The sequence below is a fragment of the Pseudomonas sp. SST3 genome (assembly GCF_003325755.1).
The window spans coordinates 1-56,699 of the sequence record NZ_QORI02000011.1; the positions used below are offsets into that span (position 1 = coordinate 1).

Consider the following 56,699-nt stretch of genomic DNA (forward strand, 5'->3'; position numbering starts at 1 on the left):
TACGTCGGTATCGCCGCAGCTGCGCTTATTCRTGGCTGCGATTACTGGACGCTCGGCCGACCCCATGCTTCGCCAACAGAGCCTGGCGATTGCTGAGGCGTATCTGGAGGAGATCGAACTCCAGGGATTCGCTTCGCAGCCAGATGCAGGCTGCAGTCCTGCGCGCGCCTGCTACAACGACGTACGTGATTACACAGACCTTTCGGAAGCGCCGCACGATGCGTTCGGAACTGCAATCGCGGGGCTGGCTGCGTACCGCGTGACGGTATCAGTCAGCGGGCCGAGCGATTGGAGCGGGGTGCCGGTGCTGCATATTGAGGTCGGAGTAACCGATCCGGCCGGCGGCCGGTTGGTGCTCAGTGGCTATCGGGCTTGCTATGGCGAGACGGACAGCTCAGGAACAAGCCAATGTCCGTGAAGAGTCGGGGATTTACATTGGTGGAGCTGATCATGGTCATCGCACTTGCCGGGCTGGTGGCGGTGATGATTTCCACTGTGCTGTCTGGTCCGATGGAAAGCTTCACGGCGCAAAGCCGTCGAGCCGCGTTGGTCGACCTCGGTGCAGGCGCCCTGCAGCGCATGGCCCGCGATGTACGTCTAGCCGTGCCCAACTCGCTACGGGTCACCCCGGACGGGCAGGCCTTCGAACTGTTGTTGATCCACAGCGCAGGTCGCTACCGGCCCAACCGCAATGACAGCGAAGGTTTGCGCTTTGACGAGGCCTCGGCCAATTGCGGGAGCACCACGGCCGACGCCTCCTGCGATTCCGTGCAGGTTCTCACTCCTTCGCTCGACCTATCCGGCGCGCGTTGGCTGGTGCTTTATAACGTCGGCGCGCAATCCGGCGCTGCGCCGGTAGCCGGGCCAAATGCATGGGCAGGGGGTAATCCAGGCGTCATTACTCCGACCGGGACGACTTTTGCTCTGCGCAATGGGGCGCCGGCAGGTGAGTCCCTCATCGCCTTGGGCAACCTGCCCGCTGGCGGCTTTCGTTTCGCGTTCGCTTCACCGCAACGGCGGCTGTACCTGGCCGAGCACGTGGTGGGTTATCGCTGCCAGAATGGCCAATTGATTCGCTATAGCTACTCCGAGCTGCTGGCTAGCCTGCCATCGACTCCACCGCCAGGTTCGGCTCCACGATTGCTTGCCGGCGATGTCAGCCAATGCCAGTTCAGCTATCGAGCCGGTACGGCGCAGCGCAGCGGTTTGCTGAGCCTGTCGCTCGGCATGACCCAGGCCGGCGAAACCCTTCAATTGATACAGCAGGTCCATGTCGACAATGCGCCCTGATCGCCTCACCTCGGGCCGCTCGGCCGGCTTCGGCCTTGTCGCGGCGCTGTTTCTGATAGTAATCGTGACAGTGGTCGTTCTGACGATGGCACGGCTGTCGACCGCCCAGCACGGAACCGTCAGCCTGGCCATTCAGCAGGCGCGCGCATTCCAGGCGGCCAACGCTGGCCTGGAATGGGGTATTTCACGAGCGATTGAGGGGGGCGCCTGCGATCAGAACGTTTCGCCGACGCTGGCAGGGAGCGGCCTCGATGAGTTTGCGTTGCTGGTCGAGTGTTACTCCGACGTGTATCCAGAGGCAGATGGGGGAAACATTACCCTGTACCGCCTCGTAGCCACCGCACAAAACGGCCAACCGGGTGCGAGGGCGGATTACGCCTATCGAAAGCTCAGCGCAGTGGTGGAAAGGAAGCCTTGATGAAAACTGTATTCCATTATGTGCTTGCCGCCTGTGTTGGTCTGGTCTGGTCAGCGCTTGCCTGGAGCGCTGAAGTAGGGATTTGCTCGGAGAACTTCCCAGACGGCCTGCAAAGCCACAATCGTGGCCGGATAGATTTCGGCTACTACGCGCAATTGCAGAACAGTCCCGATGCACGACTGCACGCCCGCACTATCACCCGGAACTGGTGGTCGTGGTTCGCGCCGACTTGCACGACGAGTCAGTGCGAAGCGATCAACGCCAACGGGCCATCGCAGTCTCCAGGGAGCTTTCAAAGCTATGCCAGCACGACGGATTTCAACGTGGGTTATCAGGAGACCCGAACGCTACCGGGCAATGGCCTGAACCGCTATCGCACCGTGGACATTGGCACCGACGCTCAGTTGACGATCAACAGCAGCGGACAGAGCTTTTACTTGGCCCAGCTGCGAGTTGGCTATCGGGCCGTACTAAGGCTTTCACCTGGTGATTACTGGGTCGGGTCGTTGGAGACAGGCACAGAGTCGCAAATCCAGGTTGTCGGCAATGGGCGCGTGCGCTTGTTCGTGCGCGACGCTCCGAACTTGGGCTATCGCTCGCTGTACAACTCGCCGGGGAATGAAACTGCCGGTTCGGCCAGCAAGCTGTTCCTCTACGGCTACAACGCCGTCACGTTCAATACGGCTACGACATTTAGCGGCTACGTATATAGCCAACGCGACGTGGTAATCGGCGACTCTGTGAGGTTGTACGGTGCGGTGACGGCAGCGGATATCTCGCTGTCATCGAATGCCGCTGTCCGCTATGTTGCCCCAGTAGGTAGTTGCACTAAGCCGGCTGAGTTGCGGTTGAGTTGGTTGTTGGATGAAGCAAGATGGACAGGAGCGGCGGGGGAGATCAAGGACGCCTCTGGTAACGGCCTGGTGGGACGCGCCATCAATGGCGCTACGACTGCATCTGCTGCGCCAGCACTGCCTGAGGACAACAACTCGCAGGGAACCTGTGGCTATGGCAGCTTCGATGCCAGCTCCAGCCAGTACCTGCAGGCAGCGCACGATGACCTACTGACCCTGCGTGACAGTTTCGCGATTGGTGTCTGGGTTAAACCGCGCAGCCTGCCGGCGAGCGGCCTGATGAGCATTCTTTCGAAAGACGAGAATTACGAGTTTCATCTCAACGCCAACGGCACGGTGAACTGGTGGTGGCAGACCATCGGGCCGGCCGCAACTGTCCAGTTCAATAGCAACAAGGCGCTAGCTGTCGGGCAGTGGAGTCACGTCCTGGTCCGCTACACGCCGGGCGACCAGCGTATCTTCATCAACGGTGTCGAAGCCGGGCGAGCAACCTTCGCTGGAACACCCGTCACCAATACCGATCCGCTGCAACTTGGATGGGACCAGCTGTCTGGTCGGCATTTCAACGGTGAGCTGGATGAGCTGCGCATCTATGACGGCGCGCTCAGCGCCAGTGAAATTGCTGATCTGGTAAAAGAGCGCCATGAGTGTTCGCGTCGCCTGCAATGTTTTGGGGACAATTTCGACGATGGACTGAGCACTGATTGGGCTGTCTCCAGTCGCGGCAAGACGGCCTTTACACCGGCCGTTTACTCGGGCCGCTTGCGTCTGACCAGTAACGCAAACAACGTCTCCACCGCGTCGGCGTTGCAGCGACTCTTCCCCGCGCAAGGCAACTTCATTCAGGTGGAGTTCGATTACTACGCCTACAACGGTAGTGGCGCTGATGGCATCGCGATCATCCTGTCGGATGCCACACAAACGCCGCAACCGGGCGGGTTTGGCGGGTCGCTGGGCTATGCGCAGCTCAACGACAACAGCAATAAGGTTAATGGCTTTGCCGGTGGCTGGCTTGGGATAGCCGTCGATGAGTACGGCAACTTTTCCAACCCCACCGAGGGTCGTATAGGCGGAAGTGCGCTGATTCGTGACTCGGTGAGCGTCCGTGGATCCGGTAACGGATTGGCCGGTTACCGATATCTCAGAGGGACCGAGCGTTCTCTGAATCCGGAGGTGGATGACGCAACGAGTAGAGGCGCCTCACGGGGTCATCGCTATCGTTTGACCATTGATGCGCGCACCCAAGGTCAGGTGCTGGTCACGGTGGAACGAAAGACAGGCTCAAGCTTTGAGATCCTGCCAAACCTGGATCGCTACAACGTCATGGCCAGCGGTAACAGCCAGGCGGCTTTGCCGGAGCGCTTCTATCTGTCCCTGACCGGCTCTACAGGAGGGTCGAGCAACATCCACGAAATTGACAACCTCAACATTTGCGCCACTGACATCGAGCCCATTGGCGAGCAGATACATCATTTCGACTTGCGTTATTCCACGCCTTCACTGACCTGCAACCCCCAGGAGGTGACGGTGACTGCCTGCCTCAATGCCGACTGCTCGCAGGTCTACAGCGAGGCAGTAACGGCGACGCTGACTGCCGATCACGCGGTATGGCAAGGCGGTAACCAACTGAGTTTCACCGGCGGCACGGCCAAGGCCATGGTGCAGGTGACCCGAGCAGCGGAGGCAACGATCGGCGTGGGTGGATCGACACCCCCGACCTTGTCTTTTGGCGAAACCGCCTGTTCGACAGCGGGGTGCAAGCTGGTGGGCGTGGAAAGTGGTTTTATCGTCGACGTACCGACGCTGATCGCGAATCGGCCTCAGCCCGAGGTCTGGTTGCGTGCGGTTAAGGCCGATGCCAAAGACCCGCAGAAATGCATTGCCGGGTTTGCTGGAGGAACAAAAACCATCGGCTTCAATGCCACGTACGATTCGCCAATCACTGGTGCTCAAGCGGTTAGCCTCAACGACACGACGATCATGACGACGTCGGCTGGTTCAACGTCTGGGTTTACCCCGATCAGGCTGAAGTTCGATGCCGAGGCTAAGGCTTCACTAACAGTTAATTATCCCGATGCAGGAAGGATGAATCTCAATGTTCGGTATGCGCCAGGCGAGGGCGATGAGCAGGGACTGGTCATGCAGGGTGCCGATCTGTTTATCAGTAAACCCTACGGGATTCATATCGAGACGGATATCGACGAGCGTGCGGCGGATGAGCGTTGCAATGGGCTGACGATCGATGAATGCCCTATGTTCATCGCCGCAGGAGAGCCGTTTCCGGTGCGCTTCCGGGCGGTCGGTTGGGGCGGCTCTGACAGTGAGCTACGGACTGCGCAGGCGCTGGCGGATAACATCACCACACCGAACTTTGCACTAAGTGCCGCGAGCGGTGCGTTCAGGTTGGAGCATACGCTGATGGCGCCAGACGACGGTGGTCCTGGGTTACTTAGCGTGCCGTCTTACGATCATGTGCTTGGCGAAATTAGCACCGTCACTGCTCAAAGCGTTTCTGAGGTTGGCATTTTTCAGCTGATTGCCAGTCCGCGCCAAGGCGTCACCTACTTCGGCGAGCCTGTTGACGGGGGCACCAGCAACCTTATCGGTCGCTTCATTCCGGCCCGTCTGGGAATTACCGCAACAGCCAGCCTGGCGCCGAGCTGTTCCGTATTTAGCTATCAGGGCAGCCGATAGATTTCGCACCGGGGCTCGAGCCGCAGCTGACGGTGACCGGCTACAACAGCGCTGGGTCGGTCACGAAGAATTATGATCGCGGCCCATTCTGGCGGCTCGGCTCGCCGGCCCGCGAGGCGTATCACTCAATCGTCGGCAAAATTGCGCTGGACGACAGATTGATTGCGCGAGGCACCCCCCATTTGCTTGTTGAAGGCGCGGATGACGGGGATGGCTCGCGGGTATATCGCTGGGTCGGCGAGCAGCTGAGCTACGAGCCGGCGGCGGCACCTTCGCTGGACGATCTTCCCTTCGTTGCTGCCGTAGGGCAGACGGTTACGGCTGCCGGTCTTACAGATCTGGACGGAGCTTGTCATTCCTCAGCGGGATCTGGCTGTAAATCGTACAGCTATGAATTCGCGCAAAGCCCAGGTAGCGAGGTGCGCCTTGGCCGGCTTTCGCTCGGCAATGCTCATGGTTCGGAATTGCAAGGCCTAGAGCTGCCGGTAACGATCGAGACATGGCAGCCACTCGGCACCGCGGCTGGCTTCAGGCCGGAGAATGACCATTGCACGGGTCCGGAATCGGTGAGAGAGCCGTCACTGCAAGCGTTCACGGGCGACCTCACGCAGGGGGACATCTTAGCCACTGTTAACGTCCTGGAGGGAGGCAAGGGCATTCTTGGTTTGAGTGCGCCGGGTCAGGGAAATCAGGGGACTGTCAGGGTTACTTTGCCGTCCATGCCCGAATGGCTCAAGTACAACTGGACTGGCGAGGGACGGGAATCGGCTGCAGGTTTGGCGAGCTTCGGCATTTATTCAGGGTCGAGGCCGCTGATCTTCCGTCGCGAGCTTTATCGCTAAAACGCTGAAGAGCCGCTGTTGCGGCCCTTCGGGTGAGAATAAAGAGGGGAATCCCTGGCCTGCCTGTACCAGGGCCCCCGAAACCGGTTACCTAGCTCTTTGCATTGGCCGTGCCAGCTTCGGGTCGGTGTCGTAGCGCCTGGTCGGGATGCTCATCACATATATTTAATGGCCGGACGGAGCGCAGTAGTTACACGGGCTTCAGCGTGCGAGGGAGCACGACAGGCGGGCTGGTCGCGGTCTGGCCGGGTGCCGGGCACTTTGGCACGCCCGGGCATGACAGCTAGGTCGCGCCTGCTCGGAGTGCGTTTTCTCTGTGCCGTGCTCCGCTTTAGCGCAGCTCAGTTCTGTTCCGGCCAGACGCGCAGCGGGGCGCCTTCAGCGGGCCAGAAGCGCAGCTGATCGATGTTCGATACATCCCATCTCTCGACGCGTGAAAGCAGCTCCAGAAATTGCTGCTCCTGCTTCATGATGTGCTCGGCGCACATCTTGCGCGTACTGCCCACCTCGCTGAAGCGGATCTGTCGGTCATCGAGTTGGTAGTTCGCAAACCAATGGTTGCAACCGGCGTTGCCATAAGCACGGTCTTCGCTGAAGGTCAGCGAGACAGGATTGCGGCCTACCACGGGCTCGTCGCCGATCCATTCTGCGATATAGGTGACATCGTGCTGAAGAGTGAGCGGTTCGACCGAGCAGCCACTTACAGACAACACGGCGAGGCCGGTCAATACGAGCTTTTTCATCATTTGGCCTCCTGACATGCCGGGCACAGGTGCCGACCGGCGTCGCTCTGCCACCCCTTCTCGGCGATTCGCGCTTCGGCCGCTGGGGCACGGGCGGCTTCGCCTTTGGCGGCGTCCACCGCGAACTCGAAATCCAGCCGCTTACCGCAGCCATCGCAGTCGACCTGCCAATTGAGGATCGCCAGCTCTTTGAACACTGGCCCGCTCGCCACCGCCATCCACTGTCCTGGTGGGTTGATCAAATGGCGCACCTTGTCGACCGTCAGACGCTGGGAGAGCTCGCGACTGCCTTTGAGGGTGACGATCAGGACATCGCCCGAGCGGACGTTGCCGCCGTTGCCGGTGACCTGGTAGCGGCCCGGGGCGAGGGCGCGACATTCAGTCAGTGTGTGTCCGGGGTTGAGCAGGGTGTAGCGGAAATCGTGTTCGGCCATGACTCGCGATCGATTGGAATGAGGGAAGTTGCGGTGGGCGGCAATGCTAGCACGGGAGAGGTGCTGAAGGCGGGCTGGACGGAGGCTTGGTCTGCACTCCGGGTGCGAACCCGGGTGCGCGTTCATGATCGGCGAGACGATCCACTCCGGCGGCGCGAGGCAAAGCACTTGGGTTGGAAGGTGTATTGGCGATGAAGCCAGCTGCACCGCACGGGCCGCGAGTCCCGCGCCCCGAAGGGAAGGCGCGGACCGTGCTGCTGTTACAGTTGTCTTTCCGCGTCATGCAATGGCCGTACAGCCGAAATCCAGACGATTCGCAGCAAGGCTCGGTTTGATCTAGCTTCCATCCAGATTACGGGCGAGTAACCGCGAAGGTTTTCTCAAGAAAGCGCTGCATGTCGTCCCATGAGCGTTCGTCTGCGGCTCTGTCGTACGCCACATCTACGCCTTTTTCCTGGAATTTGTCCGCACCGGGATTGGTGAAGCCGTGCTTGGCGCCGGGTAGGCTGACGAATTGGTAGTCGGCACCGGCCGCGACCATTTCGGAGCTCAATGCCGCCACGTCTTCGGCGCTGACCATGCTGTCCGCACTGCCGTGTTCGACCAGTACGCGCGCTTTGACACTGCCGGGGGCAGCACGGGTTTGCGTCGCCAGTGCGCCATGGAAGCTGACGACACCCTCGAGCGGTACGCCCTGGCGCGCCATATCGAGCACCACCTTGCCACCGAAGCAATAGCCGACCGCTGCAAGTTTGGCGGCGTCAGTTTGCTGTTGCTGCTTGAGCAGATCGAGGCCGGCATTGAAGCGGCCCTTGGCAGCGTCGGCATCAGCCAAGGCGGCTTTCATAAAACTCATCGCATCCTTGGGGTGTTCGGTATTCCTGCCCTCTCCATACATATCGATCGCCAGCGCGCTGTAGCCAAGCTCGGCGAGGTCCCGGGCGCGGCTTTTGGCGTAATCGTTGAGGCCCCACCATTCATGTACCACCACAATGCCGGGGCGCTTGCCTTCGATTGCGTCATCGTAGGCGTAATAACCGACCATCTTGGTTCCGTCGGCCGCGGTATAGGGGATTTCCTGGGTTTGGATTTCGGCTTGGGCGAAGGCGCTGACAGCCATCAGTGCGCCGAGCAGGCGATAACGCATGGTGGACTCCTTGTTGTAGTGACGTCGAAGTGATCCGATAGATAGCCGGAGTTCGACTGACACGCAACAAGGTTGTTCAACGACACGGGAGGAGGAGACAGGCAGCGTGCCTGCCGAGGCGCTGGTTGGCCAGGTGGGCGCTTATCGGTTTGCGGGTTCAGGTCCGTGTAGGCAAGGCGCCGACCATCCTGGCGGCGCCTTAATCCTGTTGTTTACCAGCCCGGTACGCCATGCATGTCGGGCAGGCGGTGAGCGATGCCCTTATGGCAATCGATACAGGTTGCTTCGCCTTTGCCTAACGCCGTGGAGTGGAACTCAGCGGCGCGCTTGCTCTGACGCGTGAAGTCCATGAAGTCGTAGTCGTGGCAGTTGCGGCACTCCAATGAGTCGTTGGCCTTCAGGCGGCGCCACTCTCGCTCGGCCATCTCCCGGCGCATGCCAAGGAATTTCTCGCGCGTGTTGATGGTGCCGAAGATCTTGCCCCAGACCTCCTTGGAGGCTTGCATCTTGCGCGCAATCTTGTCCGTCCATTCATGCGGGACGTGGCAATCCGGGCAGGTTGCGCGTACCCCGGAGCGGTTGGTGTAGTGAATGGTGTCCTTGATCTCCATGTACACGTTGTCTTCCATCTCGTGACAGGAGATGCAGAAGGCCTCGGTGTTGGTCACTTCCAATGCGGTGTTGAAACCGCCCCAGAAGATGATGCCGGCGATGAACCCGCCAAGGGTCAGCACGCCCAGGCTGTAATGCACGCTCGGACGGCGCAGGACCGTCCAATACCGCTTGAGAAACGACAGTATCGACTTCATTCAGGCGTCCTCACTGTTCGTTCTGCTTGTTTTCGCGATACAGGAGCTCGTCGATATTCTCGAAGTCGTTCTCCACCAGCGGTTTCACGTCGTGCTGCACCACATGGCATTGGGTGCAGAAATAGCGCCGCGGGGCGACGGCGCCCAGCGTCTGGCTATCGCGATCCGTGAAGTGCGTGATGCTGATCATTGGCGCCTGAGTACGTGCGCTGTTGGCGCGACTGTGACACGACAGGCACTTATTGCTGTTCTTGTCGACCTGATAACCGCGAATGGTATGCGGGATGGTCGGCGGCTGCTCGGGATAGTTGCGCTCGCGCTTGAGGTCCTTGTTTTCCTCATCCTTGAGAGGCGGCGGGGTGAACTCCTGAGTGATGGTTCCGCCCGGCCGGCGTCCGTCCGGGGCAGGGGCATCCAGCGGATAGTCCGGCCCGGCGGCGACCGCCAGGCCAAGCACCGCGAGGAGCGTCAAAGGCAGTAGACGAAATTTCATGGCGACTCTCCTCAGGCGATGCTGACCACTTCGATCTTCACGGCGCATTTCTTGTAGTCGGTTTGCTTGGAGATCGGGTCGGTAGCGTCGAGAGTGACTTTGTTGATCAGTTTGTTGGCATCGAAGAAGGGCACGAAGATCAGGCCCTTCGGTGGCTTGTTGCGCCCGCGTGTTTCGACACGTGCCTGCATCTCTCCCCGACGGCTGATGACCTTGACCACGCTGCCACGACGCGCCTTGAGGTCGCGGGCATCATCGGGGTGCATATACACCAGCGCGTCGGGAACCGCCTGGTGCAGTTCATCGACCCGCTGGGTCATGCTACCGGTGTGCCAGTGCTCAAGAACACGGCCTGTACTCAGCCAGAACGGGTAGTCCTGGTCGGGTATCTCGGCCGGGACCTCATAGGGCAGGGCGAAAATGATCGCCTTCTTGTCCGGGTAGCCGTAGAACTGCACGCCGGTGCCTTTTTCGACATAGGGGTCGTAGCCTTCGCGATAGCGCCAGCGGGTTTCCTTGCCATCGACGACCGGCCAGCGCAGGCCGCGTTCCTGGTGGTAGCGATCGAAATCGGCCAGGTCGTGACCATGGCCGCGGCCGAACTGGGCGTACTCTTCGAAGAGGCCTTTTTGCACGTAGAAGCCATAGGCTTCCGATTCCTGGTTGCGGTAGCCCTCGGCAATGTCGCTGGTCGGGAAGCTGTCGACCTGGCCGTTCTTGAACAGCACCTCGAACAAGGTCTTGCCTTTCAGCTCCGGCGCCTTGGCCAGCAGGTCGGCTGGCCAGACCTCGTCCGTGGTGAAACGCTTGGAGAATTCCATCAGCTGCCAGAGATCGGAGCGCGCCTCACCGGGGGCACTGACCAGCTGGTGCCAAACGTGCGTACGGCGCTCGGCGTTGCCGTAGGCGCCTTCCTTTTCAACCCACATGGCAGCAGGAAGAATCAGGTCGGCGGCCTGGGCGGACACGGTGGGGTAGACATCGGAAACGATGATGAAGGTTTCCGGGTTGCGCCAGCCGGGCAGCGTCTCCTGCATCATGTTCGGGCCGGCCTGCATGTTGTTGGAAGCCTGAGTCCAGTAGACCTTGAGTCCGCCATCCTTCAGTTCGCGGCTCTGCTGGACGGCATGAAAGCCGGGTTTTTCCTGGATAGTGCCCGCAGGCAGCTTCCATATCTTCTCGGCCGCCGCGCGGTGCTTGGGATTGGTGACGACCATGTCCGCAGGCAGGCGATGGGAGAAGGTGCCGACCTCACGCGCGGTACCGCATGCCGAGGGTTGGCCAGTGAGCGAGAAGGGGCTGTTGCCGGGCTCGCTGATTTTCCCGGTGAGCAGATGGATGTTGTAGATCATGTTGTTCGCCCAGACACCGCGCGTGTGCTGGTTGAAGCCCATGGTCCAGAACGACATCACCTTGGTCTTGGGGTCGGCATAAAGCTCGGCCAGTGCCTTCAGGCGCTCGGCGGGGACGCCGGACTCATGCGCGGCGTGCTCAAGCGTGTACGGTTTGAGGAACTCGGCGTAGTCCTCGAAGCTGATATCGGTCCAGCTGGCGGCGACCGCGGCGTTCTCGGCCTTTAACTCGCGCGGATCGGTCGGACGCAGGCCGTAGCCGATATTGGTCGCGCCCTTGGCGAACTTGGTGTGGTTCTTGACGAAGTCCTGATTGACCGCTCCGCTCTGAATGATGTGATTGGCGATGTAGTTGAGGATCACCAGATCGGTCTGCGGATTGAAGACCATCGGGATATCGGCCAGGTCGAAGCTGCGATGCTCGAAGGTCGACATGACCGCGACCTTGACGTGCGGCGCGCTCAGGCGGCGATCGGTCACTCGGGTCCAGAGCACGGGGTGCATCTCGGCCATGTTCGAACCCCAGAGCACGAAGGCGTCTGCGGCTTCGATATCGTCGTAGCAGCCCATCGGCTCGTCCATGCCGAAGGTGCGCATGAAGCCAACGGCCGCAGATGCCATGCAATGGCGAGCATTGGGGTCGAGGTTATTGGAACGGAAGCCGGCCTTCATCAGCTTGTTGGCCGCATAGCCTTCCCACACGGTCCACTGGCCGGAACCGAACATGCCGACCGAGCTTGGGCCGTGCGCTTTCAAGGCTGCCTTGTACTTTTCTTCCATGATGTCGAAGGCCTGTTCCCAGCTCACCGGCTGGAACTCGCCCTGCTTGTCGTACTGGCCGTCCTTCATGCGCAGCAGCGGCTGCGTCAGGCGGTCGGTGCCGTACATGATCTTCGACAGAAAGTAGCCTTTGACGCAGTTGATGCCGCGATTTACCTCGGCCTTGACGTCGCCGTGCGTCGCCACCACGCGGTCGCCGCTGGTGGCGACCATGACTCCGCAGCCGGTGCCACAGAAACGGCAAGGCGCCTTGTGCCACTTGAGCGCCGTCGCCTCGGGGTCGGTAACCAGATTGCTGGCGCTGGTGGCGATCGGCATGCCCGCCACGCTGGCTGCGATGGCCGCGGCATTGGCCTTGGCAAATTGACGTCGTGTGAGGCTCATTCAGGCTCTCCTTCGGGTGAGAGGAGTTCGTGGTAAATCAGAGCAGCGTTGAGGACGCCGGGCATCTGTTGGATATCGCGTATGGTGTCTAGGATGCGGCTTTCGTGCTCGGCCTCGAGGACAACCACCAGCTTGCCGGCGGCGTTCTCCTGATGCAGCTCGGTTCCGGGCAGCAGCACCAGGTTTCGTTTCACGGCTTCGAGCAGCTCAGGGCGGCAGTGCACGAGCAGGCTGGCGATATGCAGAGCGTTGTTCATTTTTGGTAAGGCTCCGCCTGCGTAGCGCGCGGCAAGCTAAAGGTAATTATTGGGTTAGCGGGTGACGCCTGATTGGTCAGCTCGGCGGGCCGGGAGGACCGAAGATCATCTGACTGATCCAGACGATGAAACCGTAGCCGGCTACTGTTACGACGCTTAGAAGCGGGAAGAGGAAAACCAGCAGAAAGACGAACAGCCTCGTTTCTTCCGGCTTACCTACAGGGGAGGGATCGGTTTCATGCACCACTGCGGTCACCTTTTTATCTCCGGCCGTTGTGCTGGAAGTCTAGGAAGCCTCGACGGCTTATTCAAAGTCATCCGTCAGCTAACCTAAGGTTATAAGCATTGATCACACTTCTATTGATCTAGCTCAACTATCTCGCAATGCGCGAGCCGATTTGCCGGCGGGCTGGCAGCGCTGGGGTAGTTCCGGAGGTGTTCATAAGACCGTGAGTGGATCGCGTATGGATGGTTTCGCACGGGGATGTTCGCTGTGCTAGCCTGCGCGGCTTTTTTGGGTTCGTTCGCAAGCAACGGGTGCCAGGTAAAACGCATGCCTACTGATTCGCTCGATTCCGCCCATCTTACCCAAGGTACATCGGCCTACCGTCGCGCCACGCTGGCGTTGTTCTGCGCCGGCTTCGCTACCTTCGCCATGCTCTATTGCGTACAGCCGCTGCTGCCGCTGCTGGCTGCGCATTTTTCCGTATCGGCAGCCAACAGTAGCCTGGCGTTGTCGTTGACTACATTGTCGCTTGCCGTTTGCCTGTTGGTTTCCGGAGGCCTGGCAGAGAGCTGGGGACGCAAGCGGGTCATGGGATTGGCGCTGACGCTGGCTTGCCTGCTTGGGCTCGCCTGCGTGCTGGTCGAGTCCTGGACATTGCTGCTTGTGCTGCGCGCCTTGCTTGGACTTGCGCTCAGCGGCTTGCCGGCACTGGCGATGGCTTACGTCGGTGAGGAATTCGCTCCCGAGTCGTTGCCTGCGGCGATGGGTTTGTACATCGGCGGGACTGCTCTTGGCGGGCTGCTGGGTAGGTTGTTGTCGGGCCTATTGAGCGATATTGGCGGCTGGCAGCTGGCGCTCGGCGGGATAGCCGGCCTGGGGCTGGTCGCGCTGGGTTTGTTTGTCTGGTTGCTGCCGGCATCGCGTCATTTCAAGGCGCAGCCCTTATCGTTGCGTCGGCTGTTGGCCAATTTCGCTCAGCACTTGAGCAACCCGATCTTGCGCAACCTGTTCTTGCAGGCCTTCCTGCTGATGGGCGGCTTCGTCGCGCTGTTCAACTACATCGGTTTCCGTCTGGCCGGTGCACCGTTCGGTCTTTCTTCGACGGTAATCGGTCTACTGTTCATCGTCTATCTGGCAGGAATTTTCAGTGCCGGTTGGGCCGGGCGCCTGGTTCCGCGTCTGGGGGCCAAAGCTGTACTTCAAGGTGGTGTCGGGTTGATGTTGCTGGGGGTTGGTTTGTGTGCAACGCCCTGGCTGGTCGCGATCGTTGCGGGACTGGCGCTATTCACGCTCGGCTTTTTCGCTGCACACGCGGTGGCCAGTGGGCAGGTTGGCGCGCATGCCAAAGATGCCAAGGCACAGGCATCGGCGCTGTATCTGTGTGCCTACTACCTGGGATCGAGTGTGGTGGGCTTTGCCGCCGGCTACGTCTGGGAGCATGCAGGCTGGCTACCGCTGATGGTGGTACTGGCTGCGTTGTTCGTGATCGCGGCCTGGCGGGCCAGAAGCCTGTAGCGCGGGCAGTCGGGCTACTCGATCCGCTGCTCGCCACTGAAAACCAGCGTGGCGCGGCAGCTACGACAGAAATAACGGCGCCCCTTGCGCACCAGCGCATGGCGCTGCGGAGTGAACGGGAAGTCCTGCTTGGCACAGGCGCAGCGATAGATATAACGGCTGACCTGCCGGTGGCTTATCGCATAGTTGTGGCAACGATCAGGTGTCAGTTCGTAAACGCCCCGCATGATCAATTGCCATTCTTCCCCGTGAGGGCGGATCCCGCCGCCGAACATCTGATGCGCGACCAGATGCGCGACCTCGTGGGCCACGGTCTGCTTGAGGAAGTGCTCGCGGTTTTCCCGGTACAACTGAGGGTTGAAACGCAACAGATTGGTGTTGAGGTGGGCAACGCCGGCTTTCTGTCCGCGCAACTTGAAGCTGATCTGCGGGCGCTCGAATCGCTTGTTGAAGAAGGCCTCGGCCTGCTGGTAGCAGGCCTCGACACGGGCATGAAGCTGTTCGGGCATAAGGGCCTCCGAAGAAGCCCGGAATTATGCCGTAATACGCAAGGCTGACAACCGTTCAGAGACCGCCGGGTTCCTCCTGGGGGCGTTCCTCCTGGGTGCCGTAACTCTGATTTTCTTGCACGGTGCGCTCGTAGTTCGGCTCAAGAAACTGTGACCAGAATAGAATCATGGACACCAGCACGGTCACTATCACCAGCAAAGCGACACCCCAGATCGAGCTGGCATAGAGAAAGCTTTGTGAGCTGCGCTGACGCATGAAAGCGGGCAGGCCAGTGAACAGCAGGTAAGTCGAGTAGATGCCGGCGATCAGCAGGACGATGGCCGCGAACCAGCGGTTCGGATACAGGCCCGTTACACCCGCGACCAGGAACGGAGTAATTACGTAGGCGATAAAGCCGATGCACTGGTTAAGGGTTGGCCGCACTTCGAATGCGCGAGCCATCCAGCGGACAAAAAATCCCATGATCACGGTGCCGATGATGATGGCGAGGTAGAGCAGCAGGCACAGCTGCAGCGCACTGGCGAAGTCGAGCCTCACACGCTCCGCATCTACCAGGCTCCAACCAACGAACGTGATACCGATGAACAGGCACACCGCCGGGATCAAGGCCAGCAGCAGCAAATGCATCAGATAGTGCAGGCTATGGGCATCTTCCTTCTGACGGATGACCTCCCAGGCACGGTCGCGGCCGGGTGAATAAGCTGATGAATTCTGGGGTCATGGAGCCTCCTGATGCCGATGCTTGAGCAGTGTTGTTGCTGGTATAGACGCTCAAGCGCGACAGGGATTCAAACCATGACCGCCAACGAGGCGGGAGAAAGATAGGAGATGATGGGTTGCGGAGGATGGGCTAGCCGGCGCGAGTGGATCGCGCCGGCGGCGGTCTGGGCAGATTAGCGGATATAGATCGGGCCGACTCCCATGCCCCACATGATTACCGACAGCGCGATGATCGCCACCAGCACGACCAGCCCGACGGCCAGTATCGAGCTGGAGAACAGAAAGCCTTCGTCCGAAGGGATATTCATGAAGGTCGGTAAGCCCACGTAGAGCAGGTAGGTCGTGTAGCAGATAGCTGCCGTGCCGACGATCATTCCCAGCCAGATATGCGGATACAGCGCGGCAAGGCCACCGACGAACAAGGGCGTGGCGGTGTACGCAGCGAACACGACGCACTGAACGAGGGTTGGATTGGCGTCGTAGGTGCGTGACATCCAATGGATGAATCCACCCATTACCGCGACGCCTGCCAGCATCGCCAGATAGGACAATAGGGTGAGTTGAAACGCGCTGCTTTCGGTGAGCTTCACCGCGTCCCCACCGCCGATGCTCCAGCCGACCTGGGTAGTGCCAATGAATGCCGATATGGCGGGTATCGCCGCGAGTATTAGCACTTCCCCAAGATGCAGGTGCCCGACGTTGCGTTCTTCCCCAGTGATCTCCTGCCATTCCTGGCCAGGGTGAGCAAACAGTCCCCAAACGTGATTGATCATGCCAGCGTCTCCTCGGTTTTGGAGGGTCGCTTCGCCTGGCGTGCCGTCAGTTGGACGGGCGTGCGACCTTAAGTCGCAGTATAGGAAGTTGACGGTACGGCGCACCGGGCACCATTAGAGCGATTGGAAGCTATCGCGTCAGCGGTAATAGCGTTCCAGTATTTCCATCGCCAGATTGATTGACTGGATCCGCGCGGTGCTGCCACCCCGGTCTGGATGATGGATGCTCACCAACTGGCGGTAGCGTCGTTTGATCGTATGCAGACTCAGCGAAGCGGCCTCCTGGTCCAGCTCGAATAGCTCGAGGGCCGCACGCTTTCGCTCCGGGTCCCAGGCTTCGTTCCGCTCGCCGACATCGTCTCCGCGCATCCGCGACCAGAAGCTTGCCAGCAGACGTTCCACTTCCTCTTCGTCCGTGTCGCGCAGGTTGGTCATGTCCAGGTAGTACTCGCGCAGCGGGTCGTTTTCGGCGACACCGCTGGCTCCGGGTACATAGGCCTGGAGCTGCACGCACAATGGCGAAATCTGAAGGTTGTGCCGGCTATCGCCCCATAATTGGTCGCGTAGACGGTACAGCGCGTTGAATACGAGGAAATGGGTGCGAAACAGCACCAGCTTGTCGAGTAGTGGCAGGTTGGGAATGTGCGTGCTGTGACGGGCCTTGAGCTGTTGAATCAGCTGGTATTCGCTGCAGCCCTCCGGCTGCTCGCGCAGCAGCGCGAAGATCTGCTCGGCCAGGTCCATCTCGGGTTCGAGGTCATCGTTCATGCTGGCAAGCCTAGCACAGCGCCAGTAGCGCAAAGAGCTGGATGAATGGGGTAGGGCGCAGCGTGCTTTGCGCGTAAAATGCGCGCCTTTCGCATTCCACCGGATTCCTGACATGGGCAACCTTTCGGTCAACCAGAACAAACTGCAGAAGCGCCTGCGCCGCCTTGCCGGCGAGGCCGTCACCGATTTCAACATGATCGAGGAAGGCGATAAGGTCATGGTATGCCTGTCCGGCGGCAAGTTATAACCAAAAAAATATTTGTAAAGCCTATAAACCTGTAGACATTGCCTGTAAGCCCCGCCTTCCGTCGCTTTTCCTTTCCTCTCGTTTGACAGAACTCATTTATGGACTAGTTTGTAACTAAATCGGTTATTGGACTAGCTTTTTTGTCAATTATGAAAGTCAAACGATACCAATTCAATTCGTTGCCCTTCGTGTCGATAGTGGACGAAGCGGATTGCCCTATTGATCCGTATGTTTCCTGCTACCTCACTGGTGCTTTATCTGCTAAATCGGCCAATACGAGATTTAGGTACGCAAATGAACTGCTGTTCGTGCTGCAGTACTTTTCGGAAAAAAATATTGACCTACCCGAACGAGTTGCGTCGGGCATTTTTATCTCCCAGATGGAGTACATGCAGTTCTATGACAGATGCTGCTTAAGTAAGGGTTCTGGTGATGAAGGTATAAATATAAGATTTCTAGATATAAATGATAAACATCTAAGGAACATCATTGTTGCCAATCAGAAAGGGATGGCAAAGGTCGCTAGCGAAACCTTGCAAGGTCGCATCAGACGACTTCGACAATTTCTTTTATGGTTGTTCGATGAGTTTCACGAAGTGCAAGATGCTGACGAAAAAACAAAAAATAAATTTAATGGGCTTATTGCAGAAATTAGGTTAGATGAAGATGCCCTTGGCAAGAATGGAGGGCAACATGTTGGCGATCCTGAGGAATCGGTGATCCCGGATGACGTTTTCGTAAAGTTTTTAGAGATGGTGATGCCGTCCTCTCCTAATAATCCCTTTAAAGCATCTAGGGTGAGGAATTACTTGATCGTCAATTTGCTAGTCCTAAGCGGCATCAGAAGAGGTGCGCTGGCAAAATTGAAGATTTCTGACTGTCTATTTCATGGCACTAACGATCAGCTAGCTATTTATCGATCTGCAAATGATCCAACAGATCTGCGCTCTGAAAAACCCAATCAAAAGACAAAAGCACACTTCGCCTCGGTTGATCCAGGTTTTTTGGAGAAGGTTAAGTTCTATATTGACAACGTTCGTATTGTCTTTCCTCGTGCGCAATTCCATGACTTCGTGTTTGTCAGCGAAAATGACTCTAAAGGCACTGCGGGTCAGCCTCTTTCTTTAAAGGCAATAAATGCAATATTTCAAAAGCTCTCTAGGTCGCTGGGCTTTCATGTCCATCCTCATTTGTTGCGCCACAAATGGAATGAAATTTTTGATAAGAAAGGGGAGTCGCTTGGGGTCAATCCGGCTTTGCTTGAGGATGCTAGAAAATATGCCATGGGCTGGTCGCAAAATACGACTCAGAACAGACGATATAATGAAAAGCGAATTGCGCTGAAGACGAGAGAGATATCAATGGCGCATCAAAAAAGAGTGGATCCGCAAAAATGACTCGCGAGAAGAGGCGGGAAGTTTTTAAGTCTCTGACTAATGAAGGCTCATGGATTACGGCCAAATCTGGCCTGATGGTAAATACCTCGGAGGATGTATGGATATTACTGCCGAATAATGGAAAAGGAAAACGGTTGTGCGTTGACTGGGTTCATTCGTCTAACATGCCAGATGATGATAAAAACTTAATTCTGAGTGTATTTGTGGACTACGTACGAACCAAGGCTGCGAGTACGGCGTCAGGTATCGTTTGCAATGTAAAGCCATTTATGTTGAATGGCATTCCGTCCTTAGCCAGAGTTAAATCTATATGGAGTGGGCTGCAGACAAACAATAAGAAGGGGCTCAATCAGTTCTTTGGGACGCTCTCTAGGCAAGGTAATACACGGTATGAAGAATATCACAAGTATACGCGGACACATTTGGACAAGGGTAAAGACAATACTCTTGATCCTTCCATTGGGGCACTAAGCGATATTGAGTTTGACTCGTTAGCCAGGCAGATCAATGAAAATATACAAGAGTTCGACTGGGGCGCCAGTCGGGATCTTTTGTTTTTTCAGTCGCCGAGGCTATATGCGCGGCTCAGAAATATAGTCACTAACAAGTTGTTGCTCTCCATCGTAAGGCGGCCAATTCAAATTGCGCTATTGAAATGGTCTGATTTGATCCCCTCGGGTGCGAGTTTTCGCGACGCGGGAATTCTTCCTGTGGACGAAATCGGCACGGTAGGGGGGCAAACATTGCAGCTTAGAGTGTTCATAGTTAAGTCTAAGGGCGCACAATTCTCAAGGGAGCGGCCCGAGCGCTATCCAATACATCTTTCCGAATATATCTCAGGGGTTCTTATAGACTATAAACGGGTGGTATTGGAAGGGCTCAGACTAGTGATGGACTCAGCAGAGATTCAAGTGGATCAATCTGAACTCTTGAGCCTCATGAATGATATGCCTATGTTTCCAGCGGTTGATTTTTTTAAAGTGCGATTTGACTCTTTAGATTTGTTCAAAAGCATGTTTACGCCAAAGTCTACTGCCTACCACATATCGGAGACTGCAGTTGCACACGCCATGAGATGGGTTCCGGTTGCCTCTGATCGAACTGTCGAATGTATGGCTACTTCCAATAGAATTCGTCACACCGTATTAACTCGCGGTGCTCAAAATGGTCTGCCCGCCGTTCAATTGGCCAAGATGACAGGTGTCACCGTGCCGGCTGCAAGGCATTACATAGATTTGGATTATGTATCTAGGAGAGAGATTGACACAAAGTATATCGGAAATGAGTTTCTAAAGAAGGCTTTTAGCCATACCTTAACTGTCGTTCCGGAAGGCGATGAGGTCATTGTCGACAATAAGTTCAACCCTGTTGGTGGGGCACTCAACAAGCATTCCTGCGCGACCTGTTCAACTGTTTTAGGGAGACCATTGGGGTGTTATGGGTGCCCAAACTTTCGTCCGATGCTAGAAGCTGATCACAGGTCGGTATTGGCTGATGCAGAGGGCAAGCTTGCTGCAAACCGCAACTCCCTAGTTAGTCCTATTTACGCCCGAAGTATTGAAAAACTGGAGAGACAGATTGTTTGGGTGAAGCAGACAATAATGGTTTGCGATGAAGAACTCGCAAGGCAGCGCACAATCAATGCTTAACAAATACCTTGGCCGATTGGAGCGGCTCATCAACGAATATCGCGAAACCGAGCTAGCGCAATTTGAAGGACATGGCGGCAAGAAGGCGGAGTTTGATGATTTGGTCTGGTATCACGTGGACCCCAATACTGGCCGCCGAACCAGATTCTTGTGTGGTGTACATGGGCGTAAGGGCAAAAGCAACGCCGGCAACCATCCCATATACGCCCTTCCTTACCCCTATGACCACCTGATAAAAGTGTGGATCATAGAAACAACGAACACACCACTTTCCGTCAACGAGAAAAAAATTCGGACGTCGGTAGCTAGGAAATTGTTGTCACTCATGGATGGTGATCTCTATGAGCAATCAGAGTGCACAATCACCAGTCTTAATTTGGGGGCGCGTTCAGCTGACCGCTTGCGGCCGTTTCTCGCGTTCTGCGCTGAAAAGGGGGTGATGCGAAAGGTCAACCTGAAGGGCAGCGACAGCAGAGACAGGACGGGACATGCCACGTTTGACAATACGCTGGAGAAACTTCCAGATATCCAAGCAGTGCTTGCGCTAGCCGACATCTTCTCTACTGTATTTGAGTATGTGGATGAACATGGCTCGCTGCGCCCTGGTAAAGAGATAAAAATCCATGATGCCTTAGTAGTGACTTTTGGAACGCTGTCGCTGGCGTCGCCTAATCGAACTTCTGCGGAAATACCTGTTCTTCCTAAACAAAGACTGCATTGTTACTCTGAAAGCAATGGAGAGCCAGTTTATTACCTCGACTGGATTGGAAGTAAAGGCTACGGGAACAACAAGAACCACATACTTGCGGTGCTCGCTGATCCGATAAAGAAAGCCATGAACTTCTTTTACAAAGCATGCGAGCCAGCGAGAATTCTATGTCGATTCTACGAGAACCCGGACCAAAGCTTGAAAGCGTTGCTTGGTGGGTTCGAGATAGCGCCAGAACTAAAGAGGAATTTAAATTTAGCGCAGCGGCCCAATCTTTTCACATTGGGTTATGCATTAGGGTTCTATGGGGCTAATGATTGCGTTCCGATCCTTAAGGAAGGAGTTGATCTGACTTCCACCTATAAAAGTCAAAGAGGCCATTTTTTCGAAAAAAACCGATTTATTCATTGCGGCCTAAAGATCAGTTGTCCGTGTCGCAAACAAGAAGTGCAGCTTTAGCAGGATTACCCCACTTGTTCGGGTACGCCAATATGCCAAAAGTTTTTTCCGATAAGTCTGTCGTTTCGGTTGAAGAAGTGCAGGAGTGGTGGATTGCTTTCTATAGGACATCAATTTTGCCGGAATTTCCACTCTCATTTTCAAGCGGAGAATCAAGTATCAAGCTTAAGGATGCCATGTTCTGCTTCTTGGGGAGTTGGCTTTATGGTGCGCCCGAGAGTGTCGGAAGTGGTGGGAAAGTTTTTCAAAAGACAAACTATGCGGTGGTGCCATTAGCGTCGCTAGGCGCCTCGGTTCTTACTCGACTGGTCGGCCAGGGGCGCTACACGACATCGATTTTTCAGGATTACGGATTTTCGTCAGAATTAATTCTGCGACCGCATAGTCTGCGGCACTTATCTAACACCCTTGCTGATTTAAGTAGCATTCCAGTTGAAATTATCACTGCTTGGTCTGGCAGAAAGAATCCCGAGCAAACCCATACTTATATTCATACGACTCACGACGAGAAAGCCAGTCGTGTGAGTGCGATATTGAATCCGCCAGATATCGACAGGCGGGATATTCGAGTCGTTTCCCAAAATCAACTTACACAAACCACCAACCTGCCGGCATCTGTCACCTCCACCGGTCTTTGTACTCAAAATCTTAATGTAACGCCTTGCAATTATTTGAACGATTTCGTCTCGCAGTGCTTCATGTGTCCGGAGACTTGTCACATAGCAGGCGATGTGAAGACAATCGAGTTTTTTGAGAAAGATTTATCGTTTCAAACTTTGAGATTAGAATCGGTAGCGTGTGATCCACGCTTACCAAACTCCCAGGCGATGAGGCAGTGGTATCTAATTCACTCGCGAAATACCCATATTCTATCCATGCTGAATGATTTGATGAAAAGTAAGCCTGTCGGAACGATGATTCGTTACTCAAATAAAAATTCTGAGTTCAGTTTGACCGATCTAAATACCAAGATCATTACAAAGGTCGCGTGTGCCCTACCGGATTTTGAGGCTCGCCTGAAGGGTATTATTGAAGATAAGACTGCCAGAACAGCATCTGATGCTAATCCCGAGTTGCGCTCTCTTTTATCCTCTTTCGGTCTGTCTGAAGGGGAGGTGTGATGTGGTAGTACCAAAAATATCAGCTCAGCAACAGCGTAAAATTGAGATTATGTTAGCTAAGTGGGTAGGTAAGCTGACTTGGGACGCGCTGGTCGCTAAGGTAGAGCTTGAGCTTGGCATAAAAACAACTAGACAAACCCTATGCACTTATGTCGGTATCAATACATATTATAAGAATAAAAAAGCTCAACTTCGTGGCGCAACTCCTTCCCTGCTCACAAAGATAACTGCTTCTGAAGTAAAGCTTGTGGAGCAAATAGAGCACTTGAAGGCTGAGGTTGCGGTTCTCAAAAGAAATAATGCAGAGCAACTGCGTATGATTGAGAGGATGCTTTTGAACGCCAATGCCATTCCCAACCTTGATCTCTATGCCTTGATCAAGAAAAGACCTGAAGAGATACAAAATGGCTAATCATTCGTACACCTCCTCGACTATGCCGTATTGGGCACACGCTTGGTGTGCAATCCAAGGGGGCATCCAGGAGAGAAGACTTGCTTTCTCCCGGATATGACCATCACGCTTTAATTGCCCCTTCGCTGACTAGGCGAGCTGTTTGCGGGTCATACGCAAAACCGGTAATCGACCCATCTCGAATGCGCTCAACCGCCTCATCAATCACATGCAGCGGCACCAGAAACCACTCCCTAGGTTTGACCGGATGGCCGAAGCGGTCTTCGATGGTCAAGTCCAGCTGCGCCGCGCCGAACAGGCGGTGGAAGATGTTTTCCAGCCGGGTGCGGTTCAGGTTGTGCAGCTTGTAAGTAGCGACCACCTCCACATCAGCCAGCAGGTAGGTGGCGTCTTTGTCTGCGCCTGCGATGCGGGTTTCCACTCGGCCTCCGGTTACGCCGATCTTGTGGATCAGCTCGCGGTGCTCGGCCACGAAGGGGTGGTTAGACTGGCTGCGCAGCACATAGATAGTGCCGCTTTCTATGTCGTCCGGCTCGGCGATGTCGCTGAACAGTGGGCCTGAGTCGACCTTGATCAGCCGAGATCCGGCACGCCCCTCACTGTCCTTGTAAAGCGCCCGCTGTAGGGATCGTAGCAACAGATCACTTTCCGTCTCATTGGAGTAGATGACGCGCAAACGCCCGTTCGTCTCCGCATTCGGCGTTTTGTAGGTGTCCCCGACTTCGGCGACGTAGGCAATGAGCCCGCTCAGAATGAAGAAGTCTCCAGCCTCAATGCTGGCGTTCTTGCCAAAAGGCTTGGTCACCCAGCGCTTTTGCTTGAGGCCTACTTCCACTTCATCAAACAGCGGCTTGAAATTCTCGAAGTCTTTACAGGGGTTCCGAGCGGCCATCTCTTCAGCCGCTTTTATTGCCGCACTGGAACGCACATGCCTCAGTACCGTTATGTCGTCCTGCTCGACGGACTCACTACCGATGCCCAGCTCGGCGAGCAAGGCGTCCTCATCCAGGTCATCCACATTAGTCGTGGTGACCGCAGTACCTGACAGTAGGCCGTGAGTATCCAGACCGGCCAGTAGGGTTTGTGCCTCTGGCAGTTTGCGCAGTTGATCCAGGCGCACGGCATACAAGCGCTCAAAAATGTCGCGGTCTTCGCCATGCAGCGGAGCGCGGCCGTGGGTCTGATAGAAGCGCTGAATGTCCTCGAAACCAGCGATGATGCGCTCTTCGCGAGGAGTTCGAGTGGCTGTCTTGAGCGTGGGGACTTCTACCCCCAGCGCCTCCAGCAGGTCGTCATCGTTCATATCAGCCATTGGCGGATTCCCCCTGCGCCGCTTTGGCTTGGGCGCGGTAGCGTGCCAATGCTGCTACGCCTTCAGCCAAGCGTTTTTCCCAGGCATCGGCAGAGTTGATGTCGGGCAGGCGGCCGCGCTCGTTCTTGAACTGCAGGGCACGCTTGGCCAGCTCTCGCGCCTCATCTTCGGGGATGCTCACCTTCTTGGCGGCAATGCTGGCCTGAACCTGGCGCAGAGACTTTTCATCCATTGCCTTCGCCAGTACCGCATAGGCGGCATCGAAGGGGTTGATGCGGTCGATCAGGTCAATGTCCAGCTCGCGCACGTTAACGAATTTGCGCACGCCATCAAGCAGTGCTGTGCTGCCCTGCACGTTGTCGCTACCGTTTGCATCTGCCTGCGCCAGAGCCAACTTGGCCTGCTGGGTAATGTTCATGGCGGCGATGGCGTGCTGGCGGATGGCTTCCTGGTCGACGTCGCTCAAATCGGGGTACCGCTCGCGCACGATCTTGCCCATGCGCAGTTGAGTCAGCTCTTCCGGCAGGGTGTTCTCCTTATCGAACAGGCCGCGCTCCAGCACGGTTTTGTCCTGCAGGAAGCTGGTCACTACTTCGTTCAAGTCTTCTTTGCAGATGCGCGTGGCTTCTGTGCTTTGCGGCGTGGTCAGGCCGTTAATCTCGACATGGAACTGGCCCGTGGTTTCATTCACACCCAGGTTGGTGCCGCCCGGTTGATACCCCTCCGGGCCATAATTGAAGCCTTCTTTCGGCCCGGTATCTTTCGGGGTGAACTCATAGCGCGGGGCGAGCACCTGTTCCATCAGCAGGCTGGCAGAAATGGCCTTGAGCATATCGTTTACCGCTTCGGCTACAGCTGCTTGATCAGCCATTGGCTCTGCGATCAGGTTGGTGAAGCGTGAGCGCTCTTTACCTTCTGCATCGCGGGTGGCACGGCCAATGATCTGCACGATTTCGGTCAGGCTCGAACGGTAGCCGATGGTCAGCGCATGCTCGCACCAGATCCAGTCAAAGCCCTCCTTCGCCATGCCCAGAGCGATGATCACATCGACGTTGTCGCGGTTGTTTTTCTGCGCCGGGTCTTTCAATGCGCCGAGCACTTTGGAGCGTTTGCCTGGGTCGCTGTCATCCACCAGGTCGGCCACTTTCAGCGTGCGGCCGTCCTTGGCTTTGATCAGGTGAAAGCCGGTGGTCGGGTCTACACCCTGCCAATCGCCGAGCGCGCTCATGATCTCGTTGACCTCGCGCTCTTTGTCCTTGAGGCTCTCGCGGGCATTTACGTTTGGAATGTGGACGATGGTTTTCAGTGCCGGGTCCAGCACCTTGGCGACCGCATCCACGTACCGGCCGGTGTAGAAGAAGTAGCCAATATCCAGCGACTTGAGCCAGCGGTAGCCGTTGAGCTGCTCGTAGTAGGTGTAGGTGACTGTCTCAAATTTGTTCTCTTCCGACGGGGCCAGCACGGCCTCGCTGTCACCACGGAAGTAGGAGCCGGTCATGGCAACCAGATGCACCTTGTCGCGGTTGATAAACGCGCTCAGTTGGCTGCCCAGTTTGTTGTCCGGATTGGCGGAAACGTGGTGGAACTCGTCGATGGCAATCAGGCGGTTGTCGAAAGCGTCGATGCCTAACTCTTCCACGGCAAAGCGGAAGGTGGCATGGGTGCAGACCAGCACCTTGTCGCTGCTGGTCAGGAAGGCGCGCACTGCATCTACCTTGGACTTGGCCACACGCGGTTCATCGATGCCTGGTGCATTGCACAGGTTCCACTGGGGGGCTACTTGCCAGTCCCAGTAGAAGCCATGTTGGCTCAGCGATTCATCGGCAAAGCTGCCGCCAATGGAGCGCTCCGGCACTACGACGATAGCCTGTTGCAGTCCCTGGTTATGGAGCTTGTCCAGGGCGATAAACATCAGGGCGCGGGACTTACCTGATGCCGGTGGCGATTTAATCAGCAAATACTGTTCGCCGCGCTTGGTATAGGCGCGTTCCTGCATGGTACGCATGCCCAGCTCATTTGCCTTGCTGGATGCCCCAGTGTGCGCGGTAGCAATGGATACCGACGGCACCGTGTATCTGTTGGTCGGGTTGGTAGTGTTAGTCACTGTGATTCTTCCTCCATGAGAGTACCGTCGCCTGGGCATTGTGGATGCGGCCTTTGAGATCAGCTAACCACTCGCCGTAGCCTTCGGGGGGCGTGGTCAGGTTAGCAAGGGTATCGCTCATGCCTTTTCCCTCGTGGCTTTTTCGGCGCGGCCTTCGATGTATCTGCTGTCATCTTGGTGTAGAGGTCAAACAGCTTTTCCAGTCGTTCGGTATCGTTTCTAAAACGCCGACCGATGTAGATACGCTCCAGCACTTCATCGTTGCGCTCGTGGGCGCGGCGCAGGTTGGCCGGCATGGCGTCCGGGGCGTACAGATCGGCGATGGTGGCGGGGAAGTGGGCTTCGCGGGCCAGGAGAATGTCCTCGGCGCAGCGCGTCAGGTCCGCCTTGTTCTGCTCGGTGAGTAGCGGCACTGGGAAGGTGTTCCAGCCAAGAGTGTTCGAGTAGCGAAAGTCAGTTTTCATTTTTCCGCAGACAGTGCCGATCCAGACTAAGTGCAAGCGGGAAGCAATCAGGGCCATGTTCCAGAGCGGAGCATCGTAGAGGGCGAAGGCGAGATTGGAAACGATAGTCCCGGCAGGCGCATAACCGCAGGGCAGATACGCGCGAGTTTCGGAGGAGACGCTAGGGACAATGAGCGTTGAATGCTTGCCGAAGTACATTCTTTGGAATTGGTGTGGTCTTTCAGCGATGTCCCTTGCTGTCTTCCCACCGTTGAGTCGCATATTGCGCACATCACGAAGACGTTGAGCAATAGGATGGATCGTTTGTGCTTCAGCCAAGTGCTGATCTTCGATCCACAGACAGTAACGCTCCAGGCCGCGAATGAACTCAGCGGAGCCATAAATCCGGCGAATAAATTGGCCTTGCTGAGCAGGTGTGAGTTGCAGGGCGTCGCGTTCGTCCCGCGAGAGCAGCAAATGACCGCCATCTATTGGAGTATTTCCAAAAGTCATCTCACTCTGCGTACCCAGGGGCTGGCTAGTCTTATCCACAATGACACTATCACCTACCGCCAGATATGCATTGATATGCGCACATTGGCGTTCGATGGTCTGTCCCGAGTCGTCCAGAGAGAACAAGCGCCTCGGATTGCGTGGCTGCGTTGTGATGCCAATGATGACTACAGTCACACCTGCATTGTGGCTGGCAAGATTGGCCCAACGAAAGGATGTGTGGGCAAATTCGATTTGGCGGCCACTGGCAAATATCTCCGGCCACAGGATTGGAACTTGCAGACCCTGGCAAATGGAGTTGGTGGACACGAAAGCCGCAGCAGAGCGGGTTTTGGTGCCGTAATCAGCGGCCTTAATGAACCAGCCGGCAACATAATCGAGCGACTTCCAGTTCTGGATTCGCCTATCGAAAAGAGTCTGCAAGTCAGCCTTTTGTTCGTCCTTCTGATCCCGTGAGCCAAGATACGGCGGATTCCCGCAGATATACGTTTCCCCACCTTCGTTCTCGAAATCAATTTCTGTCTGATTGAGAGGCGTGCCAAATAAGTCATCGGCGAGCACTCTCACGCCTGTTCCCGTTGGCGGGCAGATGCTCAGCCAGTCCAGCCGCAGCGCATTGCCGCAAACGATCCAGTTCTGCGCATCCAGAGGCAGAAACTCCGCCAGCGCATCCTGCTGGCCGCGATACAGCACATCGCACTGAAATTCGGCAATGATTAGCGCCAGACGGGCAATCTCTGCCGGAAAGTCGCGCAGTTCGATGCCGCGAAAATTGGTCAGAGGGATTTCCGATTTATTGTTGGCCTCGCCTCGGCGGCGATTGATCTCGGCTTCAATCTCGCGCATCTGCTTGTAGGCGATAACCAGGAAGTTGCCGGACCCGCAGGCAGGGTCAAACACACGGATGCGCGCCATGCGCTTGCGCAGGTTCAGCAGCTTGGCTTTGTTGTCGCCCGCAGCGTCTAGTTGAGCACGCAGGTCATCCAGGAAGAGCGGGTTCAACACTTTCAGAATGTTGGGCACGCTGGTGTAGTGCATGCCGAGTGCGCCACGCTCTTCATCATCGGCTACGGCCTGGATCATGCTGCCGAAGATGTCTGGGTTGATTTTTTGCCAGTTGAGGTTGCCAGCGTGCAGCAGGTAGGTGCGCGCCATGCGCGTGAAGCGTGGCACTTCGGTACTGCCGGAGAACAAACCGCCATTCACATAAGGGAAGGTGTTGGCCCAACTGGGTAGGCGCGGCTGAGCGGTGGCGCGCTCGGCCAGCTTGATGTTCATGGCGCGGAAGATTTCCGACAGCACTTGGTGGGTGTTGGAGCCGTCGCGTTCGCTGAACTGCTCAACCGTCTTGGTAAACAGACCATCGCCAGTGAAGATGTCGGTGTCTTCGGCAAAGAAGCAGAAAATCAGCCGCGCCATAAAGTGGTTCATGTCATGGCGGCGTTCGGCTTTGGCCCAGTCTGGGTTTTCATTCAGCAGCTCGACGTACAGCTTGTTCAAGCGGCTCGTGGCGCGCACGTCGATGGGGTTGTCCTTGATCTCCTTGATGGTGGAGATGCCGGCCAGCGGCAGCAGGAAGCCGAAATGGTTGGGAAGGTCTGGATAGCCGCAGGTGATGGTTTCACCCGTGATCAGCTCCTCGGCCTCCAGCGTTTGTCCGTCGGTAGCGAGGATGAATTTGGCCTTGGCTTTTGCGGTGGCCGGGCTGGCACGCAATGCCTTGAGCGTATCGCCCACGCTGCCGGGCTCGCAGGTGGCGATATGAATGTTGTTGCGCAGTAGTACGCCGCGAGGTACGTCCGAGGCGTTGTTGTTGCCGGCGCGCAGCCGCTTGAGAGCGGTTTCCTTATTGCCGAATGCGGCCAGGAAGGTGAACGGAAACTCCACCGCGTCAAAGGGCTCAAAGGCCAGGTCCGAAATGGCGGACTCAATTTCTACTGCATTCATGGTTTACCACTATCCAGCATCGCTGATGCGCGAATGCGGCGATTTTAGCCGCTAAATTTTTGGGTAATGGCTACCTCCCGGCCGGCACATGCTGCTCTGTCAGCCTGGCGTCAGCATCGGCAACTCAGCTCTGCTCAGAAGCGTTGACGCATGCCTAATGCCATCGGCAGCGACATCTGAGCGCCCTGAGCCAGTGACCGGGAAATCAACCACTACACGATGCCGGGGGATGATAAAGGAAGGCGCTTCTGTAATGCGAAAAAGCCGCAGACCAGGTTTTGATCTGAGAGCGAAATTTGGCCTGGATCTGGTCAGGCCTTCTTGAACACCGCTCTCGATCAGATGCGGAGCTACAGCTCTGACAACTGAGGCAGAAGGCAGGATGGATCGCAAGCGAGCTCGCTTGCAATGCGATAGAGCTTCTCGACGGTGATGTTTACTTCGCCACGCTCGATTCGCCCCATATAGCTACGGTCCATACTGCAGGCCAGCGCTAGAGCATCCTGAGAAATCCGACAGGCCTTTCTCTGCGTCCGGATGCGTTCCCCTAACGCCTTCGCCAACTTATCCATGACCGTCTCAATTCCACTTGAGGCGGCACTATCGTGTGTTTGCGGACGTAGGAGCCACGGATTATAATCCGCATTTCCTCTGCGTTAACTCTTCTGGTGCCTCAATGAAATCGGCCTCGTTTACCTTCGACAGGCGTCTGTATGAGCTGCTTCAGGAGGAAGGGCGTTCAAGGTTCACGACGCGTGAACTGCGTGATGCCTATGCCAAGCGCCTGGATGGCATGACTTTCCGTATCGGTGATGTGCGCCGCTATGTGTATGAGCAGATCCGCCGAATGCTGCGCATGGGTTGGGTTGTGCTCGATGAAGAGCGCCGTTCGCGGGGACAGGTCTACCACCTGCTGCCGATTCCGGCACATCTGCAATTGGAGCTGATCGACAACGGGTTCGAGAACAGCCATAAGACTGCTTGTGAGCCAGAGCAGGAGCCGTCAGCGTTCGATAATTCGGCGGTGCCGCAACCATCAGTCGATGCGGATCAGCACCTGGAGGCGCTCCTCAAGGAAATCAGGCTGGACTTCCTCGCATCGATGGGCGAGGCGGAGCGATACAAGCTGCTCCTCGATGATATGCCGCATCTCCGGGATAAGGTCGAAGGCGAGTACCTGGAAGCTAGAGACCGAAGCTCGCGCCTGCTGGGCCATCTTCGCGCCATCGAGAAGACACTCAAGACGCTTGCCTCCGCACGATGACCACACTGCTGCGAAACTGGCAACGCCGCTGCATCGACGCGGCACTGGAGCACTTTACTGCCACGCCGCACTTCTTCTGCCAGGCAACGCCGGGTGCCGGTAAGACGCGTATGGCGGCAGAGCTGGCCAGCAGGCTGCTTGAGCAGGACCGGATCGATCTGGTGCTCTGCTTCGCACCATCCTGCCAAGTTGTCGAGGGCTTTCGCTCGTCCTTTGCTGCGGTGCTCGGCAGACGCTTGGACGGCCAACTCGGCGCAGTTGGGGCGGCGTTCACCTATCAAGCCATGGAATACCGAGATGAGACGTTCTGGCGACTCCTCGATGACTACCGTGTGTTCGTGGTTTTCGACGAAATCCACCACTGCGCCGGCCACGATGTACTTCTGAGTAACGCCTGGGGCCAACAGATTCTTCAGCGGATACAGGACAGGGCAGCCTTCACCTTGGCCCTCTCCGGCACCCCATGGCGTTCGGACGACCGGGCCATTGCCCTGGCCCGCTACTCGACGCCCGAGGGGTACCTGATCTGCGACTACCGCTACGGATTGAAAGAGGCCATTGCTGATGGTGTGTGCCGTTCCCCTCGCATTGTCCTGCTCGACAACCAGAAGGTGATACTTACCGAGGAGCTGGACACGGAGAGCACTGTCAGGATGTTTCCCAGCATTGCCAAACTATTGGGGGAGTCCCCTGTCACCTACGAAGAGCTGTTGCGCCATGACGAGGTGATTGACCAGTTACTCGGTCTCGGGTGCAGCAAGCTGGATGAGCTTCGCCTGATCAAGCCTGATGCGGCAGGCTTAGTGGTTGCCACCGACATCGAGCACGCCCAGCAAATTGCCTTGGCCCTGGAAACCCTGGGTGAAGGTTGCCGCATCGTGACCAACAAAACCCCGGCTGCGCAGCAGGTTATCAATGCGTTCAGACACAGCGCCTGCCGTTGGATTATCGCAGTTGGAATGATCAGCGAAGGCACGGACATTCCTCGACTCCAGGTGTGCTGCTACCTCAGTCGCATCCGCACTGAGCTGCATTACCGACAAGTGCTTGGGCGAGTGCTTCGGCGCACAGGCGAGCCCGATAATCAGGCGTGGCTATTCATGTTAGCGGAGCCGACACTGCAGTGCTTGGCAGAGAGAATTGCAGATGATCTACCGGATGACCTGGCAGTGCTGAACGAGGTAGAGATGCCAGCCTCCACTTCAGGTTCAATATCTGGCTGGATTGGGGCTGCTGGTAATATCGATGTCCTGGATGACAGTAATGGAAGTGGCATTGCGCAGGTAATTGGGGCAGGTGCTACATGCGCCTTATCCCTGGGGGGCTCTGCCGCTGAGCCAAACCATCTGGTCAGCTTTTCCAAGCACTACCGGCAACAGTTGCTGGCTTGCTTTTGATGCTTGTATGGAGGACTGAATTCAAGCGTCGGCAGACGTGGTTGACTGAATCAGGAGATAGCCGCATTGACCCTTTCTCACGAAAGAACCCGCAGCGTCATCAAGACCGAAGAGTTCCTGCGAGAGCTCGCCCGTAACACTGAGCTGCCTCAGGATATCCGCAGCTATGCGAAAAGCCTGCTCAGGCACTACCCGTCGGCCGACCAGATCCTCTCGTTGGGGCGCCTTGAAGAGTGCCTGGTGAGCGATGCACCAGATGATGAATATCGACGGCGGGTGATCGCTTTTCATCAGCCGCTGTTCAGCTCGTCATTGGACTTCACGCGATAGAAATGAGAGCCGCAATGTCCAGCACTGATTTTGCTCTGTCGGTATCCACCCGCATTGCGCAACGGATTAAGCGCTTACCCAAAGGGCAACCCTTCTGCATCGGCCGCTTTGCGGAGCTTGGAGCGCGTGGCGCCATATCCAAGGCACTAGCTCGGCTGGTCAGCCAAGGCGAACTTGAACGGGTGCATCGAGGAATTTACATGCGCCCGAAATCCAGTCGATACGTTGCACGGGTCCGCCCAAATGTATGGGAAGTAGTGAGCTTGATCGCTAGGCAGAACCGCCATGTTCTACAGATTCATGGCGCTCATGCGGTCAGGTTGTTTGGACTGAGCACCCAGATGCCGCTCATTCCGATCTATTACACCAGCGGACCCAGCCGATCATTTTTTATAGGTAAGGGTGAGGTCCGGTTGGTACATGCGGCACCAATGGTCATGCAGCGTGCCGGGACCGAGGTAGGGACGGCTATCAGCGCACTATTTTATCTCGGTAAAGACGGCTCGACCCCGGAATGCATTGCCGCGATCAAGAAGGTGCTCAGGCCAGAAGACCTAACCACATTAATGGCCTGCAAAATGCCGAAATGGATGCGCATGGCGTTGGAGTAGTCAGCGCGCATACACACCGTCAACACGCTTGCTCCTTAACGCTCTGTCAGGCAGATTTCCGTTGCTGGCCGAGTCCGACCAAGCGACATCGGCGGCATCCCTTCACCCCTTGACCAAACGGAGATGGGCACCTGATTTCCCACCAGAGTCGGATGGGTTAGCGCTCTGCCCCTTCAACACGTTCAACATCAATCCGAACGTCAATTCATTGATCTCCTCAGGACTGATTGCCAGTTCTCCCGCGACGCCAGCTTTCCCAACCCCATCTGCACGTAACGCGGCGAAAATCTTCTCCAGGATCACTGACCGCTCATGAGCAATAGATTCCGGCTCTTCGGTGCGATAGCCCTCTTGAGCAATCTGAATACACAGCGTTCGGTAAGCCCACTCCGTGGAAAGCCCCAGGCTATGAAGCCGGTAATTTAAGGCTGCCACAGAAACGGACCAGAGCTTCTTGTATTTGATTAGGCTTTTGATAGTGATCGAACGTGGAGCCATCGCTAGAACGCTTGCACGTGGCATTAGAAAAGCCGACGCAAAGGCATTCGCCTCACGCTCTAAATCAGGTCCTTGTGGGTGGGCATGCTGGTGCATAACCAAATGTCCTAATTCATGAGCTGCGTCAAAGCGGCAACGCTCGGCCGACTTAAAGGTATTCAAGAACATAAAGGGGCGGCCGCCACTCCACATCGAGAACGCGTCGACCTCCTTTGCATCAATTGCAAGTGAGTAGACACGAACGCCTTTCGACTCAAGAAGCGCAATCATGTTCTTAACCGGCTGCTCACCTAAACCCCAGTGTGCCCTCAGCATCTCCGCAGCGGCCTCTGGCGCTTGGGCACTGCGTGATAGTGCCAGCTTATCGAGCGCCTCAAAATTCGTCAGTGCAGCGCGTTCGGACCCCAGGTCCGGAAGATCTGGCTCTGGCAAATCGAAACGTTGCTCGATCCAGTCATTCAGCAGGAGCGCAATTGCGCCTGCACCGAGAGCTGAATCCCTAAGGCCAGCAGTCATCTTTGAGAGCGACCGGAAACTGGCAACATCCGGCGTTGGCACCTCAGGATCATCACCAAAGAAAAACGCTTCGGGGAACCGAAGCGTTTTAGCGATTTTTGCAAGGGTTCCAGGCTCAGGCTCCTGCGTGCCACTCTCGTAGCCGGAGACTGATCGCTCCGTTACTCCTATATGAGTGGCAAGCTCACGCTTTTTCATACCTCGCCGGCGACGGGCGAGCGCAAATCGTTGTGGATTAAACATGATCTATCACGAGCTTTTACGGCGAATTTCGATGTCGATATCCGGACCGCCTGGGGAGGTAACCTCAAAGAAATCATCATCAAGAGCAAGGGTGCCAAGCATGATGCGTTCAGACCAGAAATTGATCTTGCCGCCTTTACCCATTCCCGATGGACGTGAGAGCTCGATGCGGATTTCCTTCTTCACCGTGTCGGTGTGGTGGAGCAGGATCCAGGTCTCATGAGGGCCTGATTCAGGCAGCTCCTCCGGATCGGGCAGCAAGTCATCAAACATGTCGAACTGGCAGTTCCGCTCAACAGCATCAACTGTATTTTTACCCTTCCTGGATCGGCTGCTCGGCATCCCCAGCAGATTTCCAACATAGCTATCTCCCGATGCGACAGCAATCGCGAGATTGAGCGCCGAGTGAACGGTAAGAGGGTAGTTCGACTGTTCATGCGCGACCCACCCTAGTGGGCGCAGCTGATCGCGCACCGCTCCTACCAACCAGCCCCACATTTCAAGGCCGGGAAAAATGCTGGGATGGTTAGGAGTCAGGCGAACCCGCTGTAGGTGAGCTTGATTGATAGCCTCACGCAGTGGCTCGCGCTCCAGACTCAACTGTTCAAGACGGGCGGCGATTTCATCCTGATCACTGAATACCTGGCAAGCCTGCATCTGAGGACTCCTAACACAACGGTGACTTCCGGTTATTCTTCCTCAAATGAGGTAAAAAAACAAGAAGCACACGTCGCGGAGGGAGACCGAGAGGACGTTGCAGCATGCGTGTTGCCGCCTGTGCATTTTCCACCCACATGCCGGAATTTCATTGACCCAGTTTCGAGCTCCAAGCGAGTTGTAGAATTTCGCTTTCAGACTGCTGGGTTAGGGCAGAATAGCGTCGGCACCTGGGTTAAAAATGCACTGGCGATAACATTTGATGTTTGCGGCAGTACCGCCTCCCGTTCCGGATTGGCACAGTAATAGACTTGATTCAAATTCGGAGGAAGCATGGGTATTTCGTATTACCTCGCATGTTTGGAGACCCGGCAATATGTCTGGGTTGGCAGGCTTGACCCACAGGGGGAGGTGCCGGCGGTGGACGTCGAAGGCTCCATCGCCATGTTCGCGCTGGAGAATCGGAACAAACCGTTGATCGTCGTTAGTGAAAGCCATCCGATCCTCGAAGAGGGAATGGAGTGGTCGCCGCCCGCAACGCAAGAAACGTGCAGCGGACAACCATGACGAACCACCGCCAACCGCATCTGTCGAAGACCTGCCATATCCACCGCCGGCATGGCACACCAGACCATGCTTGAGCTAACGCAGCGGGGCTGGAAAACTGGCAAAAGGCGCTCCGTTGCGCAGTGCCCTCGGTTACTCTTTTTAATACGAAGATGAGGTCTGCCCGGTGACAGAGAGCCATAAAGACACCATTTGCGATGTATGCGCTACCAGTACGAGGGTGCCGGGGTACGGCGAGCAGTTCGGGACGCTTCAGGCGCTCTGGGGCTATGGCGCAGGGCATGATGGCGAACGCTATCGAGTCAATCTATGCGAAAGCTGCTTTTTCGCGGCACTAGCGTTTTTGAAGCAGGAGCGCCGCACGCAGAATCTGTTCAGCGATGAGCAGCCCTGCGAGGAGCGCCCATTCGGACTAGTCGCCCGCGATGACTACTTTGGTGATTCGTAGCCATATCTCAGAGATGAGGTTATTGGCTCGCCAGCATCGAACTCAGGCCATGTCTGCACGACTTCTCGGTACAATGGCGTCACCGGCAATCGCTCTAGGGATCTCGCTTGACTGACGCAAAACTCACTGAAGTCGAGATGCGGCGCGCGCTTGGCCTAGACCTCGCGCCTTCGAAATCGAAGCAGCCCATACCCAAACAGCACTCTACCGTCACACTCGTTGAATTGAGCGTGCGTAAGAACGGTGGTTCGCCATTCCGCTTCGAGCACCGCTCCCGTTCCATCAGTACTCTCGCTGCCCAACTCGAGGCCGAGAAAACAGCACGGGAGAAAGGGTATGAGGTCTGGGTCGTGTTGGATATCAGGCAGGTTTCATCATAGAGCCGCAACAGCCGTCAGTCAGTCCACGCCTCGCTGATTGCTCTGGGGCAGTGAACGCTTGAGTCAACTAGATCGAGTCAGTTCGCACTCGGGCAGCTCTTGGCCGGAAGCAACCGGTAGCGACAGACAGCAATCGGCCAATAAGTGCCGCACAAATCCCGGCGGGTGCAGATTTCCGGGCGGTTTGCGCCAGATCAGTTGGAGACGCTTTTCAAGCCCCGGGATGGGAAGAGCTACCAGCGCGCCACTGCGAACTTCGTCTTGTACTGCGGAAGCCATCACCAACGACACGCCGAGTCCCGCCCTGACTGCTTGTTTGACTGCCTCGGTGCTGCCTAGCTGCATACCGCTGCGAGGCACGCCCAGCTCGCCAAAGTATTCGGTCAGAAGCCGTCCGGTACCGCTACCCGGTTCACCTCCCAGCATCGGCAGGTCCACCAGACGATCGCGTTCTATGCACCCTGCTTCAGCCAGCGGATGGTCGGGGCTGACGATAAGTACCAGCGGCTCGACCCGCCAGAGGCGGTGTTCGAAGTCGGGGTGAGGTAGCCACCATTCCATGATCGCGGCGTCGAGCTGGCCCGCCAGTAGCTGGTCGGCCACATCCGGGTTGGCGGCGATGCGCAGATCCACCTCGCCCCTCTCATTTGCGGTCGTCAGATAGCTGCGCACGAATGGCTGGAGAAGGTAGGTGCCGATGTTGGAGCTGGCCCCGACGCGCTCACTATTTCCATGCAGGGCTTCTAGCGCCCGGGCGTGCATGTCGAGCAAGGCGGTCGCATGCGGCATGAAGGCCAGCGCACGTGTGGTAGGCTGGCAGCCGCTACGACTGCGCTGCACCAGCGTTACGCCGACCTGCTCTTCAAGCTTCTGCAAGTGCTGCGACACCGTCGGCTGGGCCAGCCCCAACGCCCTCGCCGCGCTCTGAAAACTGCCTGTTTGAACGATCGCTACCAGGCTCTTCAGCCAGACCGGATTCAACATGCGGCAGGCTCGGCCTGGGGCAGACGGTTCGCAGCGTTGATTGGGCGCGCACCTGCCAACGCCTGGATGATGCTCTGCGCTGCACAACGTTCAATCTCCAGGCGCACCGCGCGCACTGCCGACCCTATGTGCGGAGTGAAGAGCGTATTCGGATGCGCGAGCAGCGCAGGATCGATCAGCCGCGGCCGGTCCGCGCGAGCCCAGTCTTCCATTTCGAATACATCCGCCGCATACCCGCCGAGCTGGCCTCGCTCAAGCGCCGCGAGCACGGCGGCTTCATCCACTACCGAACCACGACAGGGGTTTACAAGCAGAGCGCCCGGCCGTACGAGGGCAAGCAGCTCGGCGTTGACCAGATGCTCAGTATCGGCATTCAAGGGAAGCGCCAGCAGGATGAAGTCCGAGCTGGCGAAGAGTTCGCTGCACGCCACCTGGCGCAGGCCGAGCCGTTGCTCGGTTTGTGTATCCAGAGCCTTCGCCTCGTGGTACTGCAGGGTCGCGCCCCATCCCTGCAAGCGCTCAGCCATGGCCTGTCCGATGGCGCCCATGCCAAGGATGCCGACCGTCGCGTTATCCAGCCCCGTGCCGTAGAACTGTGGTTGCCAGCCCTGGAACTCGCCAGAGCGGACGAACGCATCTGCTGCGCGCAGATGCCGCCCCAGCCCCACCGCCAGTCCGATCGCCAGCTCGGCAGTCGGGACCGTCAACAGATCAGGCACGAAGGTCAACCAGACCCCGCGGGCAGTACAGGCGTCCACATCGAAATTGTCGAAGCCCTTGAGCGCGCAGCCGACCACACGCAGCTCGGGGCAGGCTTGGAGAAATTCTGCATCGACCCGATCGGGCATGAACGCCATCATCGCCTGAGCATCGCGGCAGCGGCGCAGAATTTCCTCGCGCGTCAGCGTGCTGTCGCTCTGGTTGGTCATCAGCTCGCAATGTGGCGCCAGCAGTTGCAGGATCTCATCGTGTACTCGGTGAGTTATAACGAGTTTCGGCAGCATGGTTTGTCCTATTTGAAACGTTTGCGCAGCACGCCACTGAAGGCGTCTACTAGCGTGACCATGGCCAGGATGACCAGCAGGATTGCTGCAACCTCCTGGTACTGCATGATGCGCAGCGAGCCCATGAGTTCGAAGCCGATACCGCCGGCGCCAACCATGCCCATCACGGTGGAGGCGCGAAAGTTGTATTCCCAGCGGTAGATCGCCACGTCGGCGAACTGTGGAGTCACCTGTGGCAAAACCGCGTGCAGCAGCACTTGCATCGGCGTAGCCCCCGCCGCCCGAGCGGCTTCCACCGGCGCTTCGTCGACGTGCTCGATGGCCTCGGCGAAGAACTTGCCGACCATGCCGATCGAATGCAGACCCAGGGCAAGCACGCCCGGCAAGGCGCCGAACCCTACGGCTGCAACGAAGATGATGCCCATGATCAGCTCCGGCACCGACCGCAGGGCATTGAGCAGCACCCGGGCAACACCGAACACAAGGGGGTGCGGCGCCGTATTGCGCGCTGCAACGAAGGCCACCACCAGCGAGAACACCACTGCGATGGCCGTGCCGGCGATGCTCATCGCCAGCGTGTCGATCAACGGGCGAATCCAGCTTCGATAGCCCGAAAAGTCTGGCGGCATGGCCTCGCCTGCCAGGGTCGCGATGGAGGGCAGCCCGTTCAGCAGCGTGGTGGCATCGAGCAGCCCCACGTACCAGCAGGCCAACAGCACCACTCCGAGTACAATTGCCACCTGCCCCAGCTGGCGCCACCAACCGAGGCCGAAGCCTCGAAGGATGTGCTCGCGTTGCTCTGCAGGCAGCGCCTGCACGTCATGATGAGTAGACATATCGGTGCTCACATCGTGGCGAAGTCGAGGCCGAGCAGCGATCCCATGTTGCGAATCACATCGTAGTCGGCGTCGGTGATTGGCGCGAAGGCCTCGGCTTTGAAGTTGCGCAGCACTTCGGGATCGTCGATACCGACGAATACATCCCGCACCTTGGTTTTCAGCTCGGGGCTCAGGTTCGAGCGCATCGCCCAGGGGTATTGGGGATATTCGCCGCTGTAACCAAGTACTTTCACCTTGCTCGGATCGATTAGGCCACGTTCGGCTACTTGATTGAAAATTACCTCCGACAGCCCACCCGCATCGGCGTTTCCGTTCGCCACGTTGACGGCAACGGCGTCATGCGTGCCCACAAAATGTTGTTCGTAGTCCTGCCCACCCGTCAGCTCGGCCGTCTCAAGAAGCACGGTTTTGGGAATCAGATGGCTGGACGTCGATGCCCGGTCACCATAGGCCATCTTCTTGCCCTTAAGGTCGGCATACTCATTCACGCCTGACGCCACATTGGCGATAATCACTGAGCGATAGGTCGGCTTGCCGTCGATGATCATGGCAGCGAAGGGCTCGATGTCGCTTTTGCTTTTGGCCATGACGTAGGACAGCGGACCGAAATACGCCAGGTCGATACGGCCAAAGCGCATCGCCTCAATCATCGAGGAATAGTCGGTGGTTACGATCAGCTGCACCTTCTTGTCCAGATGCTCTTCCAGATAATCCTTCAGCGGCTGGTTTCGCTTGATCAACTCCGAGGCGTTTTCGTCCGGCAGCAGCGCAACCTTTAGCACATCCGGATCGGCATCGGCCGCTACGGCGGACAGACTTGAAACAGCGGACAGCAAACAGGTCAATAAGAGAGCGGATAAGCGTTTCATCGGGACATCTCCAGTGAAGGTGCGAGCATGACAGGGGTTTCAGCCGGAGCAGTTGCTGGCTGAGTCGTAGAGCGGCCTGCATAGATGCGCTCAAGCTGCGCATCGGTGAGTTCCGAGGGCGCGGCATCGAAAACGATCTGAGAATCGGCCAGCCCGACGACGCGATCGGCGAAGCGGCGGGCATATTCGAGTTGATGCAGCGAAACGATGGCGGTGATGCCGTCTTCCTTGCAGATGTCGCGCAGCAGTCCGAGAACACGGACCGAAGTGGCCGGGTCGAGACTGGCTACCGGCTCATCGGCAAGAATGATCGCGGGCTGTTGCGCTAGCGCACGCGCGATGCCTACCCGCTGCTGCTGGCCACCGGACAGTTTGTCCACCCGGCTTAGCGCCTTGTCTGCCAGACCGACCCGAGCGAGGCAACTGAGCGCAATCTCCTGATCGGCACGCGGCAGAGGAAACAGCGAGCGGAGCGTGTTGTGAAAGGCCAGCCGACCGGTAAGCACATTAGCCAGTGCGCTTTGACGTTCGATTAGCTGGTGGTGCTGAAAGATCATGGCGGTACGCCGACGATGCTGACGCAAGGCCGAGCCGCTGCCGAGCTCACCGAGCTCGCTGGTGACACTGCCGCGAGTGGGCGTGACGAGTCGATTGAGGCTACGGAGCAAGGTCGACTTGCCTGCGCCCGAGAGACCAAGCAGCACGGTGAACTCACCACGCCGAAATGCAATCGAGGTATCGCGTAGGGCTGTCACGCCGCCTGGGTAGACGACGCTCAACCGGTCGACCCGCAGCACGGCGTCCTGTATCGGATGGGGCGTCATTTGATCACCTTTCGCAATATTGCTGGCCGCACAATTGCGGTTCGCGATGCAAAGGGTAGAAATTCCTTGTTAACGCACTGCTTCTAAATGATGACATTTCGATGAATGCTTCGAATCTGCCGTAGCGGGGCGGCAAGCGAAGCCGTGGAAGAACGGGCGCAACGTAGCGTCTTTCTTCACGCGGGATACAGGAGGCTTTGATTGATACTGCTGCGGATTCGCTACAGTAACGTTGGGCCAGAACGTAATGCCATCCAAGCAAGAGAGCGCACACTAGCGGACTATAGGAGACATTCTACTCTTGCCCGTCGATTGACCCAGGCCGTTATGTGGCTGGTCGAAACCTTCAGGTGCCGCCCAACTAGATGTCTGTTGTCGCGCCCAGCTTAATGCTAGCGCAAGCCGCTTATTCTTCTAGCAACGCCGCGCTAGTCTTGAATGATGTTTCCTCAGTAGACTGATCATGCGCGGTATCTGCTTCGATGCCTTGAAGAGAACGCCTTCGGCTAAATGTCATATGACCAGCGCTTTTTACACTTCGGTTATTACTCCTTTTTTCAGCGAGATTGGGAGGGAAGGATGATTGCATATACAATGGTCGGAACGACCGATCTGAACCGTTCAGCGCGTTTCTACGAACCTATATTCTCAGCAATGGGGTTGGAAATTTCGTGGAGGGACGAGCGATCGGTTGCTTGGGGAGTTCCGGGCAACCGGACCCCCACCTTTCACGCTTGTCTTCCTTATAACCAAGAGGAAGCACGCCCCGGCAATGGAACCATGACGGCGTTACTCACGGAGAGCCCAGCGCTAATAGGGCGACTCTTTGAACTCGCGCTTGAGAACGGAGGTACTGACGAAGGCTCTCCTGGCCCCAGACCTGAGTACGGAACGGGATTCTACGCAGCCTATGTTCGTGATCCTGACGGCAACAAGTTGGCCTTTGTCTATTTCGACGATAACCAGTGTGGCGGTTAGCGTTACCACTAAGTCTTGGTCGCCTCTATATAGATGAATCATTTATATGAACAAGCGACCAAACAAACATGTATTAGCTACTCAAGATAGCAATCCGATATATCCTGCACTTAGTGACCAAATCGTCTTAGCTCCTTTTGACCCCTTCGGCGATATTCGCTGGCATGCCCCGGCTGGCGTCACCCCGGTAAATCTCATGCCGTTTCTGGTTCGGGGTCGACTCGGAACGCTTCGTTAGCTGAACGATGCCACTTGATACGCTACCGGCCAGTACGAGGAGTTACAGTACTAGACGACCGCTTTCGGCCAAAAGCGGTCGGTCAAAGTCTTATCCTGAGAGGGCGGGCATCTCATGTGGCATGAGGCGATCCAAGCTATGCGGTGAGCCTGCTGGGCAAGGATGGCTGCCCATCACAGCAATTCGATGCCGAAGCGGCGCATTGCTAGAGCAAACAGGACGAAACATAGGCACGTTGCAAATGCGTAACCCGCCAGTGCGAGCCAGAAGCCGAAGCGAGACATTAGGAGCGGGAACATCAACAGCGCCGGTAGCGTGGGGATCACATACCAGAAGGTGTACCAGGCATGGTTGGCGATCTTCTGTCCCGGCTGATGCTCGATGTGCAGCCAGATCAAGGTCAGCACCGTAACTATGGGCAGGGCGGCGACGATACCGCCAATACGGTCGCCATGCTTGGCCGCTTCAGATACCAAGACCACCATCAATGCAGTGATCAGGTACTTTGTCACTATCCAGGTCATGACGCGCTCCGCGGTGCTGCGAAAGAAGATCAGAGGTACTTGGTGATCTGTTTGAAGTTGCTCAGCGCGGTGATGTCCCCCTGTTCAGCGGCCGCGAGCGCATGCTCCAGACAGTGATCGATGTGGTCCTGGATCAAAGTGCGCTTGGCCTGACAGATCGCTTTTTCTACTGCGTGTAGCTGCTGGGCAAGGTCCACGCAGGGGCGACCGGTCTCGATCATGCCGACAATGCTGCGCAGGTGGCCTTCGGCACGCTTCAACCTTTTGATGATATCGCTATGACTTTGGTGCTGATGGGCGTGTTCTTGATCGCTCATGCCTTGAGTCCCATGCCTCGATGACTTACGCTTCGATCCTATCCCCCCGGGGGGGATATGGCAAACCGGCCGTTGTCGTCGGGCGGCCAGCCGAATCTGCAATCGAAGACACATCATGCTCAGTAAACCGGTCAGCGCTCAGTTAACGTTTGTCCTTGCCCTCGTCATGCTAATGGCATGGGCCGGGCATAGCGCCGCGCTTGGCCCTGGGGTGAGCCAAGGTGGGTGGAACGGCGGGGACCATGCTCATGCTCATTCCCAAAGCACGGGTATTTCGGTCTGTGCCAGATGCGCGGATCACTACCACTCCACGCTTACCGCCGACCACGTGCACGAAACGCCATACCTGAGTACGCTTCTCACCGTCAGTACGCTGCCAGAGCGTCCGCAGCCGATAGAAGCCACGCGCTACGTCATCCCTCCCAGTCCGATCTTCCTGATCGAGCGGCCACCACGCCCAAGATTCGCACTCTGACAACGGCCGCTATGCGGCCAATACCACTGTCACGTAGGACTCAACTATGCATTCGCTATCCATGTGCGATATGGGCGCATTTTCCGCGCGCCCAAACCGCTCGCTAATACTGCTGCTCTTGTTCACCGCATTGCTATTTCTCGGCATGCCTGACGCGCTGGCCCACGCTGTTGCCGAGGGCGACAAGGGCTTTATCCAGGAAAGCTCCGGGGTGATGGTGCTGCCGTTCATCTACATGGGCGCCAAGCACATGATCACCGGCTACGACCATCTGTTGTTTCTCTTTGGGGTGATCTTCTTTCTCTACCGCCTGAAAGACGTGGGGCTCTACGTCACCCTGTTCGCCGTGGGCCACACCGTGACGCTGCTGCTCGGTGTATTGGCGGAAATCACCATCAGCTCCTATGTGATCGACGCCATCATCGGTTTCTCGGTGGTGTACAAGGCCCTGGATAACCTGGGCGCCTTCCAGCGCTGGTTCGGCCACCAGCCGAACACCAAAGCGGCCACGTTGATTTTCGGTTTGCTGCATGGCTTCGGCCTGGCAACCAAAATCCAGGAGTACGAGATCTCCGCGGATGGCCTGGTCGCCAACCTAATCGCCTTCAACGTCGGAGTCGAAATTGGCCAGCTACTGGCGCTGAGCGCCATTTTGATCGTCATGGGCTACTGGCGACGAACCGCCAGCTTCTGGCGCCATGCCTACACCGCTAACGTCGCCATGATGAGCGCCGGTTTCCTCTTGATGGGTTACCAGCTCACCGGCCTGATCGTCTCTCAGTAAGGAATTCTCAGCATGTTCAATACCAAGCTTCCAACCCAGTGTGAATTGCCAACCAGCCGCCAGCTGCTGCGCTCCACTGTGATCGCCGTGGGTGTTGCCGCAGCGTTACTGGTCACCGTAGTGATGCCTTCTGAATATGCCATCGACCCCACGGGCGTCGGCCGTGTACTTGGCCTGACTCAGATGGGTGAAATGAAAGAAATTCTCGCCGAAGAAGCGGCTGCGGATGCAGCTGTCCCGCCAGCAGCGGCCCCGGTCGTACAAGCCCCCGCGTCTAGTCAGGTGGCGCCTCAGGAGCAAGTTGCGGCAGCAACTGTGGCTGAGCCGGTAGCAGAGCCGCAGCCCGCCCTGAAGTCCGATGAAGTGACTGTCACGCTGAAGCCGGGCGAGGCCAGTGAAATTAAGCTGGAGATGCTGGACAAGGCCACGGTCAGCTACGAGTGGGCAACCGATGGCGTTCCGGTCAATCACGACACCCATGGCGAGCCCTATAACGGCCCGAAGGGCTATTACCACAGCTACAGCAAGGCCAAGCAGGTCAAAGGTGATAAAGGCGAATTCACTGCCATTTTCGACGGCACCCACGGCTGGTTCTGGCGAAACCGTAGCAACCGTGACGTGACGATTACGCTCAAGACCAAGGGTGAGTACCTGAGCGTCAAACGCGTTATCTAAGAGAAATAGCCCCAGCGTCATGGGCGCCGGGGCTTTTACATCCCTGATCGATATTGAAGGAATACATCATGACGAATTCAATTACGCTGAGCCGCTCCCTGCTGCTGGTTTGTTTACTAGGTCTGCTGTCGGCATGTGGCGGCAGCGAGCCGGAGACGCAAGCTGAAGTCGAAAGTCACGGTCATTCTCACGACTAAGAGGCGGAAAGTTGTCTTGTTACGTGCAATGACTCGCTAATCGCTTGCACGTAACAATTGGTAAGTTTTAGGCGCCGGCCACATCATATCTAAGATCTGTTAAGTGGCTGCTTTTGGCCGGTAGTTACCGTTGTGAAACACGGCTTTCGGCCAGTAGCAGCCGCTCAATTGTGTCTATAGAACCTTTAGCGATTCAGTTACCAAACCAAAACTTTCAGGCAAGGCCTGCAGAGATTGTCTTGGGGCTAAGAAAACAACATATACCTCAGACCAAACTTGACTTTCTGTTTATCTCACTCCACCCACCTTGGCAAATCATGAGATAATATCGCTCTTCCACCCTATAAAATCGATAAAAAACCCTGATGCGACGGGTTGCTTTTTCTATTTTCAAATTTTGATAGCCGGGCTTGTAAATGAAAATCCTCGAACCACAGATCGACAAGCTGTTTGATGACAACCCAATTCTTCGACAACCTTTTCTCCATGTTTACAATCATTTCTGCCAGGTTGCCACCTTCCAATTCATTCAAGAAAAGCAAGCACCTCATAGCTTCGCAATTCCGTATACATTTGTATTTGAGCGCATGAACGACTTTAGTCCTCAAAGCCCTGAATCATGCGATGATTTTTTGCGCAAGCTAAACCCTGATGACTTTAAAAATTTATTCGCTTGCGCAAACCTCAATATAGTCATCCCATTTATTCGTAGCAAAATATATAGATTCACTCGCGAAAGCAGCGAAAAGTCAACGATCGACTACGCTGATGAAATTACACTCAAACATGAAATCAATGACATCATTGTAACGCATTTATCTCTACCAGTTATTTCAAACCAAGCTCACGATTCTAGACCTTGGCTCAAGAGCGTTGTTAATCGGCTAAGAACCAACAAGCCCGTAAATCCCACATTTTATTTTGATTACATTTCCGAGCAGTACAAAGCATCTGAAAATGCATTCATTGAAGCAGATATTATTCCACCTGATTTCTATACGCAGATTGGATTTTCTTCTGCCGATGCCTTTAAAAAAATCAGGAATGCTTTTATCTGCATAGGGCAAATCTATAATGACATCACGTTCATAGTTTACAAATACCTGGAAGTCAATGAACTTAAAGACTCAGGGGATGGAGATCATCATTTACAAGGCCTTGGCATGGCCAGGCTGGGTGCCGCCGAGCTGAAATTTCTAGTTCAAAAGCTCACCGGGGTGGCTGAGTCAGACTACGATAAATTTTCTGAGTTTTTCTTCTGCGGCGAGGGAAAAAATGGCAGCCTAAGCTTAAAATTCATGCCGCCATTCTGGAGCATTTCGGATGACGTATACTTCTGCCCGGCCTTAGTTCCAACCCTACTGGGCACGAGAAATCTTTTGATCTCCATACTAATAGATGATGATAAAAATACTAAATACAACTATGACGGATTGATATCTCACTTTTTCGAACCTGAACTCTTGAGAAGGGCTCAAAGGCATTTCGAAAGCAATGGCTTTTATACTTATTTAGAATGTGACTTTACTGGGGGCGAGATTGATTTATTGGTTTTTTGCAATAAATCCAATACCGTGATGACCGTCCAGGCAAAAGCCACTTTATACCCTGAGTCAGCTCGCATGGTGCGACGTTTGGACGATAGAATTCGGGAAGCAGTTGAGCAGACCAAACGATTTGATAAACTCGAACCCAAGGAGAAAACTAGTTTATTCAAAAAATCTTTTCTCAGCTTGGATGATTCGGCGCAAATCAATCATATTCGCGCAGTTTTAACAAATTCCAGTTTCGGAAGCACTTTTAGCTGGCAATTACTAGAAAGCAACAAAATAACCCCAATAAACTGCAATCTTCTTAAAAACGTATTGCCTTGCTGCAATGTTTTAACTGAACTACCAGAACAAATTGAAGCATTTATTGCAAAGATAAAATCCGAGATTGAGATCACTGAGGAACAAAAAGTTTTCAGCCTCCCTGGCCATACGATTTATCAACGACACGTTGAAACACATCGCATGAAGAACCTTTACGACGCCAAGTATTGGGGCGAGTGAATAGCCCCCAGTTTCATAGATGCTTTCGAGCCTCAGCGAAACCGGCCCAGCCTTGGCGTGACCAGCAGTTTCTGGCCGGTTTCGGCCTGTCGCCACCGGCAGCTATGGATTAAATCCGGCCCGTCGTGACTGGCAACAGCCGAACCATCGTGGACCACTGAGACCTAGATGAGTGGAAGCTTCGAATCGTCACCGCAATCAGCTACTGCCGTTTTGTTGTAATCAAAGGGGAGACTTCTTCTTTCTATGCAGAGACTTTTCGGACTGAGTGGTGGTGGCCGTCCGCCACGCTCCGGGCGACTATCCAGCCGGCAAACAGGGCGATGTGTTCGCGGTCGAGTTCAGGGTAGCGCGCATGTCCTGCCTTGGCCTGAGCGACGGTCCGGTGTTCCAGTACAAAGAGCCTTTTCGTTCCAGGTCGCGACCGATGATCAGGCTGAGACGGACCACTTGTGAACACGATCATTAACAATGGGGCCAGGTGAGCGCGTATGGCTGGTACAGGGACGAGTGGGTGTTTCGTGGTAGATCTCCCTGCATATTCTGACGGCTGCAATACCCAGCCCTGATCGAGCGGCAACAACGCGTTCGTTCGAGGCCATTGATGGCATGACGAAGATCGACTTTGCCGCGATCGAGGCTGCGCTGAAGGCTTGATCTTCAACGTCTGAATCCAGCCCCAATGACTGAGCCTGCCTGACACCACATGCGATTCTGAGGCTGCTGCGGCCCCTCCGCGTGACTCGCAGAGTTCCGTGCTGTGATCCACCTCTGCTGCGACTCGGTCAAGCTAAATGCAATCGTTGGTCAGGAGCTTCTATAAAACGCAGGCATAATCTTGTTATGATATCGCTGGCGTCAAACTCGGCAGATGATACGGCCTTATAGATTTACTTAAGAGTGTATGTCGTATATTAAATACGTGGCCTAAATGCTGTGCTGTGCTTTGCTTCGGATTGTTCCTGTGTCCGATTTTGGTAGTGTCTAACTATCTCAATCCTTCGCAAGTGGTGCGGGATGTTGCAAGGTGGGCGATATTTTTATAGTAAATTGGGTTTGTAAATATTTTAATTGGAAGCTAGTGTTTATGATGATGGGCGAACAAGCATCTCAGATTAATAAAGCTGCGGAACTTCGTCGTAAAAAGCTGCGCGGCAATGTGGGCAAGGCTGTTGTAGATTATGCAATGATCGAAGATGGCGACAAAATTATGGCCTGCGTAAGTGGTGGCAAAGATTCATTCGTTATGCTTGACGCTTTGCTGCACTTGCAGAGAGTTGCGCAAATAAAATTCAGTGTTGTGGCGGTTAATCTTGATCAGAAGCAACCTGGCTTTCCGGAGCATATCTTGCCTGAGTTTTTCGAGGCTAAAGGGATTGATTACTATATAATTGACAAGGATACTTATTCCGTTGTCAAGAGTAAGATCCCGGAGGGTAAGACTACTTGTTCTCTTTGCTCTAGACTCAGAAGGGGCACGCTTTATAGTTTTGCTGAGGAAATTGGGGCTACTAAATTGGCACTCGGTCATCATATGGATGACATGGTTGAAACTTTGTTTCTGAACATGTTCTTCCAGGCGCAAATGAAAGGGATGCCTCCTAAGCTTCTTAGCGATGACAAGAGAAATATAGTTATCCGGCCGCTCGCCTACTGTCGCGAGAAAGATATAGCAAAGGTCGCTGCCGATAGCGCATATCCAATCATTCCGTGCAATCTCTGCGGCTCGCAAGAGAATTTGCAGAGGAAAAAAATCAAGTCGATGATTGCGGAGTGGGATTCGGTAAATCCTGGCTGCGTAGAAAACATCTTTCACAGCTTACAAAACGTAAGTCCATCCCAGTTAGCTGATCGTAGTCTCTTCAATTTTATAGATCTATCCATTGATAGGTCGGATGCCCGACCGCCCTACGAATTCGAAGCAGCCGAGGTTTCATCATCCAGCGTTGAAGGCCGGATTGATGTCGTTCGGATTTTGTAAAGGTTCAGGTGATTTTTCGGGGGGGGGAGAGGGTGTTTAGAGGCCAAGAAGACGCAAAATTTACTTTTTCGCATTTTTCTGTAAAGCCAGCTTTCTATTTAATTCATTTAAAATCAACAAGTTGCGATTATTCTGATGCTGTCCAGTTATGTTTTCTTAAGCTATAAGGGAAGGATAGCTACACCATGCTCGACGTGCTGCTGTACCTGCAAAAGGTCGCGCCAATCAAGTTCGAGATCGTCGCGGTGAACATGGACCAGAAGCAACCTGGCTTCCCCGAGCATGTGCTGCCGGAATACCTCAAGTCCATCGGCGTCCCGTACCACATCGTCGAAAAAGACACCTATTCGGTCGTCAAAGAAAAGATCCCGGAAGGCAAGACCACCTGTTCGCTGTGCTCGCGTCTGCGGCGCGGCACCCTCTATACCTTCGCCGACGAGATCGGCGCGACCAAGATGGCGCTCGGTCACCATCGCGACGACATCCTTGAGACCTTCTTCTTGAACATGTTTTATGGCGGGACGCTGAAGGCGATGCCGCCCAAGCTGCTCTCCGATGACGGCCGCAACGTGGTAATCCGGCCGCTGGCCTATTGCAGCGAGGCGGACATCGAAGCCTATTCGCAGATGAAGGAGTTTCCGATCATCCCGTGCAACCTCTGTGGTTCGCAGGAGAACCTACAGCGACAGGTTGTCAAGGAAATGCTGCAGGAGTGGGAGCGCAAGTCGCCGGGCCGCGTCGAGATCATGTTCCGTGCCCTGCAGAACGTGGTGCCGTCGCAGTTGGCCGATCGGAGTCTGTTTGACTTCACCAGCCTGCGTATCGACGACAGCGCTACGCCACGCTTCGTCGATGTTATGAGCCTGTAAACTGCGTAGGGTGCTCAATGGGCCGACTGGTGGGCTGAAGCCCACCCTACGGGTTGTGCATCGATGACAGCGCGCCGCCATGCCTCGTCGATAAGTCTGTAAAAAGCAATCGCAAGCTCCGAGGCACAAGCCGAAAGCAGATGCTTGGTAGGGTGGGCTTCAGCCCACCTACGGGTCGTGCATCATATGACAGTGCGCCGCCAGGCCTTATCGATGAGTCTGTAAAAAAGTAATCGCAAGCTCCGCCGCACAAGCCGAAAGCAGCAGCTTGGTAGGGTGGGCTTCAGCCCACCATAGCCCGCTCAATGACCTGGTCGGGCTTGAAGCAGAACGCCGCGAATCACGCGCGACAAGCTTGCGGCGTGCAGCTTGCGGCAGTAAGGTGAGCCCCATTCAGGAGTTCAATATGTCCCTCAGCCTCGATCCCCTTTCTCCCGTAAACGCTGGTGCTGCACGCGCCGCGCATTTGTGTGGCCAGGTGATCGCCGCTGTCGGCTATTATTTTTTTGGGTATTGGTTTAGCCACAAGCGCGCCTGATACCCCACAGGCGCCCTAGCAAGCAGGGTCGCCACCAGACAGTTTTCAAACCCCCGGTCGGCTACCCGACCGGGGGTTTGTTTTTTCCGGCCTGAAAAGGCTACTCGAACCGAGGGAAACACGATGTACGACTACCGCAATGATTACCGCACCTACCGTTACAACTGGCGATTTAGCTGCTTCAACGCAACCGCTCTGATACATCCAGACCGAACACTTCTCTAGCGCCGACGCGGCACAGATGCCGCGCCGGCCATAAGGACCGCCAGACCATGAACGCCCCAATTTCCGCTCATCTCGCCAGCAACAGCTCCGTCGCCTCGCCTGCCAGACGCAGCGCTCATCCGCTGCCCAGCCCCGCCGTACTGCGTCAGCGCCTGCCGCTCAACGCCGCGCTCGCCGACCGAGTCCAGACCGACCGCAACGCCATCCGCGCCGTGCTCGATGGCAAGGATCCACGCCTGCTGGTCGTGGTTGGACCATGCTCGCTGCACGATCCCGTCTCCGCGCGCGAATACGCCGACCGCCTTGCCGAGCTGGCGCCTCAGGTCGATGACCGATTGTTGTTGGTGATGCGCGCCTACGTGGAAAAACCCCGGACGACGGTTGGCTGGAAGGGGCTGGTCTACGATCCTCGCCTGGATGGCAGTGGCGACATGGCCGAAGGTCTGAGTACATCGCGCCGGTTGATGCTGGACATTCTCGAGCGAGGTCTGCCGATTGCGACCGAGCTGTTGCAGCCCCTGGCTGCGGGTTACTTTGATGACCTGCTGGGGTGGGCTGCGATCGGTGCGCGTACCAGCGAATCCCAGATCCATCGCGAGCTGGTCAGCGGCCTGGACCTGCCGGTAGGTTTCAAGAACGGCACCGACGGCAGCCTGGGTATCGCCTGTGATGCCATGCGCTCGGCCGAGCACGCGCATCAGCACTTCGGTATCGACGACCTCGGTCATCCGGCGTTACTACACACCCGCGGAAACCCGGATACCCATTTAGTGCTACGCGGCGGGCACGCTGGCCCGAACTACGATGAGAACAACATCGCCAAGGCGCGCGACGCGCTGCTGCGCCAAGGCATAGCACCGCGGATCATAATCGACTGCAGCCATGCCAACAGCGGCAAGAACCCGCTGCGCCAGCCCGCGGTGCTGGAGGCGGTTATCGATCAACGCCTGGCTGGTGATTTCAGCCTGCGTGGCGTCATGCTCGAAAGTCATCTGTTCGATGGTTGCCAGCCGCTTTCCAGTGAGCTGCGCTATGGCGTCTCCATCACCGATGGTTGTCTTGGCTGGACGGCAACCGAGGGGATGCTACGCCAGGCCGCGGACAAACTGCGCAGGTAAGCCGGACAAAAGCCCGACTGCGACGGTCGGGCTTGCAGCGTAGGAGTGCCGAGGGCACCCTGTATCGCTCGTTTCGATCGATGTGTCAGGACCCGAATGCGCGACTACAAATGGCTGCATGAATACTGTCTCAACCGCTTTGGTTCGGCGGCGGCACTGGAAGCTCGACTGCCACGACCGAACAGCCCCGACGAACTACGCGCCGTTTCCGATGACCGTTATCTGTCGCTGATCAGCCTGCGGATCTTTCGTGCCGGACTCAAGCACAGTCTGGTGGACGCCAAGTGGCCGGCATTCGAGGAAGTATTCTTCCGCTTCGATCCGGAAAAACTGGTGCTGATGGGCGGTGAGCACATCGAGCGGCTGCTGCAGGACGCCCGCATCATCCGCCACCTGGGTAAGTTGAAAAGCGTACCGCGCAACGCGCAGTTCGTGCTCGATGTAGCGAAAGACCACGGCAGCTTCGGTAATCTGATCGCCGACTGGCCAGTGACCGATATCGTCGGCCTGTGGCGGTACCTGGCCAAACAGGGTAGCCAGCTCGGCGGCCTATCAGCGCCGCGCTTGTTGCGCATGGCCGGTAAGGACACCTTTATTCCCAGCAATGACGTGGTGGCCGCGCTCAAAGCGCAAAAGGTGGTGGACAAGGTGCCCAGCAGCCAGCGTGACCAGGCGGCGGTACAGGCGCTATTCAATCGATGGCATGACGAGAGCGGCCGGCCGATGTGTCAGCTGTCGGCTATGCTGGCCTTTACCGTTAATCACTGAGACCGATGTGGGGAAAAATGTTCCAGCCGTGATCCTGACTAGACGCTACGGCACGCGGGCCTGCCGGGCTGGCGGAGGAGGGCAGAGATGGACGGGGCCATGCAGCAAATAGCCGAGGCGTTGCGACAGGCCGAGCGCATCCTGATCATCACCGGCGCCGGGCTTTCCGCCGACTCCGGATTGCCGACCTACCGTGGCGTGGGTGGGCTCTATAACGGTCACACCGAAGATGGCTTGCCAATCGAGGCAGCGTTGTCCGGGTCGATGTTGCAGCTCGACCCCGCCCTGTGCTGGAAATACTTGGGTGAGATCGGCCGCGCCTGCATCGCGTCCAAGCCCAACGCCGGTCACGTCGCTATTGCCGAACTGCAACGGCGTAAACCGGGCTGTTGGGTGCTGACCCAGAACATTGACGGTTATCACCTTGCGGCAGGCAGCCCTTCGCATCGCCTGATTGAAATTCACGGAACGCTCGGACCGCTATTCTGCATGACCTGCTGCGAGCCAAGCGAGAATTTGACTGAACACCTGACCCGGCCGCTACCGCCCCGCTGCACCTGTGGCGGTGTGCTGCGACCGCCGGTCGTGCTGTTCGAGGAAATGCTGCCGGAGCCGGCGTTGGGACGTTTACGTGACGAGGTGACGCAGGGCTTCGATGCAGTGGTCGCGGTGGGTACTTCGGCGAGCTTCGCCTATATCGTCGAGCCGTTATTGCGGGCACGCCACAGCGGCGGTTTCACGGCGCAGATCGATCCGTCCGCCAGTGAGCTGTCGCTGATGGTGGATGTGCATCTTCCGGCGGCGGCCTCAGACGTTTTGCCGCAGTTGGTTCGTCACATTTTAGTCGATTGAATTTGCTCATCGCATGCGGCCGCAGGCATAGTCGCGCCACTTTCGACCAGTTGACCCATCTGTCCATGCATCAGCGCCTCTTTCCTTTACTGCCTTTTGCCTGCGTCATACTGCTGACGGCATGCGCCGGGCAGCCTGAACGAATTGAAACTCCGCTGGTGTCAGAGGGTTTCGAGTTCGATTTTGCCGCTTACGAATCCGAGCCGGACTCCAGCCGCCAGGGCGCAACAGACGAGCCTTCCGAACAACAGCTCCGCGAACTGACGGATGAGCAGAGCTACGAGCTGCCGGCCCTTGCCAACAGCGTGCTCGAGCGCGGCTTTAGGCTGGTAGGGACCCCGTATCGATTTGGTGGCAGCTCGACACGGACAGGGTTTGACTGTAGCGGCTTCGTCGGTTTCGTTTTTCGTAAGGAAGCCGGTCTCGAGCTGCCCCGTTCCACTCGTGAAATGATCCAGCTCGAAGCGCCGAGAATCGAACGCAGCGAGTTGGAACCGGGGGACGTGGTCTTCTTCAACAACCGCGGTCGTGGCCGGGTCAGCCACGCAGGTATCTACATCGGAGACAGTCAGTTCATCCATTCATCCAGCAGCCGCAGTGGCGGCGTACGGGTGGATAGTCTGGATAACAGCTATTGGCGCGCCAGCTTCATGCAGGCCAAGCGTGTGCTGGCACTGGCCAGCGACTCGACCTCCGTTCATCACTGAGCACCCGGATCGAACAGCGCCGGTATTGCATCCTCGGGCGCATGCCGGCAGAGTGATGGCTCCATCGCCTGGACTGCTCTGCCATGCCCTTTTCGGCTCGTCTGCTGACTGCTCTATTAACGGCTCTGCTGCTGACTGCCTGTGCCGATCGGCAACCGGTAGAGCGCGTGGCGGAGGCGCCGATGCACTCGCAGCAACCAGCAGATGCCGCCGAGGACGTCCTGTTCACGGCCCTGGGATTGGTGGGTACGCCTTATCGCTACGGCGGTAATACGCCTGATAGCGGCTTCGATTGCAGCGGTTTGATCGGCTACGTATACCGGGGCGCGGCAGGGCTCGCCTTGCCACGCACCACCCGCGAAATGAGCAACATAAGCGGTACCACAATCAGACGTGATGCACTGCAGGCAGGCGATCTGCTGTTTTTCGCCACCGGTGGCGGTCGCCGCGTTAGCCACGCGGCTATCTATGTAGGTGAAGGACGGTTCGTCCATGCGCCGTCGAGCGGTGGCACGGTTCGCCTGGACAGCCTTTCCAACCGTTACTGGCAAAAGCATTATCTCAGCGCCAAGCGCATCCTCGAGCATGAGCATATCGCTCATAATCCCTGAGTTTCGACGCAACTGGACGAAGCGTTGAGCATGCCGCCCATTCTTCGCCTGCCGGACCCTCCCGAGGTTTGTGAGCTCTGTCGGCGTGAGGCGCCGCTTACTCGCCACCATCTGATACCCAAGGCCCTGCACGGCAAAACCTACGTGCGTAAACGCTTCGCTCGCGCGGAGCGGATCACGGCGACATTGTGGGTATGCCGCCCTTGCCATAACCAGATCCATCGCTTGTTCAGCGAAAAGGAGCTGGCACTCACCTACAACAGCCGCGAAGCGCTGCTCGCTGACCCGCGATTGCGCGCCTTTGTCGACTGGCTGGCAACAAAACCGGTCGGGTTCGTCCCGAGGCATTAGAGCCAGGCGGCCCAAACCTCGCGGCAGCGCGTCGGAATATCTCGAAATACTCTTCGATTTGACATTTCTCAGGTGTCGAAATGTCGCACTTTGGCTATGATCGGCGCCCCAACTTCTCCGGTGCGTGTCCTGCGCACAAACCGTTTCCCCTTACCCTTAGGTGCCTTATGCCTGAAGTACTTCAATACGTACTGATCGGCCTTGCTGTGGCCGCTCTGCTCGGTGTCGTTCTGGAAGAAATAACCCATGTGAACAAAGCCAAGGTGACGCTGTTTTTCGGCACGCTGGCGTGGATGCTGCTGTTCGTGTTTTCGCCTGAAGGGGTTGAGCGAGACCTCGTGCTGGAGAGCCTCAACGAGAACATCGCGGAGATCGCCGGGCTTTGGATCTTTCTGGTTGCAGCGATGACGTTCGTCGCCTATCTAAACAAGAAGGGAATGATCGAAAACCTGATTTACCTGGTGCTGCCCAAGCAGATCAGCGAACGAAAGCTGTTGTTTTTGACCGCAACGTTCTGCTTCGTGTTCTCCTCGCTGGCGGACAACATCACCGCAACCCTGGTTTCCATCACGCTGATCATGTCGCTCAAACTCAGCGCGGAAAAGACGATCAAGTACGCGGCATTGGTGGTGTTTGCGGTCAACTCGGGCGGTGTCGCGCTGATTACCGGTGACGTGACCACACTGATGATATTCCTCGCCGGCAAGGTGAAGATTCTGCAGCTGCTACTCCTGGCCTTCCCGGCATTCCTGGCGGTGATGCTGCTGGCAACGATGCTGTCGTTCGGCATGAATGGGCAGGTTCAGGTGACGAGCCATCGCACCGATGTTCGGCGCGTCGATATTGCGATCGCTCTGATCTTTCTCGGCACCATCCTTTGCACAATCGTGGGCAATTTCTTCTTTCAGATACCGCCCGTGCTGACCTTCCTCACCGGGCTGTCGATCATGTTCCTGGTGGCGCGCTTCTTCAGCGATGACATCGAAACCGACCCGATCCTGGAGTACGTCCGCCAAGTCGAATTCGAGACGCTGCTGTTCTTTCTCGGCATCCTGTTGCTGGTCGGCATGCTCAAGGAAATCCAGGTGCTCGATGGCCTGGTGCACATCTACGACCAGATCCCGGCGGTCATGGCTAATTACTTGATGGGCGTGCTTTCCGCTGCGATCGATAACGTGCCGCTGACCGCTGCGTTGCTGAAATCCGGTCTTGAAATGGGCGTCGCCGAGTGGATGGTGTTGACCTACTCGGTGGGTGTCGGCGGCTCGCTGCTGGTGATCGGCTCTGCCGCTGGCATCGTCGCCATGAGCAAGGTGCCGGGGCTGACTTTCGGTAGCTATCTCCGTTACAGCCTGTACCTGTTCGTTGCATTCAACCTGGGATTTGCCGGTGTCTACCTCACCGGTCTGGTGGTCGCGGGGGCGATCGGCTGAGGTCGACATCCGCAGCGGGATGCCAGCGCGCGGCGGCCGCTGTGGCTACCAGTGCAGGTTGAAATGCGACCCCAGCACGAAGCAATCATCCAGCAGGTCCCAGCGCTCGACACAGGCTTTCTTATCTGTGCCGGAATGAAGCTTCAGGCGGTTGAAGGAGTTCGGTGAGGTGCCGCGGACCCGTGACGACAATGTGGTACCCGCCTGGACCATCCAGATTTCACGCGACAGCCCAGGGTATTGCCTGGACA

The 56,699-nt window shown here is 56.5% G+C and carries 55 protein-coding genes and 5 pseudogenes (1 of these 60 running past the window's edge); 34 read left to right on the forward strand and 26 right to left on the reverse strand.

Annotation, left to right across the window (positions count from 1 at the left end; all coding sequences use genetic code 11):
• The 4 genes and pseudogenes from DQ405_RS12710 to DQ405_RS12725 all read left to right on the forward strand — a co-directional run.
• A partial coding sequence (locus DQ405_RS12710; protein ID WP_206678905.1) for a prepilin-type cleavage/methylation domain-containing protein occupies nt 1-418 on the forward strand: 418 nt, incomplete at its 5' end.
• Entirely contained in the window at nt 409-1,290 is an 882-nt protein-coding gene (locus tag DQ405_RS12715) for a PulJ/GspJ family protein (protein ID WP_168424579.1), read from the forward strand. The genes DQ405_RS12710 and DQ405_RS12715, both read left to right, overlap by 10 nt.
• Nucleotides 1,271-1,708 carry a hypothetical protein gene (locus DQ405_RS12720; protein ID WP_241729972.1) on the forward strand — a complete coding sequence of 146 codons (438 nt, stop codon included), beginning with the start codon at nt 1,271-1,273 and terminating at the stop codon, nt 1,706-1,708. Before DQ405_RS12715 ends, DQ405_RS12720 begins: the two co-directional genes overlap by 20 nt.
• A pseudogene (locus tag DQ405_RS12725) lies at nt 1,708-6,098 on the forward strand (DUF6701 domain-containing protein). Before DQ405_RS12720 ends, DQ405_RS12725 begins: the two are co-directional and overlap by 1 nt.
• Before the next feature lie 341 nt (nt 6,099-6,439).
• Here DQ405_RS12725 and DQ405_RS12735 read toward each other — a convergent pair.
• The 8 genes from DQ405_RS12735 to napE form a co-directional block, all read right to left on the reverse strand.
• Nucleotides 6,440-6,841, reverse strand: a complete 402-nt coding sequence (locus DQ405_RS12735) for an META domain-containing protein (RefSeq protein ID WP_168424734.1) — start codon at nt 6,839-6,841, stop codon at nt 6,440-6,442.
• Complete coding sequence (locus DQ405_RS12740; protein WP_168424582.1) at nt 6,841-7,275, reverse strand: hypothetical protein; 435 nt, start codon at nt 7,273-7,275, stop codon at nt 6,841-6,843. Before DQ405_RS12740 ends, DQ405_RS12735 begins: the two co-directional genes overlap by 1 nt.
• A 352-nt stretch (nt 7,276-7,627) precedes the next feature.
• The gene (locus DQ405_RS12745) at nt 7,628-8,422 is read right to left on the reverse strand and encodes a dienelactone hydrolase family protein (RefSeq protein ID WP_168424583.1); all 795 of its coding nucleotides are present in this window, start codon (nt 8,420-8,422) and stop codon (nt 7,628-7,630) included.
• A gap of 212 nt (nt 8,423-8,634) precedes the next feature.
• Complete coding sequence (locus tag DQ405_RS12750) at nt 8,635-9,231, reverse strand: cytochrome c3 family protein (protein WP_168424584.1); 597 nt, start codon at nt 9,229-9,231, stop codon at nt 8,635-8,637.
• Nucleotides 9,232-9,241: 10 nt separating this feature from the next.
• Complete coding sequence (locus tag DQ405_RS12755; RefSeq protein ID WP_168424585.1) at nt 9,242-9,724, reverse strand: nitrate reductase cytochrome c-type subunit; 483 nt, start codon at nt 9,722-9,724, stop codon at nt 9,242-9,244.
• Nucleotides 9,725-9,735: 11 nt separating this feature from the next.
• Nucleotides 9,736-12,240, reverse strand: a complete 2,505-nt coding sequence (napA, locus tag DQ405_RS12760; RefSeq protein WP_168424586.1) for a nitrate reductase catalytic subunit NapA — start codon at nt 12,238-12,240, stop codon at nt 9,736-9,738.
• A complete protein-coding gene (locus DQ405_RS12765; protein ID WP_168424587.1) occupies nt 12,237-12,497 on the reverse strand; it encodes a chaperone NapD in 261 nt (86 codons plus the stop codon). The genes napA and DQ405_RS12765 overlap by 4 nt, the downstream gene beginning before the upstream one ends.
• Nucleotides 12,498-12,573: 76 nt before the next feature.
• Nucleotides 12,574-12,744 (reverse strand): periplasmic nitrate reductase, NapE protein, encoded by a 171-nt coding sequence (napE, locus tag DQ405_RS12770; RefSeq protein ID WP_342030417.1) that lies wholly within the window; start codon nt 12,742-12,744, stop codon nt 12,574-12,576.
• 237 nt (nt 12,745-12,981) lie between these two features.
• Between napE and DQ405_RS12775 the strand changes: the two genes are divergently transcribed.
• Entirely contained in the window at nt 12,982-14,238 is a 1,257-nt protein-coding gene (locus DQ405_RS12775; RefSeq protein WP_168424589.1) for an MFS transporter, read from the forward strand.
• 14 nt (nt 14,239-14,252) lie between these two features.
• Here the strand turns inward: DQ405_RS12775 and DQ405_RS12780 are convergent, their stop codons facing one another.
• The 4 genes and pseudogenes from DQ405_RS12780 to DQ405_RS12795 form a co-directional block, all read right to left on the reverse strand.
• Nucleotides 14,253-14,747: a SprT family zinc-dependent metalloprotease gene (locus DQ405_RS12780; RefSeq protein WP_168424590.1), complete on the reverse strand. Its 495-nt coding sequence runs from the start codon at nt 14,745-14,747 to the stop codon at nt 14,253-14,255.
• Nucleotides 14,748-14,802: 55 nt separating this feature from the next.
• A pseudogene (locus DQ405_RS12785) lies at nt 14,803-15,469 on the reverse strand (Yip1 family protein).
• A gap of 172 nt (nt 15,470-15,641) precedes the next feature.
• Nucleotides 15,642-16,241 (reverse strand): Yip1 family protein, encoded by a 600-nt coding sequence (locus DQ405_RS12790; protein ID WP_168424591.1) that lies wholly within the window; start codon nt 16,239-16,241, stop codon nt 15,642-15,644.
• 138 nt (nt 16,242-16,379) lie between these two features.
• Nucleotides 16,380-17,009 carry a DNA-J related domain-containing protein gene (locus tag DQ405_RS12795; RefSeq protein ID WP_168424592.1) on the reverse strand — a complete coding sequence of 210 codons (630 nt, stop codon included), beginning with the start codon at nt 17,007-17,009 and terminating at the stop codon, nt 16,380-16,382.
• Between the two features lie 112 nt (nt 17,010-17,121).
• Between DQ405_RS12795 and DQ405_RS12800 the strand changes: the two are divergent.
• From DQ405_RS12800 to DQ405_RS12820, 6 genes and pseudogenes are all read left to right on the forward strand, one after another.
• Nucleotides 17,122-17,250 (forward strand): annotated as a pseudogene (locus DQ405_RS12800) (tRNA 2-thiocytidine(32) synthetase TtcA); the annotation flags it as partial.
• Between the two features lie 203 nt (nt 17,251-17,453).
• Nucleotides 17,454-18,653, forward strand: coding sequence for a site-specific integrase (locus DQ405_RS12805; RefSeq protein ID WP_342030414.1), 1,200 nt, complete (start codon nt 17,454-17,456; stop codon nt 18,651-18,653).
• Nucleotides 18,650-20,302, forward strand: coding sequence for a hypothetical protein (locus tag DQ405_RS12810; protein WP_126189397.1), 1,653 nt, complete (start codon nt 18,650-18,652; stop codon nt 20,300-20,302). The genes DQ405_RS12805 and DQ405_RS12810 overlap by 4 nt, the downstream gene beginning before the upstream one ends.
• Nucleotides 20,295-21,470, forward strand: coding sequence for a hypothetical protein (locus tag DQ405_RS27480; protein WP_241729974.1), 1,176 nt, complete (start codon nt 20,295-20,297; stop codon nt 21,468-21,470). Before DQ405_RS12810 ends, DQ405_RS27480 begins: the two co-directional genes overlap by 8 nt.
• A 14-nt stretch (nt 21,471-21,484) precedes the next feature.
• A complete protein-coding gene (locus tag DQ405_RS27485; RefSeq protein WP_241729976.1) occupies nt 21,485-22,591 on the forward strand; it encodes a hypothetical protein in 1,107 nt (368 codons plus the stop codon).
• Nucleotide 22,592: 1 nt separating this feature from the next.
• A complete protein-coding gene (locus DQ405_RS12820) occupies nt 22,593-23,003 on the forward strand; it encodes a hypothetical protein (protein WP_052649197.1) in 411 nt (136 codons plus the stop codon).
• Between the two features lie 103 nt (nt 23,004-23,106).
• Here the strand turns inward: DQ405_RS12820 and DQ405_RS12825 are convergent, their stop codons facing one another.
• From DQ405_RS12825 to DQ405_RS12840, 4 genes are all read right to left on the reverse strand, one after another.
• Nucleotides 23,107-24,315 carry a GIY-YIG nuclease family protein gene (locus tag DQ405_RS12825; protein WP_023082699.1) on the reverse strand — a complete coding sequence of 403 codons (1,209 nt, stop codon included), beginning with the start codon at nt 24,313-24,315 and terminating at the stop codon, nt 23,107-23,109.
• Complete coding sequence (locus tag DQ405_RS12830; protein ID WP_041106968.1) at nt 24,308-26,419, reverse strand: DEAD/DEAH box helicase; 2,112 nt, start codon at nt 26,417-26,419, stop codon at nt 24,308-24,310. The genes DQ405_RS12825 and DQ405_RS12830 overlap by 8 nt, the downstream gene beginning before the upstream one ends.
• A gap of 101 nt (nt 26,420-26,520) precedes the next feature.
• Nucleotides 26,521-29,322 carry a class I SAM-dependent DNA methyltransferase gene (locus DQ405_RS12835; RefSeq protein WP_126189396.1) on the reverse strand — a complete coding sequence of 934 codons (2,802 nt, stop codon included), beginning with the start codon at nt 29,320-29,322 and terminating at the stop codon, nt 26,521-26,523.
• A gap of 350 nt (nt 29,323-29,672) precedes the next feature.
• A complete protein-coding gene (locus tag DQ405_RS12840) occupies nt 29,673-29,894 on the reverse strand; it encodes a helix-turn-helix domain-containing protein (RefSeq protein WP_041106964.1) in 222 nt (73 codons plus the stop codon).
• 104 nt (nt 29,895-29,998) lie between these two features.
• Here DQ405_RS12840 and DQ405_RS12845 point away from each other — a divergent pair, with 104 nt between their 5' ends.
• The 4 genes from DQ405_RS12845 (at nt 29,999) to DQ405_RS12860 (ending at nt 32,924) form a co-directional block, all read left to right on the forward strand.
• Nucleotides 29,999-30,586 carry a hypothetical protein gene (locus tag DQ405_RS12845; protein ID WP_041106962.1) on the forward strand — a complete coding sequence of 196 codons (588 nt, stop codon included), beginning with the start codon at nt 29,999-30,001 and terminating at the stop codon, nt 30,584-30,586.
• Complete coding sequence (locus tag DQ405_RS12850; protein WP_023083090.1) at nt 30,583-31,983, forward strand: DEAD/DEAH box helicase; 1,401 nt, start codon at nt 30,583-30,585, stop codon at nt 31,981-31,983. Before DQ405_RS12845 ends, DQ405_RS12850 begins: the two co-directional genes overlap by 4 nt.
• A gap of 66 nt (nt 31,984-32,049) precedes the next feature.
• On the forward strand, nt 32,050-32,313 hold the full coding sequence (locus DQ405_RS12855; protein ID WP_073865899.1) for a BPSL0761 family protein: 264 nt from the start codon (nt 32,050-32,052) through the stop codon (nt 32,311-32,313).
• A gap of 14 nt (nt 32,314-32,327) precedes the next feature.
• Nucleotides 32,328-32,924 carry a DUF6088 family protein gene (locus DQ405_RS12860; protein WP_041106958.1) on the forward strand — a complete coding sequence of 199 codons (597 nt, stop codon included), beginning with the start codon at nt 32,328-32,330 and terminating at the stop codon, nt 32,922-32,924.
• Nucleotides 32,925-33,026: 102 nt separating this feature from the next.
• On the opposite strand, the gene DQ405_RS12865 is transcribed toward DQ405_RS12860, so the two are convergent.
• Together DQ405_RS12865 and DQ405_RS12870 are read right to left on the reverse strand one after the other, a co-directional pair.
• Nucleotides 33,027-34,181 carry a helix-turn-helix domain-containing protein gene (locus DQ405_RS12865; RefSeq protein WP_031653271.1) on the reverse strand — a complete coding sequence of 385 codons (1,155 nt, stop codon included), beginning with the start codon at nt 34,179-34,181 and terminating at the stop codon, nt 33,027-33,029.
• Nucleotides 34,182-34,187: 6 nt separating this feature from the next.
• Nucleotides 34,188-34,838, reverse strand: coding sequence for a hypothetical protein (locus DQ405_RS12870; protein WP_045428535.1), 651 nt, complete (start codon nt 34,836-34,838; stop codon nt 34,188-34,190).
• Nucleotides 34,839-35,171: 333 nt separating this feature from the next.
• Between DQ405_RS12870 and DQ405_RS12875 the strand changes: the two genes are divergently transcribed.
• From DQ405_RS12875 to DQ405_RS12885, 3 genes are all read left to right on the forward strand, one after another.
• Nucleotides 35,172-35,405: a hypothetical protein gene (locus tag DQ405_RS12875; RefSeq protein ID WP_031653269.1), complete on the forward strand. Its 234-nt coding sequence runs from the start codon at nt 35,172-35,174 to the stop codon at nt 35,403-35,405.
• 166 nt (nt 35,406-35,571) lie between these two features.
• Nucleotides 35,572-35,853 carry a hypothetical protein gene (locus tag DQ405_RS12880; RefSeq protein WP_041106953.1) on the forward strand — a complete coding sequence of 94 codons (282 nt, stop codon included), beginning with the start codon at nt 35,572-35,574 and terminating at the stop codon, nt 35,851-35,853.
• 107 nt (nt 35,854-35,960) lie between these two features.
• Nucleotides 35,961-36,233: a hypothetical protein gene (locus DQ405_RS12885; RefSeq protein ID WP_241729978.1), complete on the forward strand. Its 273-nt coding sequence runs from the start codon at nt 35,961-35,963 to the stop codon at nt 36,231-36,233.
• Nucleotides 36,234-36,296: 63 nt separating this feature from the next.
• On the opposite strand, the gene DQ405_RS12890 is transcribed toward DQ405_RS12885, so the two are convergent.
• From DQ405_RS12890 to phnC, 5 genes are read right to left on the reverse strand one after another with little or no spacing between them, the layout of a single operon-like run.
• Nucleotides 36,297-37,217 carry a LysR family transcriptional regulator gene (locus DQ405_RS12890; protein WP_232888578.1) on the reverse strand — a complete coding sequence of 307 codons (921 nt, stop codon included), beginning with the start codon at nt 37,215-37,217 and terminating at the stop codon, nt 36,297-36,299.
• Nucleotides 37,211-38,221, reverse strand: coding sequence for a phosphonate dehydrogenase PtxD (ptxD, locus tag DQ405_RS12895; protein ID WP_003152798.1), 1,011 nt, complete (start codon nt 38,219-38,221; stop codon nt 37,211-37,213). The genes DQ405_RS12890 and ptxD overlap by 7 nt, the downstream gene beginning before the upstream one ends.
• An 8-nt stretch (nt 38,222-38,229) precedes the next feature.
• Entirely contained in the window at nt 38,230-39,057 is an 828-nt protein-coding gene (gene phnE / locus DQ405_RS12900) for a phosphonate ABC transporter, permease protein PhnE (RefSeq protein WP_003298907.1), read from the reverse strand.
• An 8-nt stretch (nt 39,058-39,065) separates the two neighbouring features.
• Complete coding sequence (phnD, locus tag DQ405_RS12905; RefSeq protein ID WP_126189395.1) at nt 39,066-39,929, reverse strand: phosphate/phosphite/phosphonate ABC transporter substrate-binding protein; 864 nt, start codon at nt 39,927-39,929, stop codon at nt 39,066-39,068.
• Nucleotides 39,926-40,753, reverse strand: coding sequence for a phosphonate ABC transporter ATP-binding protein (gene phnC, locus DQ405_RS12910; RefSeq protein ID WP_003117867.1), 828 nt, complete (start codon nt 40,751-40,753; stop codon nt 39,926-39,928). Before phnC ends, phnD begins: the two co-directional genes overlap by 4 nt.
• 594 nt (nt 40,754-41,347) lie before the next feature.
• On the opposite strand from phnC, the gene DQ405_RS12915 reads away from it, so the two are divergent.
• Nucleotides 41,348-41,731, forward strand: a complete 384-nt coding sequence (locus tag DQ405_RS12915; RefSeq protein ID WP_231098776.1) for a VOC family protein — start codon at nt 41,348-41,350, stop codon at nt 41,729-41,731.
• 411 nt (nt 41,732-42,142) lie between these two features.
• Here the strand turns inward: DQ405_RS12915 and DQ405_RS12920 are convergent, their stop codons facing one another.
• Both DQ405_RS12920 and DQ405_RS12925 read right to left on the reverse strand, forming a co-directional pair.
• Entirely contained in the window at nt 42,143-42,493 is a 351-nt protein-coding gene (locus tag DQ405_RS12920; RefSeq protein WP_020309257.1) for a DUF3147 family protein, read from the reverse strand.
• Between the two features lie 29 nt (nt 42,494-42,522).
• Entirely contained in the window at nt 42,523-42,810 is a 288-nt protein-coding gene (locus tag DQ405_RS12925) for a metal-sensing transcriptional repressor (RefSeq protein ID WP_020309258.1), read from the reverse strand.
• Nucleotides 42,811-43,331: 521 nt separating this feature from the next.
• On the opposite strand from DQ405_RS12925, the gene DQ405_RS12930 reads away from it, so the two are divergent.
• From DQ405_RS12930 to nhaD, 15 genes and pseudogenes are all read left to right on the forward strand, one after another.
• Nucleotides 43,332-44,069: a HupE/UreJ family protein gene (locus DQ405_RS12930; protein ID WP_023083080.1), complete on the forward strand. Its 738-nt coding sequence runs from the start codon at nt 43,332-43,334 to the stop codon at nt 44,067-44,069.
• 12 nt (nt 44,070-44,081) lie between these two features.
• Nucleotides 44,082-44,744 (forward strand): hypothetical protein, encoded by a 663-nt coding sequence (locus DQ405_RS12935; protein WP_020309260.1) that lies wholly within the window; start codon nt 44,082-44,084, stop codon nt 44,742-44,744.
• A 68-nt stretch (nt 44,745-44,812) separates the two neighbouring features.
• Nucleotides 44,813-44,941, forward strand: a complete 129-nt coding sequence (locus tag DQ405_RS28085; RefSeq protein WP_255342263.1) for a hypothetical protein — start codon at nt 44,813-44,815, stop codon at nt 44,939-44,941.
• A gap of 416 nt (nt 44,942-45,357) precedes the next feature.
• Nucleotides 45,358-46,995, forward strand: coding sequence for a hypothetical protein (locus DQ405_RS12940; RefSeq protein WP_126189898.1), 1,638 nt, complete (start codon nt 45,358-45,360; stop codon nt 46,993-46,995).
• A 185-nt stretch (nt 46,996-47,180) separates the two neighbouring features.
• Nucleotides 47,181-47,652: pseudogene (locus DQ405_RS27490) on the forward strand (VOC family protein).
• Nucleotides 47,653-48,088: 436 nt separating this feature from the next.
• A complete protein-coding gene (gene ttcA / locus DQ405_RS12945; protein ID WP_161611938.1) occupies nt 48,089-48,976 on the forward strand; it encodes a tRNA 2-thiocytidine(32) synthetase TtcA in 888 nt (295 codons plus the stop codon).
• 167 nt (nt 48,977-49,143) lie between these two features.
• A pseudogene (ttcA, locus tag DQ405_RS12950) lies at nt 49,144-49,845 on the forward strand (tRNA 2-thiocytidine(32) synthetase TtcA); the annotation flags it as partial.
• Nucleotides 49,846-50,251: 406 nt separating this feature from the next.
• Nucleotides 50,252-50,383, forward strand: coding sequence for a hypothetical protein (locus DQ405_RS28090; RefSeq protein WP_274597415.1), 132 nt, complete (start codon nt 50,252-50,254; stop codon nt 50,381-50,383).
• Nucleotides 50,384-50,655: 272 nt separating this feature from the next.
• Complete coding sequence (locus tag DQ405_RS12955) at nt 50,656-51,726, forward strand: 3-deoxy-7-phosphoheptulonate synthase (RefSeq protein WP_168424593.1); 1,071 nt, start codon at nt 50,656-50,658, stop codon at nt 51,724-51,726.
• 96 nt (nt 51,727-51,822) lie between these two features.
• Nucleotides 51,823-52,494, forward strand: coding sequence for a DNA-3-methyladenine glycosylase I (locus DQ405_RS12960; protein ID WP_168424594.1), 672 nt, complete (start codon nt 51,823-51,825; stop codon nt 52,492-52,494).
• An 87-nt stretch (nt 52,495-52,581) separates the two neighbouring features.
• Nucleotides 52,582-53,346, forward strand: a complete 765-nt coding sequence (locus DQ405_RS12965) for an NAD-dependent protein deacylase (RefSeq protein WP_168424595.1) — start codon at nt 52,582-52,584, stop codon at nt 53,344-53,346.
• A 65-nt stretch (nt 53,347-53,411) separates the two neighbouring features.
• Entirely contained in the window at nt 53,412-54,053 is a 642-nt protein-coding gene (locus tag DQ405_RS12970) for a C40 family peptidase (RefSeq protein ID WP_168424596.1), read from the forward strand.
• 83 nt (nt 54,054-54,136) lie between these two features.
• On the forward strand, nt 54,137-54,664 hold the full coding sequence (locus DQ405_RS12975; protein WP_168424597.1) for a C40 family peptidase: 528 nt from the start codon (nt 54,137-54,139) through the stop codon (nt 54,662-54,664).
• A 30-nt stretch (nt 54,665-54,694) separates the two neighbouring features.
• On the forward strand, nt 54,695-55,015 hold the full coding sequence (locus DQ405_RS12980; RefSeq protein WP_168424598.1) for a hypothetical protein: 321 nt from the start codon (nt 54,695-54,697) through the stop codon (nt 55,013-55,015).
• 167 nt (nt 55,016-55,182) lie between these two features.
• The gene (gene nhaD, locus DQ405_RS12985; protein ID WP_168424599.1) at nt 55,183-56,448 is read left to right on the forward strand and encodes a sodium:proton antiporter NhaD; all 1,266 of its coding nucleotides are present in this window, start codon (nt 55,183-55,185) and stop codon (nt 56,446-56,448) included.
• Nucleotides 56,449-56,493: 45 nt separating this feature from the next.
• On the opposite strand, the gene DQ405_RS12990 is transcribed toward nhaD, so the two are convergent.
• Nucleotides 56,494-56,699, reverse strand: the 3' portion of a protein-coding gene (locus DQ405_RS12990) for a metallophosphoesterase family protein (protein WP_168424600.1). It continues 598 nt past the right edge of the window; only the last 206 of its 804 coding nucleotides appear in the window; its start codon lies off the right edge, out of view — the gene reads right to left on this strand; it ends in the stop codon at nt 56,494-56,496.

Bases quoted from the DNA above. Each gene is read 5' to 3' on its own strand.
- DQ405_RS12745 (WP_168424583.1), bottom strand. From the start codon at position 8,422: ATGCGTTATCGCCTGCTCGGCGCACTGATGGCTGTCAGCGCCTTCGCC.
- DQ405_RS12925 (WP_020309258.1), bottom strand. From the start codon at position 42,810: ATGAGCGATCAAGAACACGCCCATCAGCACCAAAGTCATAGCGATATC.
- DQ405_RS12720 (WP_241729972.1), top strand. From the start codon at position 1,271: ATGTCGACAATGCGCCCTGATCGCCTCACCTCGGGCCGCTCGGCCGGC.
- phnC (WP_003117867.1), bottom strand. From the start codon at position 40,753: ATGACGCCCCATCCGATACAGGACGCCGTGCTGCGGGTCGACCGGTTG.
- DQ405_RS12780 (WP_168424590.1), bottom strand. From the start codon at position 14,747: ATGCCCGAACAGCTTCATGCCCGTGTCGAGGCCTGCTACCAGCAGGCC.
- DQ405_RS12755 (WP_168424585.1), bottom strand. From the start codon at position 9,724: ATGAAATTTCGTCTACTGCCTTTGACGCTCCTCGCGGTGCTTGGCCTG.
- DQ405_RS12915 (WP_231098776.1), top strand. From the start codon at position 41,348: ATGGTCGGAACGACCGATCTGAACCGTTCAGCGCGTTTCTACGAACCT.
- DQ405_RS12790 (WP_168424591.1), bottom strand. From the start codon at position 16,241: ATGATCAATCACGTTTGGGGACTGTTTGCTCACCCTGGCCAGGAATGG.
- DQ405_RS12765 (WP_168424587.1), bottom strand. From the start codon at position 12,497: ATGAACAACGCTCTGCATATCGCCAGCCTGCTCGTGCACTGCCGCCCT.
- DQ405_RS12940 (WP_126189898.1), top strand. From the start codon at position 45,358: ATGAAAATCCTCGAACCACAGATCGACAAGCTGTTTGATGACAACCCA.
- phnE (WP_003298907.1), bottom strand. From the start codon at position 39,057: ATGTCTACTCATCATGACGTGCAGGCGCTGCCTGCAGAGCAACGCGAG.
- napA (WP_168424586.1), bottom strand. From the start codon at position 12,240: ATGAGCCTCACACGACGTCAATTTGCCAAGGCCAATGCCGCGGCCATC.
- DQ405_RS12775 (WP_168424589.1), top strand. From the start codon at position 12,982: ATGTTCGCTGTGCTAGCCTGCGCGGCTTTTTTGGGTTCGTTCGCAAGC.
- DQ405_RS12875 (WP_031653269.1), top strand. From the start codon at position 35,172: ATGGGTATTTCGTATTACCTCGCATGTTTGGAGACCCGGCAATATGTC.
- nhaD (WP_168424599.1), top strand. From the start codon at position 55,183: ATGCCTGAAGTACTTCAATACGTACTGATCGGCCTTGCTGTGGCCGCT.
- DQ405_RS12920 (WP_020309257.1), bottom strand. From the start codon at position 42,493: ATGACCTGGATAGTGACAAAGTACCTGATCACTGCATTGATGGTGGTC.
- DQ405_RS12890 (WP_232888578.1), bottom strand. From the start codon at position 37,217: ATGTTGAATCCGGTCTGGCTGAAGAGCCTGGTAGCGATCGTTCAAACA.
- phnD (WP_126189395.1), bottom strand. From the start codon at position 39,929: ATGAAACGCTTATCCGCTCTCTTATTGACCTGTTTGCTGTCCGCTGTT.
- DQ405_RS12960 (WP_168424594.1), top strand. From the start codon at position 51,823: ATGCGCGACTACAAATGGCTGCATGAATACTGTCTCAACCGCTTTGGT.
- ttcA (WP_161611938.1), top strand. From the start codon at position 48,089: ATGGGCGAACAAGCATCTCAGATTAATAAAGCTGCGGAACTTCGTCGT.
- DQ405_RS12835 (WP_126189396.1), bottom strand. From the start codon at position 29,322: ATGAATGCAGTAGAAATTGAGTCCGCCATTTCGGACCTGGCCTTTGAG.
- DQ405_RS12715 (WP_168424579.1), top strand. From the start codon at position 409: ATGTCCGTGAAGAGTCGGGGATTTACATTGGTGGAGCTGATCATGGTC.
- ptxD (WP_003152798.1), bottom strand. From the start codon at position 38,221: ATGCTGCCGAAACTCGTTATAACTCACCGAGTACACGATGAGATCCTG.
- DQ405_RS12825 (WP_023082699.1), bottom strand. From the start codon at position 24,315: ATGGCTGATATGAACGATGACGACCTGCTGGAGGCGCTGGGGGTAGAA.
- DQ405_RS12795 (WP_168424592.1), bottom strand. From the start codon at position 17,009: ATGAACGATGACCTCGAACCCGAGATGGACCTGGCCGAGCAGATCTTC.
- DQ405_RS12845 (WP_041106962.1), top strand. From the start codon at position 29,999: ATGAAATCGGCCTCGTTTACCTTCGACAGGCGTCTGTATGAGCTGCTT.
- DQ405_RS12930 (WP_023083080.1), top strand. From the start codon at position 43,332: ATGCATTCGCTATCCATGTGCGATATGGGCGCATTTTCCGCGCGCCCA.
- DQ405_RS12955 (WP_168424593.1), top strand. From the start codon at position 50,656: ATGAACGCCCCAATTTCCGCTCATCTCGCCAGCAACAGCTCCGTCGCC.
- DQ405_RS12740 (WP_168424582.1), bottom strand. From the start codon at position 7,275: ATGGCCGAACACGATTTCCGCTACACCCTGCTCAACCCCGGACACACA.
- DQ405_RS27480 (WP_241729974.1), top strand. From the start codon at position 20,295: ATGCTTAACAAATACCTTGGCCGATTGGAGCGGCTCATCAACGAATAT.
- DQ405_RS12810 (WP_126189397.1), top strand. From the start codon at position 18,650: ATGACTCGCGAGAAGAGGCGGGAAGTTTTTAAGTCTCTGACTAATGAA.
- DQ405_RS12970 (WP_168424596.1), top strand. From the start codon at position 53,412: ATGCATCAGCGCCTCTTTCCTTTACTGCCTTTTGCCTGCGTCATACTG.
- DQ405_RS12935 (WP_020309260.1), top strand. From the start codon at position 44,082: ATGTTCAATACCAAGCTTCCAACCCAGTGTGAATTGCCAACCAGCCGC.
- DQ405_RS12870 (WP_045428535.1), bottom strand. From the start codon at position 34,838: ATGCAGGCTTGCCAGGTATTCAGTGATCAGGATGAAATCGCCGCCCGT.
- DQ405_RS28085 (WP_255342263.1), top strand. From the start codon at position 44,813: ATGACGAATTCAATTACGCTGAGCCGCTCCCTGCTGCTGGTTTGTTTA.
- DQ405_RS12965 (WP_168424595.1), top strand. From the start codon at position 52,582: ATGGACGGGGCCATGCAGCAAATAGCCGAGGCGTTGCGACAGGCCGAG.
- DQ405_RS12975 (WP_168424597.1), top strand. From the start codon at position 54,137: ATGCCCTTTTCGGCTCGTCTGCTGACTGCTCTATTAACGGCTCTGCTG.
- DQ405_RS12735 (WP_168424734.1), bottom strand. From the start codon at position 6,841: ATGAAAAAGCTCGTATTGACCGGCCTCGCCGTGTTGTCTGTAAGTGGC.
- DQ405_RS28090 (WP_274597415.1), top strand. From the start codon at position 50,252: ATGTCCCTCAGCCTCGATCCCCTTTCTCCCGTAAACGCTGGTGCTGCA.
- DQ405_RS12850 (WP_023083090.1), top strand. From the start codon at position 30,583: ATGACCACACTGCTGCGAAACTGGCAACGCCGCTGCATCGACGCGGCA.
- DQ405_RS12860 (WP_041106958.1), top strand. From the start codon at position 32,328: ATGTCCAGCACTGATTTTGCTCTGTCGGTATCCACCCGCATTGCGCAA.
- DQ405_RS12750 (WP_168424584.1), bottom strand. From the start codon at position 9,231: ATGAAGTCGATACTGTCGTTTCTCAAGCGGTATTGGACGGTCCTGCGC.
- DQ405_RS12840 (WP_041106964.1), bottom strand. From the start codon at position 29,894: ATGGATAAGTTGGCGAAGGCGTTAGGGGAACGCATCCGGACGCAGAGA.
- DQ405_RS12980 (WP_168424598.1), top strand. From the start codon at position 54,695: ATGCCGCCCATTCTTCGCCTGCCGGACCCTCCCGAGGTTTGTGAGCTC.
- DQ405_RS12865 (WP_031653271.1), bottom strand. From the start codon at position 34,181: ATGTTTAATCCACAACGATTTGCGCTCGCCCGTCGCCGGCGAGGTATG.